The sequence below is a fragment of the Christensenella tenuis genome, from assembly GCF_014287795.1.
Lineage (GTDB): Bacteria > Bacillota > Clostridia > Christensenellales > Christensenellaceae > Christensenella > Christensenella tenuis.
In genome coordinates, this window is sequence record NZ_JACOON010000005.1 from 114,338 (window position 1) to 172,008 (window position 57,671).

Genomic DNA, 57,671 nt, shown 5'->3' on the forward strand with positions numbered 1-57,671 from the left:
GTTGCACGCCAATATTAGGATGGATTGTGGGGAAGGGGCGCTTTATGATATAATAAGCAAAAATCGGGCGGAATGCGTTCTGGAGGGGTAACACGATCATGAAACAAAAATGGATCGCAGTTCTTATGGCGGCGGTATTTATGCTTTTAACCGCTATGGGATGCGCAAAAGAGGAACAAGCGGGCGCGGAGAATCCGGACGCTTACAGGAATCGGTTTGAAGCGGCGGCGGTAAGCAGGCAGCTCGATTCCGTGGAGGGAGTGACGAGCGAGCGCATCCTTGAGACGGAAGGTGATGTTTTGATATCTGTGGATTATCCCGTAGTTACAGGCGCGCCTGATATTTCCGCAGAGATGAAAACATTCGCGGAGGGGAAACTTGCGGACTTCCGCACGGCCGCAGAGGCGGCATCCGCGGAACATAAAAATGAGACGAGCAGCCTTATGGTGACATATAAGCCATACCGGACGGAAGGCGGCCTGCTCAGCATAAAGTTTACGACGGAATCAAAGCTGGCGGGTCAGGAAACAGCGGAAGAAATAGATGCTTTTGTGTATGATACCGCGGCGAATAAAAAGCTCGGACTTACGGATGTGTTTGATGCTGCGCAGGATTATTTAACCCCTATTGCGCAGGAGGCGCAGGCTTATCTGCAAAACAACGAGGTCCTGCGCAAAACTGTGAATGAGGACCAGATCGCCAAGGGGGCGGCTCCTTCGGAAGAAAAATATGCGGATTTTGCGCTCGCGCCGGATAAGGTGTTGTTTTTCTTTAACAGGGGAACCATTGCGCCTGCCGAAGCAGGAAGTTTTGAAGTGGGAATTCCCCTTGCAAAGCTTGCAGGCGTGCTGAACGAGGAAAATAAGGAAGCGGTCCTTGGGGCGGAACAGGCAAGCGCGGTGCAGGCCGCGCAGGGCGCCGTCCCTGCCGGCCCCGCCGAAACGGATATCCAGCAGATCAGGACGCGCGACGGATTTATGACCGCCAAAAGCATTGAAGGAATCGATCCGATGAATGATAAGGTGATTGCCATTACTTTTGACGATGGCCCGCACGAGACCCTGACGCCGAAACTCCTGGATATTCTCAAGGAAAACGGCGTCGTCGCAACCTTTTTTATGCTAGGCCAAAATGCGGAAAAATATCCGGATATTGTAAAACGCGCCTACGACGAAGGGCATGAAATCGGGACGCACAGTTGGGACCACAGGGATTCATGGCCCAATCTCTCGATGGGTGAGCGTTTAGACCAGTATACGAAAGCCAATGATGCAATTCAGGCTGCGACCGGGCTGCGTACACTGATCGACAGGCCGCCCTACGGCGCGATGACGGAAGAAATGGCCGCCCAGATTGGCCGGGAACAGATTATATGGTCGGTAGACCCGGAGGACTGGAAATACCGGGATGCAGACGAGGTTTATGACCGCGTCGTCGACGGGACGGACAGCGGCGGATATGTGCAGGACGGCGGAATTATATTATCGCATGATATCCATGCAACAACCGTGGAAGCGTTCGCGCGGATTATCCCGAGGCTCAAAGACGAGGGGTATACGTTCGTGACCGTTACACAGCTGATGCAGATTGCAGAGGCGCGCGGACAGGATATGGAGAAATATAAATTTTTCAGCGCGCCGGCAGCGGCGTCTGCAAGCAAAAACGAAGATTAAAATAAAGACGGCGTAAAAAGCAGCCGCAGGTTTTGCGGCTGCTTTTTTGCGCATGCAAATAACCGCTGTGTTTGCAACTTTGATACAAGTACATTATAATCTAGAGAACGGTATTTCGGGACCGCTGAAAGGATAGGGCATCATGAAGAAAATGCTTTGTATCATTTTGACAATATTGTTTTGCGCCGCGCTTCTGGCGGGATGCGGCGTTGGCAGTGCGGGGACTGCTGCACAGCCGACGGTAATTACGGGCGGATCAACTGCCGCTGCAACCGGTGAAACTGAAAAAGCCGAACCAACGGCAACGCAGGAACCGGCGCCCAGCCCTACGCCGGAAAGCGGTACGGATATTCCGCAGCTCCAGGCAAAGGAGGGTTATATGCAGCCGGGAAGCCTCGAAGGCATCGACCCTCTGAACGATAAAGTGGTCGCGCTTACCTTTGATGATGGGCCAAACCCGGTCAAAACGCCGGAACTTCTGGATATTTTAAAGGAAAATGACGTAGCCGCAACTTTTTTTGTGATAGGAAATCTTGTGGAAGACTATCCGGACGTTGTAAAACGGGAATATGAAGAAGGGCATGAAATTGGTACGCACAGCTATACCCATCCAGAAGCGTCGGAGTGGAAGAGCCTGTCCGCCGCAGAGCAGCTTGAGCAATATACGAAGGCCAACGATGCAATCGAGGCGGCAACCGGCCTGCGTACGCTCTTTGACCGTCCGCCGGGCGGGAATCTGACGGAAGAACAGGCGGAGGAGATTGGACGTGAACAGATCCTTTGGTCAACAGACCCGGAGGACTGGAAGTATAAAGATACGGATACGATTTATGAGCACGTCATGAACGGCTGGAACGGCGGCGTGGTACAAGACGGCGCTGTGGTCCTGTCCCATGAAATTTACCAGTCCACAGTGGATGCGTATGCGCGTATTATTCCGGAGCTCAAGGAAAAGGGCTATAAATTCGTTACAGTCTCGCAAATGATGCAAATTGCGGAAATTAGGAATGGGTCGCTCGACTATTTGTTCAAGAGCGCGCAGACTGCAAAGGAAGCTGACGGGGAAGAATGACGGAAGAGCCGCGCGCCGGGCGCTTTATTGATATACGCCGATAAGGGATGTTTACAATATCATGGTATATGTATTATAATTGAAACGGCGGTTCCCCCAAGACCGCTGAAAGGAATAACGAATGAACAAAAGAGTAAAACTGGTCTCTATTGTACTTGCGGCACTGATGGCCGCCGTCTTTACGGCAGGGTGCAGCGGCGCGGGAAGCGCAGCGGAAGCCTCTGCTGTGCCTACGGTAATCACAACGACTCCAACAGAGGAGCCGTCCGCTGAAGCGACGGCAGAACCGACGGCAACGCCGGAGCCCACGCCCGAACCGACGCCAGAGGTGACGACCAGCCTGGCGCAGTTGCAGGCGAAGGATGGATACATGCCTCCTAAAAGCCTTGACGGGATTGATCCGTTAAACGACAAGGTGGTGGCGCTTACCTTCGATGATGGCCCGCATCCGGAAAACACGCCAAAGTTGCTCGATATTTTAAAAGAGAACGATGCGGTCGCAACCTTTTTTATGGTCGGGACAAATGCAGAAGAGTATCCGGATATTGTGAAGCGCGTGTATGATGAAGGGCACGAAATCGGCACGCATAGCTGGAACCATAAAGACCTGATGACGCTTTCGCTGGATGAGATCATGACGAACCAGTATGGGAAAGCCAACGATGCCATCGAAGCGGCGACAGGCCTGCGGGCGTTGATTGACCGTCCGCCGTATGGTTCTATGTCAGAGGACATGGCGGAGCAGATCGGCCGCGAGCAAATCCTGTGGTCGGTAGACCCGGAAGACTGGAAATACCGGGATGCGGATACCGTATACGACCACGTTGTAAATGGAACGGATAACGGCGGCTATGTGCGTGACGGCGGGATCATTCTTTCGCATGATATCCATGCCACGACGATCGACGCATACGAACGCATCATCCCGGCACTGAAAGAAGAAGGGTATAAATTTGTAACGGTAACACAGATGATGCAGATCGCCGAGATTCGCGGTAAGGACATAGAGTACCGCTTTGGGCATGCGCCTACGGCGGCAGAAGCTGCGAAAAACGGTTCGGAGCCCTCGGCGGGAACCGAGGAGTGATTTAACAAACAAAAAACGGATGTGCATTTCAATTGCACATCCGTTTTTTTTTGTTGCCACATGAAGCGCGCGAATGGGATGGAAACCAAGCGCGGAACAAAAAATTTCTTGCCTATACGGTGAGGGACAGTACAAAAAAATACAGAAAACCCCTGCCGTAGAATACTGCACTACGACAGGGGTTCTGTCTTGTTTCCGGGAAGAAACAGGAACGGTCTGATTAACTTTAACTATTGCGCCTCCTCATGGTGGAGACCGCACGGAAGATTACCGCGGCTGCCGCCGCCGCGACAAGGATCAACACCACCAGTGGAGTCGAAGTGTCGCCGGTTTTTGCGGTGCTTCCCGCCGAAGAACCGCCGCTTGTGGCATCCGTTCCGGTTTCTGCGCCGCCGTTAGGCGCTGCTTCCCATTTTGCATACAGCGTCAGGTCGCCGTTTACCGTATGTTCCGTAAATATCCAGGGGTTAGAGCATTCACTTTCCTGATACCAACCGCGGAACACATATCCGTCCCGCGTAGGTGCGGCTGGCTCTGCAACCAGCGCGCCGGATGCGATCTCTGTGACCGGAGCGACCTTTGTACCGCCCTGTGCGTCAAATGTCACCGTATACAGCGTTTGTGCCGCGGGAATCCACCGGGCGTACAATGTTTTGTTGCCTGTAACAGTATCGCGGTCAAAATCCCAGCAGGGATCGTCGCTTGTGCACGCGCAGCCTACGGTACGGTGCCAACCATCAAAAGTATGGTGTTCCCGCACCGGCGCTGCCGGGGCCTGTACCTTACTGCCCGAAACGATATTCGTGATTGGATCCACATTTGTTCCGCCCTGCGAATCGAAATCCAGCGTATACAGCTCAATGGGCTGTTCGTTTTCTTCCCATTGCGCATACAGGTCAAGGTCTGCATTGAGCGCGAAGATTTGCCCAACTGTGTAGGCTGTCCCAGAGCCGTTTGCCTTTGTGTTCCAGCCGGTGAATGTGTAGCCGTTACGCCTGAGGGCATCCTGTCCGGAGACGGTAACGTCTGTCCCATCCGCGACTGTTTCGGGCGTGGGAGCCGCACCGCTGTCACTGCCATTCCCATAATAGGTCAGGGTATACTGCACGGCCGGGATGGGCGTCCATTCAGCGGTAAGGATCACATTGTTTGAAGGCATTGTGAACGTTGCATCGGGCTGGTAGACCGTACCTAGAGAGTCGTCCGCTTTCCAGCCGCCAAACGTAAAGCCTGTGCGCGTGGGCGGGGCCGCGTTCACTTGGTAAAGCACTCCTTCCTCTACGGTGTCCGTACCGGGAACCGTGCCGGCGTCCGCTCCATTGCCGGCGTATGTCACAGTGTATTCTGCGGCAGCAGCTTTCCAATGTGCGTACAGCGTTTGATCGGTTGCGGTTACATTGCCTGTCACCTTTGCCCCGCCATCCGCCTGTGTGTACCATCCGTCAAAGACAAGCGTGCCGTTAGCAGGGAGGTCGCTGGTGAGCACGCCGATACTGCCGCCGGGATCCGTCACGAGGAAATAACCCGTGGAAGCTGTATCGTCCGCGTAATATTTGGAACCGTCGTAAGTAAGGCTGGGAAGCCCGCTCCATGCGCCTCCATTGGCGTCGAACTTCACGAACTTGATCTCCAGCGCGCCTGCGTCCGAATTGGAGCTGTCACGCGTAAATCCCCTTGCATCCGTGCCGTAGGCGGGCGCACCCGCTGTGTTATCCGCTTGGCCCGTGACTCCATCGTTCGGCTGGATGACGACGGTTGCAAGGGCAGAGGTATAGCTGCTGCCCGCTTTTCCCACCGCGGCGTGATGCGTGTTGTTTGCGCGCGGCTGCGGGGAAGTGCCGAATACGCTCTCTGCTGTAACATCTGCTGCAACAGCCGTACCGTTGTCGTAACCAACGTTGCCGCCAAGGTCGGTGCCATCCGTGATATCGATGTTGCGGGATGCGTAGTTATTGCCGCCGTTTCCGCCATTGCCTACAAAAATATTGTTTTTGAAGGCCGCCGTGGGCCGCACCGCCGCATTCGCGGAATCAATGTGTTCGCCCACCGCCGCTCCGGCCCCGTGTTTGCTTGCGTAATTGGGGGCAGTGTTGCCGATGAACGTGTTATTGGTAAAGTTGCCGGTCACATCGAGGGAAAGCTGCACCACGCCGCCGCTGTCTGCGGCAGCTAACAAATATTTGGTGGCCTTATTGCCATAGAACGTATTGTGGTTTATGTTCGCCACCACCATGTCGTTCCGCCCTTCGAAAAAGAGCGCGCTGCCGTCGTCGCCAGCAGTGTTGCCGATAAATGTGTTATTGTCCACGTTCACCGTGCAAAGCACACTGCTGCTGTTGTTGTAGACGCCGATCGCGCCGCCGTCGCTGTTGGCGCCCTTGCCGGACACGCCGTTTCCTTCAAAATAACTGTAGCTGACATTCACGGTGCCGCCGTACTGGTAAAGGCCGATTGCACCGCCATAGCGTGAGGCCTTGTTTTCTTTGAAATAGGAACGCGTCACATTGATCGTTTTCGCGCTGCCGCCATATCCGACGATTGCTCCCTGGATATAGCCGCCGTCCAGTGTGGAAGCGCTGTTTACAAAACTCGAATCTTCTACCGTGAGGTTCGTGCCGGCATAGACCGCGCTGCCATGGCCGCCGCGCTGGTTGCGCACATTTTCAAACAACGTGTTTTTGACGAGAACATCTTTTCCCTCGCTGATGCCGTGACCGTTGATTTCCGAAAATGTACAGTCGTCCACGGTAATATTGCCGCTGTTTCCGGAGATGCCTGTCCCCGTAACATTCGTGACCGTAGAACCTGTGAGCCTGAGCGTATTCGCGCCGGCCGTGATGCCTGAGCCGTTCGTCACACCGTCAATGGTGGTATCTGTGACTTCTGCGCCGCCGCTGCCAAGCGTAATGGCGGTGGCGGCAATCGTCCTAAGTTCCGAACCGCTGATGGAAAGGAGGCCGCTTCCGCCGGATACGCCGTTTTTCGCGCCTTCTACTGTCATGGTATGGAGCGTGGCTGTCCCGGATGCTGTAATGGCTGTGTCCGAGATTGTATGGAAAGAGGAACCGGAGACGGTGAGCGTACCTGCGCTTGCCGCAACTCCTGCAGCCGCATCCGCGACATTGACGTTTGCGAGCGTCAGGGTGTCTGTACCGGTTGCGGCAACCGCTGTGCCGGAAACAGTACGAATCGTCACGGTATCGAGCCATGTGCCGCCGCCCGAAAGGACGATGCTGCCCGCGCCGCCTGTGCCGTCCAGCGTTATGTTTTTCAGAGTAACGGTTCCCGTGCCTGTATTTGTGATACGGAAGTGCGCTCCGCCGGACGGGGCATTCAAGGTAAGGCCGCCGCCGTCAATCACAACGCCGTTATTATGACTGATCGTCCATTCAGCCGTAGCGGGCATGGCTCCCGCAAGGGCAGGGTCAAGGCTGATCACCTTTCCGTCAACCTCAGCCTGCTCCACGGAATCTTTCAAGTTCTCCCAGGTCGTTGCCGTAATGTCTGCGCCCGGAATAAGCGACATGGGCGAAATCTCTGCTGCAGCTTCCTCTGCTGCAACCTCCTCTGCCGCAGTGTCTTCCGGAACGAAAGGAGATGGCGAAGGGCTATCGTCCGGTTCGGGTTCCCCTTCCGTTCCGGCCGTTTCTGCCGTTTCGGCTTCTTCTGCCGTTTCGGCTTCTTCTGCCGCTTCGGGAGTCTCTGTCCCGGCAGGCTCTAAGCCTTCTTCCGTTTCATTCGTATCTGTTTCCGTATGGCCTGTGTTCGATAACTCCGCAATCGGTAAATCAACATGGCCGGACGTTCCGTCCGCCATAGCCGTTGCGGTGATAGCGAATAAGAAAATAATCACGAGCAGAGCCGTGGTTAGTCGCCGTATATTTTTCATATGTACAATACTCCTTCTGTTCTTTTCATGTCTGCCGCTAAACTTCGAGGGCAGCGTACTCCCACGCGGCAGACTTTCGCTTTTCTGTTTTTGGGCATAGGTCGCGGATGTGGACGCTGTCAAGCCGCGCTATAAAACCGTCCTGAAGTTCCTGGAAAAAAGTGTGCACGGTGCACCATTCCGCCGCATCCCTGCTGCAAAAACGGTCTTCCTCAAGGCAGCGGTTGATTTTGATATCGCCTTCGATTACCTTCACTACGTCGTAAAGCGTCGCGTTCTCCGCGTTTTTGGCGAGCTGGTAGCCGCCGTTGCAGCCCTGGACAGACTGGATCAGTCCTGCTTGCTTCAACACGCAGGTCAGCTTCATGAAATACAAATATGTAATTCCCAGCTTTTCCGACAAATGAGTCGCTGTGGACAGCCTGTTATTGTTTTCGTGCAGATAACACAGGATGCGTATTGCGTAATCGGTTGCAAGTTGAAATTTCATGTTTTCCTCCTTTGCTGGCGTTTTTGTATCGCAGACCAACCTTGGCCTATCAGGTATTCCTTAAGTCTGCAAAATAAATTCAGCTTATTACTTATGATAGATTACCGGAGGAGACAAATATATACTTGGGGAAGGGATGCACGAAGGAAGGATGACAAAAGTGTGATTTCTAAAATGTGATAAATGGTTTTCATTTTACGGGCGTTGATATATAATGAAATCATAAAGAAAACAGTTCTGTGTGCGGAGGCATGGTTTGCAAAAGCTGAAATTATATGGGTTCAACAATCTCACGAAAACGCTGAGCTTTAATTTGTACGATATTTGCTATGCCAATACAAAAGAGGACAGGCAAAGCTATATCGAATATATAGATGAATGTTATAACGCGCGCCGCCTGACGGAGATTCTGACGGATGTGGCGCGCCGGATCGGCGCACAAGTCCTGAACATCGCGGAGCAGGATTACGAACCGCAGGGCGCGTCCGTTACGATGCTGATTGCGGAAGAAGAAGTTCCCGCGAGTCTTGTGGGGCATCTCGATAAAAGCCACCTGACGGTACACACCTATCCGGAAAGCCATCCCCAGAACGGGGTTTGTACTTTTCGGGCAGACATCGACGTTTCCACCTGCGGGGAAATATCGCCGCTGAAAACGCTCGAAAAGCTCATTACAAGCTTTGATTCGGATATCATTACCATGGATTACCGCGTACGCGGTTTTACCCGCACGGAAACGGGAGGAAAGGTATTCATGGATCATGACATCATGTCCATCCAAGATTATATCCCGGGGCATATTCTGGAAAAATATGAAACCTACGATGTCAATTTGTATGAAGAGCGTGTGTTTCATACGAGCATGGTTTTAAAAGAATATGATCTTGATAATTATTTGTTCAATCTGGATGCGGCAGACCTCAAGGAGAAGACGCGCGCACGGATTGAACGCAACCTTGAACGGGAGATGAAGGAGATTTTTTATGGCAGGAATTTCGAAAGATGACTGGTTCTATGAACACTTTACGGAAAACGCAAAATTCGGAATCAAAATAAAGGATCACTTTATCGATACGAAAAGCGAATTCCAAAAGATCGATTTTTATGATTCCTATGAATATGGACGTTTTTTTACGCTTGACGGTTTTATTATGCTGACCGAACGGGATGAATTTATTTACCATGAAATGTTGGTGCATCTGCCGATGGCGGTAAATCCGGAAGCGAAAAACATACTCATCATCGGCGGGGGAGACGGCGGCGCGGTGCGTGAGCTTGTGCGCTACCCGGGAATTCGCCATATTGATATGGTGGAAATCGACCGGATGGTGGTGGACCTGTGCCGGGAATATCTTCCGCAGACCGCGTCAAAGCTTGGGGATCCGCGCGTGTCCCTTCATTTTTGCGACGGGATCGCTTTTGTGCGGGATGCGCAGGAAAAATATGACCTGATCCTCGTGGACTCTACGGATCCGGTCGGCGTGGGGGAAGGACTTTTTTCGCAGGCATTTTACGAGGACTGCGCAAGGCTGCTCGCGCCCGGCGGCGTGATGGTCAACCAGCACGAAAGCCCTTACTATGAAGGCGACGCGGTTGAGATGGAGCGTGCGCATAAAAAGCTTTCCGCCGTATTCCCGGTGTGCCGGGTCTATCAGTTTCATATGCCCACGTATGCGTCCGGCCACTGGCTGTTCGGATTTGCGTCGGAGACCCGCGATCCGCTTGCGTTTGATGCGGATGCTTGGAATGCTCTCGGCCTCCATACGGATTACTATAATACGGAACTTCACCGCGGCTGTTTTGCATTGCCGAATTATGTGCGGAAAAGACTTGAGCAAGCCAAAGTAAAATGAAATAACAGGATTCACAAATTGTTAACAAAATACTGCTTGCAATCCGGCAGGATGTAGTATAAAATAAAACCATATCTTAGGAGACTAGGATATGTCAATCCCCACCCTTTTATTATTTTTTGAAGAGCCGGTTCGAAAGAACCGGCTCTTCACGTTATTTTGTAATTTTTGCGCCCGCCGCGCATTGCTTTCCGTTTTATCCGCAGGGTAATTTACCGGCGGACGCAGACAGCGCGGCTGTGCTCTAAGCCAATGAAAAAGCGGCGGATGTACCGCTTTTCAGGCTGCCGGTTCGTCCGAATCAAAGCCGCGCCGTGGCAGGCATATACAAGGACTTGAACATCTTTTGCTTGTTTTTTAGGAGAATGCACATCAGGACGATGTACACCGCGCACATAATGTATGTAGAGGGCAGGCGCGTAGTAAGCACCACGAGATAGGTCGGCCCATACAGCAGGTAATTCCAGAAAGAATTGATCAGCAGCGAGCAGACCGTTTGCGTAAGTGCCGTACCAAGAGAAATTTTTGCGATTGACGGCACCTCGGACGGATGTTTTTTTCGGTAGAAAATGAGCCCGGACACCAGGCCGTACAAGACCATTGTCACCGTAAAGCCCGGAAAATAAGGGCCAGGCTTTGCCGCCGTCCCGATGAGGAAAGAAAGCAGGTCGGTAATACCGCCCGCAGCCGCGCCCCAAATGGGGCCGAGCACCGCGCCCGTGAGCATAATGACAACGGGTGCAAGGTTGAATTTAATGCTTTCCGTCAGGTAAAAAGACAGGAAGCTGCCGACAACCACGGCAATGGCGATAAAGGTTGCGCAGTACACAAGGCGCAAGGTTTTCGGATTGATTTTAGACATAAAAATAACCTCCCTTTCGTAAAAATGGCGACGCTTCTACAAAAGAAAGGCTGTCGGACGGAATACAAAAACAAAAGCCGCCTCAAAGAATCTTCTTTTGTGAGCAGCGGACGCGACTTTGCACCGCAAGACCAAAGGCCTTTTCGTTATCAGGCGACATCCCATCCTGATACACTTAACGCGCAAAATCTACTCTGCACATTTTCAATTGTGACTTCAGTATAACATGGGAAAGAAAGGAATACAAGACATGCCTGCGGAAAACAATCCGTTGTTTTCCAACAATAAAAATGTCCGTACATACGGATGAATTTCCTGCCTTTGCACGGCGCGGGTTAAATTTCAAAAAAAGGGGATATAGCGGCGTTTCACCTTGACTTTTCGGTGCCTACAATACTATAATTATAATGTTGTGAATATTTTTAAATGAATTATAAAATTAGGAGGTCACTAAGAATGGCAAAACAAACAATCGACGGTAATACCGCTGCCGCTCACGTCGCATATGCATTTTCCGACGTCGGTGCGATTTACCCGATCACTCCTTCCTCGCCGATGGCGGAGTCCTGCGACGAATGGGCTGCGGCAGGAAGAAAAAATATCTTTGGACAGACGATGAAAATTTCCGAGCTGCAGTCCGAAGGCGGCGCTGCGGGCGCTGTCCATGGTTCGCTCGCTGCGGGCGCTCTTACGTCCACGTTTACGGCGTCCCAGGGCCTGCTGCTGATGATCCCGAATATGTATAAGATTTCCGGCGAGCTCCTTCCGGCGGTGTTCCATGTTTCCGCAAGGGCGCTTGCTGCACACGCGCTTTCCATTTTTGGCGATCATGCCGATGTAATGGCCGCGCGCCAGACCGGTTTTGCCATGCTGGCTGCCGCTTCCGTACAGGAAACGATGGATATGGCCGCGGTTGCCCACCTTTCCACGCTGAAAGCAAAGGTTCCGTTCGTGCACTTCTTCGATGGATTCAGAACGTCCCACGAAGTTTCCAAGATTGAGCTTCTCGACTATGACAAATTGGCCGAGATGGTTGACTGGAAAGCGATCGAAGAGTTCCGCGCGCGCGGCATGAACCCGGATCATCCGCACCAGCAGGGTACGGCGCAGAATCCGGATATTTACTTCCAGAATAGGGAAGCTGCGAACAAGTATTATCTCGCGACGCCGGCAATCGTTCAGGAAACAATGAATGAATTTGCCAAGATGTTCGGCCGTCAGTACCATCTGTTTGATTATGTCGGCGCTCCGGACGCGAAGCATGTTGTCGTCATTATGGGCAGCGGCTGCGACGTAACGGAAGAAGCCGTTAATTACCTCAACGCGCAGGGCGAGAAGCTTGGCCTTATCAAAGTCCGCCTGTATCGTCCGTTCGATGCGAGCGCATTTGTAGATGTGATTCCGGCTTCGGCGGAAAAAGTGACCGTCCTTGACCGGACAAAAGAACCTGGTTCCCTCGGCGAGCCGCTGTATGAAGACGTTGTAACGGCGCTCTTTGAAGCGGGCCGTACGGGCATCAAGGTTTATGCGGGCCGCTATGGCCTTGGCTCCAAAGAATATACGCCTTCCATGGTGAAAGCGGTTTATGACAATATGAAGCAGGATGCACCGAAGAACCACTTCACGGTCGGCATCACGGACGATGTGACGGGAACGTCTCTCGAAGTAAAGGATATGATCGATTCTTCGCCGCACGGCCTCTTTAGCGCGAAATTCTACGGCCTCGGTTCCGACGGTACGGTAGGCGCGAACAAGAACTCCATCAAAATCATCGGCGACCATACCGATATGTATGCGCAGGGCTACTTCTCTTACGACTCCAAGAAGTCGGGCGGTATCACGATTTCGCACCTGCGTTTCGGAAAATCCCCGATCCAGTCGGCGTACCTCATTACACATCCGGATATGGTTGCATGCCACAATCCGTCCTACGTCATCCGCTATGACGTACTCGAAGGAATCAAGGAAGGCGGAACGTTCCTCCTGAACTCCCCCTGGTCCCTCGAAGAGATGGAAACAGAGCTTCCGGCGGTCATGAAAAATGTAATCGCCAAGAAAAAACTGAAATTCTACAACATCGATGCAATCAAGATTGCAGGTGAAATCGGCCTCGGCGGCAGGACCAACATGGTTATGCAGTCTGCATTCTTCAAGATCGCAAACATCATCCCGGAGGCTGACGCCATCGAGTATATGAAGCAGGCGATTAAGAAGACATACGGCAAAAAGGGTGACGAGATCGTAAACATGAACTACAAAGCGGTCGACGCCGGAATGGCTGTACAGGAAGTAAGCTATCCGGAAAGCTGGGCAACCACGACGCAGGGCGCTCCGTGCCTGACGCTGCCCGACGATGAATATTACTGCGATGTGATCCATCCGATCCTTGTGCAGAAGGGCGACGAGCTTCCGGTTTCCGCGTTCGATCCGCGTGGCTTTGTCCCGACGGGTACGACGAAATTCGAGAAACGCGGTATTGCAGTCAACGTGCCGGAATGGCAGATCGGTAACTGCATTATGTGCAACCAGTGCTCGTATGTATGCCCGCATGCTGCAATCCGTCCGTTCCTTGCGACAGACGAAGACCTTAAGAACGCTCCGGCAAACTACGAAACGAAGCCTGCACGCGGCAAAGAAGGATATAACTACCGCATTCAGGTTTCCACGCTTGACTGCACAGGCTGCGGAAACTGCGCGGACGTTTGCCCGGCAAAGGAAAAGGCTCTCATCATGAAGCCGCTTGCAGAACAGGAAAAACTCCAGAAAGACAACTGGGATTTCGCGGCGGCACTGCCCGAACCGAAGATCGAGTTCAAGAAAAATACGGTTCCGGAAAGCCAGTTCTTAAAACCGCTGTTCGAGTTCTCGGGCGCTTGCGCAGGCTGCGGTGAAACGCCGTATGTAAAACTCGTCACACAGCTCTTTGGCGACCGGATGACGGTAGCCAATGCGACGGGCTGCTCCTCCATCTATGGCGGCAGCGCGCCGACTTGCCCCTACACGGTAAACGATGCAGGAAAAGGCCCGGCTTGGGCAAATTCGCTGTTTGAAGACAATGCCGAGTTCGGCTATGGCATGAACCTCGCGTTCACGGCCCGCAGGAATGCCCTCAAGGAGCAGGTGCAGGCCGCGATCGACGCGCCCGGCGAAAAGGACGCGGCAGTAGTGGAAGCAATGAAGGCATGGCTCGAAGCAGCGGATAAGGGCGACGAATCCAAGATTGCGGCGGCAAACCTTGAAGCGGCTCTTGAAAAAGTTGCGGATAAATGCGACACCTGCAAGAAGATCCTCGATCAGAAAGATCTCTTCGTAAAGAAATCCGTCTGGATCTTCGGCGGCGATGGCTGGGCGTACGATATCGGATACGGCGGTCTCGACCATGTGCTCGCTTCCGGCGAAGACGTGAATGTACTTGTGCTTGACACGGAAGTTTATTCGAATACGGGCGGTCAGGCAAGTAAAGCAACGCCGACAGGTTCCATTGCGAAATTCGCGGCTTCCGGTAAGAAAGTTAAGAAGAAAGACCTTGGCGCAATCGCTATGACCTACGGTTATGTGTATGTTGCCAGCGTTGCAATGGGCGCAAATCAGGCCCAGCTTCTGAAGGCGATGCAGGAAGCGGAAGCCTATCCGGGCCCGTCCCTCATCATTGCGTATGCTCCGTGCATCAATCATGGTATCAACATGGGTAAATCCCAGCATGAAGAAAAGCGCGCGGTGGAAGCCGGTTACTGGCAGCTCTACCGTTACAACCCGCTGCTCAAGGAAGAGGGCAAGAATCCGTTCACGCTCGATTCCAAACCGGCAACGGCAAGCTTCCAGGATTTCATCATGAGCGAAACGCGGTATAAATCCTTGAAGAAACTCTTCCCGGAGATGGCAGACGAATTGTTTGCAAAATCCGAAGAAGAAGCGAAAGAACGGTACGAATACTACAAGAATCTCGCGGAAGAAAAATAAATTTTTCAAAACGAGCAAGGAGCCTCCCGCAGCAGCGGGAGGCTTTTTTGATAAGAAAAAGATTTCCGCTATAAAAAAATCCATCCTTTTGCTTAGGCAAACGGACTGGGCTGACAGTGACAGGAAAAGCAACCTAAAAAATCGAACGATACATAATGAAATACAGATAGCACAGGATGTTTTACAAAAAAAAGAAAATATGATATACTTTAAGCGTACACAAAGTGGATTGATGAAAAGACTTTGCTTTGAAGGGCAGGGTCTTATTTTTTTGCTGGAACAGAGAAAGAGGTAGTTATTTGAGTTTTTCAATACAGTTATCAAAAGAAATGAACAAGACGCTCCACCGAATCGGCTATACAAAGCCTACGCCGATTCAGGAGCAAACGCTTCCGGCCCTTTTGGAAAAGAAGGATCTGATCGGCCTTGCACAAACGGGAACGGGGAAGACGGCCGCGTTTATGATTCCAATTCTGGAGAATATTTTTCCGCCCAACAGGAAAGTTCAGGCACTGATCCTGTGCCCGACGCGCGAACTTGCGATGCAGACGGCAAAAGTTGCAACCAAGCTTTCCGCGCACCTTCGTGGGGTGAGGACGGTGAGCGTTTACGGCGGGCAGCCTGCGGGAATTCAGATCAAGGCTCTGCGGGCGGGCGCACAGGTCGTTGTCGGCACCCCCGGACGTTTAAAAGACCTCATTAACCGCAGGGTATTGAAGCTGAAAAATGTGCGTACGGTCGTGATGGATGAAGCCGATGAAATGTTGGATTATGGATTTTTAGGCGATATGAAAGAGATTTTGTCGGCTGTTCCGGAACAAAGGCAAACAATGTTGTTTTCCGCAACAATGAACAGGGAAGTGACGGCAATTGCAAAACAGTTTCAAAAGGATCCTGTCCGTATTAAAATCGGGGAACAGAATCGTCCAGTCGAAACGGTTGCACAGGCTTATATGCAGACTAAACGAAAATCAAACGCGGTGTGCGGCCTGATCGGACGGTTCAATCCCAGATTGACCCTTGTGTTCTGCAACACTAAGCGCAAGGTAAAGGAACTGCAAAAAGAGCTTACTTACCGTGGCCTTGCTTCCGCCTGCCTGCATGGAGATATGCGGCAGAAAGAACGGGATACGATTATGAATACCTTCCGCAAAGGGAAAACAAAGGTGCTGGTTGCAACGGATGTTGCGGCACGGGGGATTGATATTGAAAGAATTGATATGGTCATTAATTATGATGTGCCGGATAAACCGGATTATTATGTACACCGTATCGGACGAACCGGGCGCGCGGGCAAAGATGGAAAAGCATATACACTGGTCACGCCGCGTGAGCATGGAAAAATAAAAGACCTGGAGCGCAAACTACATATCAGGATTATGCGCGAGAAAAACGAGGAAGAGGCAAAGACGCAGGCAGTATAGAGCATAAAAAAGGGATTCCCAATTGGAAATCCCATTCGATTCTTTACATTCAATTTTATTTTGTGTACACTTATGCTCTGCCTATACCTTCGGGTCATGCATCCCCCATCGGTTCCTGCCGACCGCCACATTGATACGCAGCATCTTTTTATTTACGTACCAACCGGCCTGACCGGTATCGCATTTCTTGCAAACAAGCCCACACTCCGGCACCACACGCACTCAGTCTGGAACATCCCCAGATCTCCCTTGCGGCTACAACGCCCGCGATACGTTTGCCTTTTGGCGCCTTCACTGAGTTTTCTTTACAACTCTGTTGCGTAACTCCAGCCTCCCTCCGCTGCCTTTACAGCATCTTTGGGAATCCTGCGTTCGCCGTCACGGATATTTCCAAACTGCCAATTGCCAATTCAAAAATTTTGTTCCGTGATCCCTTCCGTGCGACCATAAAGCCTACTTTTGGGATTGTGCATGCGTGCCCAATATCGCGCATTCAGACTCGTACATTGGTATCACGCCCTTTCTTTTCCAATTCAGACAACCTTCCGAACCGCCGTCCGCCGAAGTCATCTGTCTTTACTATTATCATACCCTGAAACCAGTTTCTAAAACCATTTTTTTACTGATTTCTTGTATGATCTTCTTGTTATATGTATTCTACACCCGAATTCAAATTCCTGCAAGTATTTTTTAAAATTTTCAAAAAAAATGTTTGATTGAAGATATATTGTTCAAAAAATGCCTGCTCAAAAGGATTTCTCCATGGAGCCAAACAAATTTTTTAATTCCTCTGGATGATTTTCGAACCACTGGGCCGCATAGGGGCATGTGGCAAGGGGCTGTTTTCCCGTTTCCGCGATCTGTTGGAGGGCCGCCCGTACAAGTTCGCCGGCCACACCCTGCCCGCGCAGGGAAGGAGCGACAAAAGTATGGTTAATATCAACCTTGCCGTCTGCTGCTTCCGGAAACGTGATTTCTGCGAGCAGCGTCCCATTTTCATCTTCGGCATAAATACGCTCTTCCTCATATTGGAATATCATGATTTACCTCTCAAAAAGATTTTTTCTTTTATTTATACAGGGGAAAAGACTGAATTAAACAAAAAAATAATAGTTGTATTGTCAAAATAAAAATCGCGGCGCCGCAGTATTGCAGCGCCGCGATTTTTTGCGATTGCCAGTAATTATCAGCCTTCCGCTTCCGGTGTAATGGTGCCTGCGCCTACGGCATAATTGATAACCGCAGATCCGCCGTCTTCAAAATAAAAACTGATCAGGATGATATTTCCCTCCTTGGATGCTTCCTTTCCAATCTGGTAGGTCTGGCCGTCTTCGGTTGCCGACGCCTCCTGTGTAATCATGTAACCATCCGAGACCAAAGACTCGATATAGGAATTGAGTTCGTCGACCGCCACACCCTGATAAGTAAGCTCTACCTCTGCAAGGCCTGTGCTAATGCTTTTCGATGTACCGGTGATTTTCTTTTCTCCCACCACGGAGTACAAAGAGGGAAGAACCTCACCTCCTACTTCAACCGTTGGAGCGGTGCTGGACGCGCATCCGGCTGCCAGCGATAGCAAGACCAGCAAAAGTAAAGCAAATATTCCACACTTGTTTTTCATGACATTTTACACTCCGGTTTATGTTCATTAATACAAATAGGACATAAAGGAAGCAAGCAAAACTGCGTTCGCGATCCAGAAGATAACCGCGACTACAATGCCGATAATGCCGCAGATAAAACCTGCGGTTGCCGTGCCTCTTTGGTCCGCCGGAAGCATGTGCTTGGCCTTGTTGCCCATTGTAATTGCAACAATACCAAGAATGATGCCGACAATCGGGACAAGGAAACCCATCACAATTGCAATAATACCACATACAAGGCTGCCTGTCGCCGTGCCTTTTGCCGGGGAAGCGGTTTGATAATTCTGCGGAGGCGCTTGCTGGTATTGCGGCTGCTGGTACTGCTGTTGCGGATAGGGCTGTTGATACTGCGGAGGCTGCTGCGCTTGCTGTTGCTGCGGCGGTTGTTGAGCCTGCGGCGGCATTGTATCGGGAGCCGCTGCTTTGGCTGAACCGCAATAAGGACATGCGTTCAAATTGTCGTCATAGTTTTGTTTGCAGTTGTTACAAATCATCGTAAAATCCTTCTTTCCCTTTATTTTTTATGAAATAGGGCAGTTTAATTCTGTATAATTTCATTATAACGTAAGAGAAAAGGAATGTGAAAGTATTTGTGCTTTTTTAATATTTTTATGTACATATTTTTACCGCCGGGAAAAGCGGAAAATTTCTTCCGTCAAAAGGGATTGAAAAATCAGCAGGAGTATCATATAATATTTAAGTCACAGCTTTATTCTGCTGATGTGGCTCAGGGGTAGAGCACATCCTTGGTAAGGATTTGCGTTTCACCTAAAAATTTCATAATGCTGATGTGGCTCAGGCGGTAGCGCAATACCTTGGTAAGGTATAGGTCGCGGGTTCGAGTCCCGCCATCAGCTCCAAAGAAATCCTTTGGTAGAGCGGTTTTTTACGAGTTTGTAGGAAACCGCTTTTCCATTACCATCTTTATCGAGGTCTTCAGTTTTTCTACTATTTTTGTTCTGCCAATATCTATTATTTATGAGCAAAAATCATTTGCTCATAAATTTTGCTCATAAATTTTGAGTGCAATTCAGGTCGCTTTCTGCAACACGGGTAAACAAGCGTAAAGTTTTTTTGCTAAATCCGGCTGTTCGACTAACTCCTTAAATAACCTTCGCAAGTCAAAGTCCTCTGTTACCCGTTTTTGTTTCAGCCGCCCATAAAAATCATTTTCCACTTGTATAGATAACTTTCTTCTATCTTCTTCGAGAACTTCGTCATAGTGGTCAAGAATCGTTGAAGCCGATGTCTGTCCGCCTTCGCCTCCGACAACCTGCACATCATAGTTTGTTAACCTCAATTTATACATTGTTGCAGATTTTCGTAATCCTTGCATATCAATTACATCTTCCGCACTCACCCCATCACTTTTTTGCCACTTCTTAAATCGCTTATCCATTGTCCGGGGTTCAATCGGATCACCGTTTGGGAAACAAAGGAGCAAGCCATAGTCATGATAATCCTTGCCGTAATATCGCTTATCTTGCTCGATCTGTTGCAAACGTTTCTCGATTTCCTCACACAGTTTCATGTTTAGGAATCCTTTGCGCTCACTTTTTTCTGTCTTTGGCTTTTTTAGGATCATCACAGTCTTTGCGTCCGGTTTCTTTTTCGGGAAAATACGGATAATATCATCTTGAGCAAGCTCTTCAAGGGCTTCTGTTTCAACACGCTGAAGCGCTTGACTGATTTGGAAGTATTTATTTGCCAAATCAATACCTTCAGCATCCGTTCCCACAACTTCGCCCGGTCGCATATTGCACATAAATGCAAGATGTACAGCTAAATGCAAAACGGGATCATTAATTTTTTCCAAAGCATGCTGCACCTGTTCTTTTTTCCAGAATTTTCGTTTTGCATACTTATATGCCGGGGCTTGATCACTGCTTATTGGATTTCGCTTCGTATATCCCCATGTTTCCGCATCCCGAAAAGCAGGCCGGATAATATTAAATACTTTCATTAGCGAACTTCCTTTAAGAGTAGGTATTTGATCTTCACTCTTTTTATAACTCTTTGCGCCCCTGCATTTCTTTTGGCTTAATTGAAAGAAAAAATCTTCTATTGTTTCCGGTGTAATCTTGCTCACAATCATTTTTCCGAAATATGGCTCGATGTGATTCCTAATATTCCGCTTCAAACCTGCGTACGAACTTGGCTTCATTCGTACTTTATGCGCATGCCGCTGTGCCCATGCCCAAATAAACTCTGAGAATGTTTTGCACATATTATCATTTTTAGAATAATGCTTTGTTTTTGTTCCTGCTTTATTCGCATTATACTCATTTACTAACTGTAGCAGCGTTTTATCATCATTCTTCCATTTCAGAAATTCAATCATCTTTGCTCGTTCATCGGCTTTATCCAGGTTGCTATATGCTTCATATTGTTGCCTGTTTATTCCATTTTCGTCTTTATAATAGAATGTGAACGTATATTTTTTACCTCTTTGTTTTATTGAAATTGCCATTTTCTATACCTCTTTCGTATTAGCCGATTGGGTTCCGCTGGGCATCCATGCGTCAAATGATGCTTTGTTGATACGAAGCCCTCTTTGCCCTACACGTTCTACTTGAAATTTATCTGTGGATTCACAAAAGGCATAAGCGGTCCTCGGCTTCATATTTAACATTTTTGCTACTTCTTTGACCGTATAGACGCGAGAGGAAAGATTTTCCATAAATGCACTCTCCTTTCTCTCACATGGCAACTTTGTTTCGTACAAATAGGCACCTCCTTTCAAAGATTTGGCAGATGCTCTTATTATAGTCCGAAACAATCTCCATGCAAAAAAAACTCATATTTCCAAATTACAACAAAGAGGTTTGATAAATTCAGAAGTTGGGGCAGACTATTCGTGCTGATATTCAGATCAGAAAATCTGCCCCCACTTTCCATATTCTATTCCGTTATCATTCGACACTACTTCCCATAACGGACGGGCAACCGTCTGAACCGGCGCGGGCAGCGCCACATTGGAATCTCACCACCCTGCCAACGGCAGGGGCACGCTCTGGAACTTGATCTCGACTACGCGCAAGTATCATGATAGGCTGTATAGGTCATGGCATACTCCCAGCCACGGAAGTTTCCGGACGTTGACATTCCCGCTCGTGCCTTTGATGTTATCTTATTGACGGGAATATTCCCGCAGGCAGTCCTCGCGTGTGCGTTCTTTTGCTCGCTATGCAGCTAACGTATTCAGACGATTGGATATTTCGTTTTTATCGGAAGAAAAATACTCCCTTATTATTCAATAGAAAAACACACCGTTTTTTGTCTCAATCTTCTAAAAAATTTTTTATTTTTTTGCGGATCGTTTTTTCTGACTTTTGAACAGACCGTAATACAGCAGCGGCATCGGTTCCTTCAATCCGCGCAATATCTTTCAGTTTCATTCTCAGTACATAGTAGGCGTAGAACCTTTTCAGCTGCTTTTCCGGTAATTCCATAATGATAGAATAAAGAAATTCGCGCAGTTCCTTTTGCTGCATGATCTCTTCCGGCAGCATAGGGGAGTGCAGGGCAAATCGCTCGATCCCATCCTCCCGGTCAAGAGAATAGTATGCGCGGTGATACCGTATTTTTGCATATCCCGCCCTTTCTCTTTTTGTTTCTTCCCATAAAGCAGTAACTACATCATCCGGTAGAAAGACATAAGTATCTTTCGTATAGAGAGATGGATAAAACTCCCTTAGATTCACTTTTTTCATAGTAACCTCCATTTTGTCGCTTGTTTGAAAACGCCCGATCAAAATGGAGAAATGGAGGTGCTCGTGCCCTATAAAAGGACATACAAAAAGCACCTTTGCGGTTTAAGATTGCAAAAGTGCTATATTTTATATGTATTTTTTTAAGAATATATTGTTTATAATATATTTAATACTCTGAAGGTCGAATTTATTGTAGTATACCGTAATTTACGATAACCGCCGTAAAAACGACCGCCACCATGGACATCAGCTTAATCAGAATATTAAGGGACGAGCCGGGCGTATCCTTGAAAGGATCGCCTACCGTATCGCCGACAACGGCGGCCTTATGCGCTTCACTGCCTTTTCCGCCGTGCGCACCGCCCTCGATATATTTCTTCGCGTTATCCCACGCGCTGCCTGAGTTGGACATCATAACCGCAAGCACAAAGCCCGTGGCCGTTGTGTCGCCGAGCATACCGATGAAATTAATCCTTTTCTCCAGCGGCTTTGATTCCAGCAGGGTAGTCTTTATAAAAGGCCTGAGCCCGTAGAAAAGTGTAGATTTAAATAGCGGCTTGGAAAGGAAACCGTTGACTCCAGCCTTGCGCGCTTCTTCCTCGATTTCATTCCAATCGTAAGCAGTCACAATCCCATCCATTCCCGGCATTTTCCAGTCCAGTAATACAATCTGGCAACCCTGTTTCTCTTTATGGTGCGTCGCCGCTATTTCAACGGCAGTCTCGCCGTCTAAGGCATAATCCACCTTCACGCCAATCTTTTTTAACGAAGAAGCGGCACTGTGGCAAAGCTGCTCGTCATCGTCTACCACCAGCACATTCCAAGCCGAGAGAAGCATATCTTCTTCTTTTTCCGTATTCCTTTCCATATCCAAAATAATGTGGAATTCCGTGCCTTTATTTACTTCGCTTTTTAATTCTATCGCTCCTTTCATCGCGTCGACAATATGCTTGGTAATCGCCATGCCAAGACCCGTTCCTTCAACTTTCTGTACGCGCTTGGTATCCTCACGCGCGAAAGAATCGAAAATATTCTTTTGAAATTCAGGCGACATACCGATTCCAGTGTCTCTCACCCCAAAATGGTTGCGCACATAGAATTCTCCTAACGGCGAATCCTCTTGTGTCAATGCTACATGAATAGTTCCTCTCTCCGGCGTAAACTTGATTGCATTGGAAAGTATGTTTAAAAGCACCTGGGTCAGTCGCGTGCCGTCGCAGTATACATGTTCAGTCTGTATGTTTTTAATAAAAATATCGAATATCTGTTTCTTTGCCTTGATCTGGGACTGCACTATATTTGTAATATTATCCATCACTTCACGCAGAGAAAGTATATCCACATTCAGCATCATCTTGCCGCTCTCAATCTTCGACATATCTAACACATCATTGATTAACCCCAGCAGATGCTTGCTAGACAGGGCAATTTTTTCAAGCAGTCCTGCAATTGTATCCGGTTGTCAAGATGTGTCGAAGCTATAGCTGTCATTCCCATAATGGCGTTCATCGGCGTTCGCATATCATGGCTCATACTTGAAAAAAATGTACTTTTGGCTCTATTTGCACGCTCCGCTTCCTGCCGTGTCTCTTGTAAAAGCTTTATCTGTCGCTGGGACATTCGGAAAAACTTATAATATATTAAAAGCATTACCGATAAAATAATGACACAACCACTGATGGCAGTAAAAATACGTTGATCAAGCAGATGAGATATAGGTTTATACAGCAATTCATAAGGAAGAACTGATACCAAATACCAGCCGGAATATCCCAGCGGGGTAAAATGTGTATTGCGGATTTCATCTTTGATCTCTGCAACCATGGAATATTCCTCCCCCGCTTCTATCGCTTTTGAGATCCTCTGTATTTCTCCCTCGGGGGTTCTATTGTCGAAATGACCGTAATAGAGCACACGGACGAAATACGAATCGGAATCTTCTTCTGTTGCATCGGCATTTTTTATTACATATGTCCCGTCATTGCGGGTGATGTGAGAATAAATACGGGTTTCACCGATATCGAGCGAGAGTATATCTATAAGAGTCTGTATGGGTATACCTGCAACAAGCGCAGTGCTATTTTCACCATTTTCCATGGGAAAAGAAACAGCCGTTCCCAGTAAAAGAAGATCATCGCCTGACTGGTTCGTGCCTTCTGTTACCTTTTGCACGTCTGCGCTTAGCGCATCCATAAAGGCACTTTCTTCGTCTATCTGTATGGGTTTCCCATAAATAGCTTCGTAGCTGCCGTCATCAGCATAAAGGCCAAGATAACTGAATCCAAGGCTTTGGGCACTGGCAGCCAAATTCTCTCGCAGTTTCGCCGCGCCTATATCATTGCGCATATTGCTCCATACAACGCCTTTCAGCTTGGACTGGTACAGATCAATTACAGTGGAAAAATGCAACGAGATTTGCTTGCCCATTTCGGACATATAAATTTTCCCTATATCACTAATCGTCCTGTCATTTTCATTGACCATATAGAAAGTTATCCAAGTAAATATAGCAATACATAAGATTAATATGCCTACCAAGCTACTCCACAAAAAGCGCCGAATTTTCTTTCCCATGAGGCCTCCTTTACCTCACAAATAAAAAACCGTCTACCTGTGCAAAGTTGGTTTCTTTTTTACCAACTAATTAGCCCCCATATGAAAGAAACCACTTAGCTTTGCAATGCTTTTTTCTAATAATCTATACTTGTTATCTATTTTTACAGCAAATTTTGTAGCGTGAATGAATTATAATGGTACCTGCTGATGCCTCTTGCCGCACAGAATTCTTTTTACAAAAAAGCGGAATATAATCCGCTTCTAAAAACAATTTTTACTTCTTTATAATACAATGTCTAAACGTAAATTTCAAGAGCTTCAATATGACAAATATTTTACTTGCGTTCAATCTTCTATTTGTAATATTGGTAAACGTCTTGTTGTTTTCTGGACTATTTACCCCTTAATGAGGCTGATTTTTTCTCTTTTTTGTATTTTTTCTTTTGACCATGCTTTAGCTTTCTCCCGATTCACAGCTTGAATTTGTATACTTATCAAACATCATTAGCGCAAATACATTCTTTTAGACCTCCCCTAAAGCTTGATACACTTTTTTGCGCGATAACGGCAGATATACCGTTCGCCGGATTCCTCCTGACGCTTGTGCCCATACATCGCCTCCACGATCCTGTCCGGTACTTCCACACATTCTTCTGTGTACCGCAGGTAGAAATCCCACATCTTTATCATAGCCATTGGCCTTTTTCTCTATTTCTTTTTTCTCAGGCGAAGTGATGATACTTAGAAAATCAAAGCAAAAAATAATGACATAGGAGTTATCCCAGATACCTTATCATGCGTTTGATGTTCAAGGCAGTAGCGGATAGGAGGCAATGGTCTTCTGCCGCTTCCTTACCTCGCCTTGTCAGGCGCTTTAACCTGTGTATCAACTCCTGCACCACAAAATTTCCCTCGCACCATATCTGTCTTAAATCTAAAACTCGTTTATGGGCAGGCGTGTCGTCTGTCTTCCGTTACTGACTCACCGCTTCTTCAAAGATATTTACCCGGATGCTCCGGCTATGTTGGCTACTGCTTACGCATTGCTCCAGTATCACGCAATCTCAACAATCTTTGCGGATCGCCCGATAGACCTTGCAGATATTGTAGCACTCTCGCTCCAGACTCTTCAATTTCAATATCCGGCTTATGGGCAAACAAAGTAATCATTCTCTTCATCATCGTATCGAAAATGTTCACGTTTTAGCTCTGCCTTGTATGTCTCACCGTCTGTTGATTTGGGTGTGTGCAGCCTGATTCCCATGCGCTTCATTTCGTGATAGATCAGGCTAGTTCCATAACTCGTGTCAGCTCCCGTGTCCTGAATATTTAATCCGATGTGGTTACACATATATTCCACACGCTCAAGGTACGGTTCCAAATCGTTTACATTTCCTGCCGTCACCGCCACGTCCACCACGATCCCATGTGCCGCGTCCACACTTTGGTGACGCAGGTAATGTATCCCCAAAGGTTTCCCCGGATGTCTCAGCATTCCCGCGTCCGGGTCGGTCATATTGTATTGATTGTTTTCTTCACCAATGCTGGTTTCCATTTCCCGTGCGGTACGCGCTGGGGCTTGATAACTTCCGACATTTCTGATATTCTCCGCTTCTTCGTATCGATCCAACCGTTTTATGTAATCGATGGTTTTACGTTCCACCAATACTTTGACATTCACTTTAAATGACGCATCCGCTTTTGCATGGGCGGAGTGGGGCAGAGTGATCTTTCCATCAACCAATCCTTTTTCTATGCATTGCCGCAAGATATGCTCAAGCAGGCGACAAAACAGATTTGTTCCATTAAGCGGGCTGCATCTGTTTTATGAAATCGTTGAATGATCCGGCACCCGCTCATCTGAATCCAGCCCCAGAAGTCAACGATAGGCCATATTTACCTGTATCTCCTGCTCGATGCGCCGCTTCGACTCTATGCCATGCAAGTATCCCACCAGCAAATACTTCCCCAACACCACCGGCTCAATACCAATACTCAGCCTGCCGTTGTCCGAGCTGTATAAAGCCCAGACTTCATCACAGATAAAACGGAAACCTACGTAAAGTAATCTTTGAATCATTTGATTCTGCATTGATTCGGTATGTTCATTTATTCTGCATTTAGCCTTCCCGGTTGCTTTATGACATACCGGAAAAATTCTAAGTTGGAGAACCCCATCTTTTGAAGTATATATGCGCTATTTTTTTGATCGTGTTCCGTATTATATTTAGGAATCAGGGGGACACGGATACGGACGCTTCCCATATCCATCGTATTCCGAAGTATGGCAAGATTCCTCTTCATTACTTCGGCATTCTGCCCGGTATAGCGTTCGTAGATTCTATTGTCCATGTCCTTTATGTCTATAATCATACTATCCGCTACCTGCGCCGCGGTAATAACAGCTTCTGCCGGGGCATAAAGGGAAGTCTCTATATTTAGTTTCCATCCGGCAGGCATGAGTGTGCGGAACATCTTGATAAACTCCGGGTAAAGCAACGGTTCTCCACCCCCAAACGTAATACCGCCGCCTGTTGCCAAAAAATACAGATTATCCTGCTTCACCTCATTCAACAGTTTTTCCGGCGTATATTCGCATTGATTCGTTTCTTGCTGCCGCGAATGCGGATTCAGACAATACTGACATCGGAGTAGACAGCCGTAGGCCGCAACAAGCGTCGTAACACCAATACCATCTGTTGTCATCCGATGACGCTCCAAAGCAATCGTTGGAAAAACCGTTTTTTTATTCGTTTTGTTCATTTATCAAGCTGTCCGCAGGAACTTCTCCCTCAAGCGACGTCCATTCTTCATCATCATAACTTTCTACGGGCGCGCAGCCTCTTTGAAACCGAGAGTCACTTTCGGTACAGCCGATACTGCCCAATACCAGTCCTGTCGCCAGTGCGGCTATGGCGACACGTTTTCCCAACTTTTTACGCCGTTCAAGTTGTTCTTCCAAATATCGTACTTCCGCTTCACAACGCGGACATGTGCCTCTACATTCACCCTGAAATTTACAATCCCTCGTTACATATTCGATTTCGTTCTCATCTGCTATTTTTTGCCGTATTTCCTTTAAAATCCTGCACTTATCTTTTCCGTTCATTTTCGTTTCCTCCATGTTTGTTTATCCGAAACAGCGGACAACCACATCTGCCTTATGATTTTTATTCTCTGGCTGTGGTGTTGAGTTCATTCTCAATATGCTGAATAATACTATCCCGCAAGAAGACGAGGGTGCGTCGCTGTCCTTCCTCCGTCAATTCCGGCGCAGGGTAGAGTATGGAAATATGTATGATAGAGGCATCCCCCTGTTCCGTCACCGCAAAAGCAAACTCACTCAAGTTATCAAATACGTTTATTTGCGCTTTGATATCTCCCACAAGTTCCTGATCATAAATACCATTTAGTTTATCTAATGTATCAAAAATCGCATAAACCGCCATACGCCGCGGGCAATTTACCGTTTGTTTGATGACCACTGCCATATCATAGCTCCTTTCCGTCCCTTGCGTCCGGTCAAACCGGACGCAGGGAAGACATTGCATCACGTCTGACACTATTTGCTGTCTCTACATTTGATTCCTGAACCCTGCTGGCAACGACATATATCTGCCCATTGATCTCTGCTGCACCGAATGCAACGGAAGAAGATTGTAATGTTCCTTCCCACATTGTCCATTCAACGCCGCCCCATGTATCTATATATGGCTCGTTCAACGCCGCTCCCAAGTTTATGTGGGTGTTATAAAAGAAATTACTCGCTTCTTGTGCAGTCGCCGCAATTGTAGAAACATTTTCCACCTCTACAAATTGTGTTTCATCTCCTGCAAAAGGATATAGAGCGACGCACGATATAACCGGCCCATCGAATTTCACATTAACAATAGCCGGTTCTTCCTGTATATAATCTGCGCTATACAGAAATTTGAAGCCCAGCTCTTGGTTTGAATACAACCTGAACGTCGTATCGACAGGGCCTGTAATCATGAAAGTATCCATATATCCGCGAAGCGCTGCGTACGCTTCTTCATCATCTGCCGTACAAGCTCCCATGATATCATATAATCCAAAACCATTTTGCGTTTCAGCAAAAAGGAGTACCACGTCAATCTCTCCGCCTGTTTGCTTTGTTGCGCGGAGGTCGATCTGGTAGGCAGGCACGTCTCCTATTTGTTGCGGCCCCGCCGTTTTGATTTCATATCCTGTTGTCCCCATTTCCTCTGATGCCCACGCTGCGATCGTTTCTACATTGTTCTCGACGTCGTTTATGGAATAACAAGCCATATAGGGCTGATAGAAGTATAGCTCAACGCCAAGAGCCATACGCGAATCCGGGCTCGTGAAAGCCCAGCTTTCCGGATCTTCCGTCCAGTCAGCCGGGACGGAGATTTCAGCGCCATAACCAGTAATATCATGGGTTGTCATCTCCATAGCCGGAGCGTCCGTTTCCGGTGTTGTCACCGGGGCGCTGCCCTCTGTGCTTGGCACGACCAATTCCTGTGTAGCGGCAGGGGCATTCGTTCCACCGTTAGAGGTTATAGGCGTGTTCTTCCCATTGTATACTCCCGCCGCAGGGAAAATCACCGCAAATACTAAAATAGCCGCGGCAGCTCCTACAATCATCCAACGTATCAACGGATTTGTTTTCATAAAATCCCAAAAGTCGCTTCTACCGTCCGCAGGAGCTATCGTCGAGGCACGTTGCGTTACGCCTGCCGTTACGCGTTCCGTTACCGATACCGCTTTTTTACCGGACAGCGCATCAATAAACGCACGCATATTAGCATACCTATCCTCTGCTTTGACGGAGAGTGCCTTCAATATTGCATTTTCCATTGATGTAGGCAAGCTGATGCCCAACTCGGAGGGCTTTTTGATCGTATCGTTGTGAATGCGCTCGATTGAGTCCGGCGGCACTATTCCAGTTACACATCGGTAAAGCGTAGCTCCCATCGCGTAGATATCCGTCCACGGCCCCTGATTTCCGTGGCTGGAATATTGCTCCTCCGGCGCATATCCATGTTTTAAGATAACAGATACGCTTTTGTTGTCACCCATGGAAAACCGTGCCGCGCCGAAATCAAGCAATCTGCTTTCTCCTGATGCTGTAATGTAGATATTATCCGGGCTAATATCCCGGTGCATCAGATTCAGGGAGTGAACTTCGCACAGGGCCTCCATGACAGGGAGCAGGATTGCAAGCGCCTCAGTATAGGAAATACTGCCTCCATGCTCTGCAACATATTCTTTAAGGCTCATTCCCTCGATATATTCCATTACGAAATACGCAGTATTATTTTCCTTGAAATAATTTTGTACCGATACGATGTTAGGCAAATTTTGAAGTTTGGCCAGAATACGTGCTTCATCCAAAAAGCGTTCCATTCCTGCCGCATATTCCTTTTCCACGCGCCCGGTGAGTGTAACCGTATATCCGTCTTTATACCTCGTCGCCATCCCTGACGGCATATATTCTTTGATTGCTACCTTAATTTCCAGCGTCAGGTCGTACCCAAGATAAGTAATCCCGAAACCGCCTACTCCCAGCACCTTTCCCGCCATATACCGTCCGTTTAAAATTGTCCCCGGCGGCAGCGCTAAAAACGGTTGTTCCTCTGTATCGTCATATCCGCAGTATGGGCAGACTCCCGGCTCTTTTTCCCGGAAACAGCCGTAACATACTTTTTCCAGATTCATATTTTTTCCTCCATCATTTCTGCCAACACCCAAAGCCTGTCATCAATATATCTCGCTCGTTCGATATGGCGCAGGGCCATATATTTAAGCCAATGCTCCGCATCCGCAGCTTTCAGGAAGTCTACTTGTACTTCCAGCGACTCCACATAAAAACCTTCAGTACACATCAGCAGACCTTCGCCAGGTTTCAGATCCGGTACAATCTCTTTTGTTGTAATTTCTCCGTTGGCACTAAGATGATATATTTCCGCGTCTTCGCGGGAGGCATATCCAGCGCATGCCTTCTGTATTTTCCCATTTTCCAAGTAATATGCTGCCATTTTCTACTCCTTTGCAACAATAAATTTATTGGCATTGTTACACAGATAGAACGTATCTCCCGTTGCCAGCTTTTCAGCGACGGATGCAGGCAGTTTCTTTCCATTTCCAAGAAACGTTCCGTAGGAAGATCCGTTATCCATCAACAGAAAATAATCCCCGGCTGCATCATAGGAAACTTGGCAGTGATTCCCGCTGATCCCCGGCGTACTCTTATCGAACACAATATTACAAAGGTTTGGATCGCGTCCAAGCGTAACCTTTCCTTTGGAGAGATCGAAGCTCTGTCCGGCATATTTCCCAGTGACGCCGCGTAGCAGCGGTTTTTTGCCTGACGGGCTGTTTTTTGCCGGTTTTCCGGCAACAAAACTTCCCTCGGTATCCGCCGCTGACAGAACCGACGTTTTTTTTCTGTCCATAACCAGAAATACAATTCCGAGGATAAGCGTTACACCGCCAATTACGACAAAGGTATACAACATCCAGTTTTTTTCACCCATCAGCGTGTATTCGATACGTTCCTCGTCCAGAATACGGATAAGCTGATCCGCAACGCTGGCGTAGTTTACGCTAGTGTTGATATTTACCGATTGCTCCTCCGTACCGATCTGAGTAACGAGCCCCGACGTGTTTACACCAATCACATTGCCGTCAGCGTCCACCAGAGGTCCACCGGAATTGCCCGGATTGATGTCTACGTTCATCTGGAACGCTTCGTAGCCCGTTCCCGAAACCGACGCGCGCTTACTGATAACACCGTCTGTTATGGTAACGTCGTCGATATCATAGCGGATATTCTCTGCCAGTGTATCCGATACACCCGGAAATCCCAGAGCATAAGCTGTTTCTCCCGGCTGCACAGTATCAGACGGTCTGATGGGAAGCGGGATGCGTTTGTCTGTCGGGCTTGGAACTTTCAAAATAGCGATATCCTTTTCCTCCGGGCCGGAATAATATAAAACCTGCGCATCTACAAAATCATTCTCGGCACCGGAATAAACTACCGTTACCTTCCCGCTATACGAGGGATCTTGCTTGGGAACGATATACGCATACTGCACCACATGCCCGTTTGTTACAAAATATTCCACGGGCTCTCCCGGTTTACCGACAGCCCAGCATGTTCCGCTTCCAGCCGCAACAGGGCTACCGGAAACGTCATATAATACCTGCTGCACATAGGCCACGCCATTACGCGCTTGAGCAGGTGTCATGCCCATGCTGCTGGCAGCAGATATTCCGCACAATACACAGCTTATCGCGAAAACGCAGAACAAGGCGATTGCCATAATTTTTTTAGTCGATATTTTCTTTTTCGTTTCCATCTTTATACTCCTCCGTTATTTTTCCGTGATACCTGATGGCAATCACCGTATAATTATCTTGATTTGGGATATCTGCCGAAAGAATATCCCTTTCCAGCTTTTTGCAACATTCTTCGGACGAAAGAGCCATCGCTTCCCGAACCTGCGTCAATGTCAGCGTATCGCTTACGCCGTCCGAACAAAGCAGCAGCGTGTCTTCCGGCCTAAGCGGCAACGGCATGCGGTTATGTTCACACACTATGGTTTCCTTCCCAATATATTCGGAAAGCGCCGCAGCCTGTGGATCTATAAATGCCTCTTCTGGCGGGAAAGCTCCTTCTAATGCACGGATTAAAAGATCGTTCTTATATTCCTGTCTCATATTCAGTGCGTAGAGCTTTTCTTCGCGCAGCAAAAAAAGGTCGCTGTCACCCACGCACCAGAAAGACAAGGTCCCACCTTTCACCAACGCCGCGACGAGCGTCGTACCTCCATGTCCGCGGAACTGACGATAAACATGGGAACTTATCCTGTTGATTTTCTCTTCCGGTTCGCTACAATCTTGCCATGGGAATATACGCAATAGCTCAGACACAACATACCCGGCAATCATGCCGCCTTCGGCCATCCCCCCCATACCATCGCATAGCACCGCAAGCAGCCCGTTTTCCTCATAATTTTTCAACAGACTTGCACCGAAAGCGTCCTGTTGCTCCTCCCGTTTTCCAAGCCCCTGAAGATTAGCAATCTCAAGATTGGGCTTTACCTTTGGCTTCTCCGTAACAGAAGCCGTTTTCCGTTCTATTCTTTTTGTTTTTTTCTGTCTGTGCTTCCTGTTTAGGAAAGCTAAAAGGATGATAACGGCGAGAGCGCATGCCGCGACAAGCATCCATAGCCGAAAAGAGCCGTCCTCCGTCAGAGGCGTATTCAGCCATGCAATTATATTTTCCATTGATCAATCCTCATTCTGCTCTTCGTCGTCCCAACGGAAATTTTCACCGCATAGCGGCAGGAACAGCAGGCGGCTTTTTCCAACTTCTATAATATCGTATGCATGGAGAGGTTTGGCTACTTCAACCTGCTCGTCGTTGCAGTAGGTGATCCCACGCCCCTGACCGGGAGAAAGCGTAAAACGGTTATGCTTCGCGTCGTATGACACAAGCGCATGGCTTTCACGGGAAACCGTGTCGTCATCTGTCAGCGACACGTCCATAGCAGAAGCCCTGCCAATAAAGTTTCTCCCAGCGCATAGCTTGAAATCTTCGCCGCGATGCGGGCCTTTGATGCAGATCAGAAAGCCGACCGCCGGATCGATGCCGATTTTTTTCTGGATGATCCCTACCGTTTTTCCGCGATCAGCCTCTCCTGTGCCGTATCCGGGTACTGCGGCTACCGTTTTCCCTACTCCTGCGCCTTCCTGACAATATGGACAGGAATCAAATCTTGCTTCGTCATAGAAATGACCATTATCGCACTGTTTCATTTTTCCCTCCTAAAATATTGGTTTTGTCGTTTGAATATCTTAAAAAATGCTTTCCCTTATTATTGCTTTTCGTATGATGAGATGGTAGGCCACATGAGCGCCAAACTATCAAAAGTATGTGGCACAACAGCGCCAAACTGTTTTCAGACGGTAGGAATCAACTGAATTTCAATGTATAATAAATGATGTAGATATGATATTAACAAGGAATCGAAGTATGTGGAATGAAACAAAAACGGAACTGGGAAAACCAGCGTCGCTGACCGCCGTACTGATGATGGCTATTTTTACTTTTGTATTTTTGGGCGCGGAATATTTGTATGTCGATATGGTTTCTCTTTTGGCAAAGCCGTCAGAGGCTATTAACGCACAAAATTACATATTGGGAGTAAGCGCAGCCGGTTTTTTCGTTTATCCATTTCTGGACCGCTTGATCAAAAAAACATACCGAATCATTTTCCTGTTTATCGTAGTAATGACATCAGTCGTATGTATCTTTGTGATCCAGCAGTGCGTCTCTTACTTTACAACGTTGATATTCGGAATCATTTTATTCTTGCTGCTTGGTATATTCAGCGGCAAGGTCTACGATATGGCCGCCTGTGCAATAGGGGAAAACAATTGTCTTGCCCGTTTGGTAGGGATATCGTATGCGCTTGGAATACTGATTCAGTTTATCAATAACAATCTAATTAACGCGGAATTGGCAGAGGCGATTGTGCTTTCTGCTTTTTTGAGTATTCTTGCCTTGCTGTTTATGAGGGCAGAGCGGGCGCGCAGGAAACCTGTTGCTTCGCAAGAGAATGAACGGGAAAAAATGGTTGTTTCTCCGGCACGGGTAACAGGCAGGCTTACGACCGGTATTTTTCTCGCTCTGTTAGTTGCGCTTATGGCATGTATTTTTAGTACGCTCGATAACGCGGTTACGCTTGAACACGCGGCAGGTACGGATATCGGACAATGGCCGCGCCTTCTTCTGGCAGCAAGCGGGCTTACGGCAGGTTTTCTGTTTGATTTGAAAAACAGGAAATATATGCCTATCATAATGTACTGCATTATGTTGATGTCAGTCATGTGTGTCGTATTTCCTAAATTCGGTATTCCATTCTTGGGCGGATTATTTATATTCTACTTGTCTTCTGGTTTTTTCGTCGTCTTCTTTACCGCCAGTTTCATGGAGCTTTCACGCTATATGAGGATTCCGGCACTGTGGGCCGGTATGGGGCGTACCGCAAATAATATCAGCGCTGTTTTGATTACTAATTTTTCGATTGCGCTGCTGGTTTCAGATGATCGCTTTGCAACGGTTATCTCTGCGCTGGTTTTGTTTATGGCTGTCAGCGTTGTAATGTTTGTCTATATAAACCGCAGGAATAACGTGATAAAGAATACATTGGCGGATAAATCCATAAATAAAAGCCGGGGAGAATACTCTCAAAAATTTGCAGAATCCTTTTCGCTGACGCAGAGAGAGCATGAAGTATTTGAGCGGTTGATTTCTACCGAAGAGAGTGTGCAGGAAATGGCGGATGCCCTTTATATGTCGCGTCGCACCTTGCAGCGATATATTGCGTCGATTTATGAAAAAACAGGGACGAAGTCCCGGCTAGGCCTATACCGGCTTTATGTCGATTATGTGGCAGAACCACAAATCTACGAATGAAATCTCTCTATGCTCAAAGCATAGTTTCAACATTTCGTTTATAAAGAAAACAAAAAATATCTCCACTGTCGTAGCAATACTTAAAGCCCCGATAATTTGTCAGAGTGCCATTTGTATGAAGTGATAAATCGGGCAGTCTTCGCCGCTGCAATCATGTCCCGCGTGAAGGAGTGGTACACCAAAAAAAGAATAACGAAAAACATCGCAACGGCTATTTTACATTTTCTGTTCTTCATAATCCGTGCCATAAGATAACCTTAACTCTTAATTCAGTACCTGCTTATTCTACACTTGTTATTTGCCATTACTGCAACGCAGGAATGCTCCTATTTCAAGCACAAATAGGCTGCCCCGACTTTCATTCTGAGGCAGCCTGTTCAAATTCAAAATATTAGAAAATTTTTAGATATACCACTATCTCGCACCTAAAAGAATAATATAAAAGCTATGCAAAGATTATTTACAAAACTTATGTTTAAGGGTATTAGTAATTCCGATAGTTAATCTGCTGTTCTTTCATAAGCGGATAGCTTATTATAGTGTTTCCGTCCAGATTTTCTTTATACATATCAACTGCTGTGATCTGGTTGTTTTCATAAGTTGTATAGTAATAAATCCCCTTGTCCATGTTACAGCAGGAAGAATAAATTGTTATTTCATATTTATCTTCACCAAGATGTACGCAGCCTCGTTGCTGCTCTACCGAGCCAAGAATGTGAAAAAATTGGCTGATACTTTCCGATTCCGAATCACCGGAAACCGAGTTCATCTTTGTAAACGCTGCTTTCACGAATCTCGAAGCGGATGATAAATCTCCGGGAAGGCCTATCGCCCCCATACCCCGGCTATACTGTTCAAGTTCCAATTCGGCAGCAAATGTATTTGCAGGGGGTTCTTTCGATAAATGCATATAATTATTGAGATTAAACATCTGATAGTCAAAGGTAGGATTATTTGTCAGAACTCCTACAGGGTTTTCGAAAACTTTCAAACCATCTTTTGTTGATTCTACTACAATGGAATCTCGCTGGTCAGAAATCATCCAATGTAATGGAGAAAGCGGCAGCTCTTCACTAAAGTTCAAATTTACCAAGTTAATCTGTTCTAAGAGAATTCTTGCTTCACTCACACTTGCACATTGACCGAGTATCCATGGAATAAATTCAAAGGGAGCAATATTATCGTATCCTTCCTTCACTTCTTTATAGTCCGCATTATCCGGGAAGTTCAGTCCTGCCATACTGAGACCCTTTTCATTTGTTGCATCGTAGTAAAGCGGAAAGTCATCAACTATATAAGCCATCCCTATCATTGCATAATGATGATTGAGCACTTTTCCATTACGAAAATGGAACGGATAATATTTTGGTGTAACCGTTACTGTTTCATTATAAGAAAATTCCAGATCCAGATTTCTTCCAAAATAGTGATCCTTTGTATAATACGTTATTGCTGTACACATTTGTATCGCCTCCTCAATAACCTTTTACTACAACATGTTCGATCCTTTTAGATCTATTGTAAATTCTGGAACAACCTATGCTCTATCTAAATATATTTTATAAACGCTTTATAATTATTTAAACTGTCACGCAAATGAAAATAATCGACATATTTTGCAATAGCTTTTCCAATACAATATTAAATTTTTCTATATTATTTATTATTTGTCCTCCAAAATAATCTATACGAATTGTTTGATGAGGACAAGCTGTTAATTCAAATTATAGAGTCGATTTAAAAAGGGCTATTTTCTTTTGCATGTGTAATTTTTAGATAAGGGCGTGGGGAAATTTTTAGGCACTATTATGAGACATTTCATACTCAAAATCTTGACAATAAAGATCAAGATAACAACATTACGGGGAGGAAGTTATATTGATTGCAGAATATGATAAAACACATGGCGATACCCTTAAAAGTGCCAAAAGGAATTCTTAGAATATAGTTTTACCGGAGTATCCTTGCGCCAGATCATGGCCGGTGCTAACCTTACAACAGGTGCCCTTTATCGGTATTTCAAAGATAAGGATGATTTGTTTTCGGTACTTGCTCTTCCAGTGTGTAAAGCCTTTTTAGAGCAGTACGTTTTAGTTGGCGACAGATTATCTGGGAAAGCTCGATCAATCTGAAATAGAAACAAAGAGGCCCTTGGGTAGGGGCCGCCAAAGGATAAAATGTGGTCACCGCGCTATTCGATGTCTCCTTAAGGAAACTGCCATAGCTGATTAGCTCTTATAAGGCTAGATCAAACCACTTGTTTAATGGGGAGTTTTGATTTATTACGCTGGGACTTCCACAGCAATGGTGGTTCCTTCCTCTGTGCTCTTCTCGACCCATACGGAACCACCATGGAGATTGGCAATCTCCCATGCTAGCGACAGCCCCAGCCCTGCGCCGCCGTATTCCCTGCTACGGGACTTATCTACCCGGAAGAAGGGCTGGAAGATACTCTGCCGGTATTCTTTCGGGATGCCGCAACCGGTATCCGTGATGCGGATGAGAAGGCGCTTTTCCTCCTGGGATATGGAAATGCGCACTGCGCCTCCGGGACGGTCGTACTTGATGGCGTTTTCCGTCAGGTTGAAAAGCATTCGGTAGATCAGCGTGTCGTTGCCGGTCATGGCGCCGTCGCCCTTTCGCTCCAGCGTGATATCGTTTTTTTCCGCCAGCGGCGCAAGATCCGCGAAGATCTCCTCGATCATCGGTCCCAGCTGGATTTGGTCGGTACGCGCTACTGTTTGAAGGTCGCTCATTTCCAGTAGCGTTTTTGTCATCTGCGCCAGCCGCTCCGTCTGCTCCTGCAGCAGGGAGAGAAATTCCGCCGTCTCCGGCAGCACATCGGGATGCTCCGCGGAAAACAGATCCAGCTGCGCCTGCATCAGCGCCAGCGGCGTGCGTAGCTCGTGGGCGGCGTTGCCGGTGAACTGCCGTTGAGCGGCAAAGGCGTTGTTCAGCCGCTCCAGCATCTGGTTGAAGGAGTGACTCAGCTGCCGAAACTCCGGCAGAACATCCTCATTGATTCTCATATCCGCCAGATTATTCAGCTGCACCTTCTCCACCTGAGAAGCGAAGCTGCGCAGGGGTTTGAGGGCGCGCCCGCTGACAAAATAGGCCAGAATGCCGCTGAGCAGTGTCACCACAGCCGTGATGTACCAGTTGGTCGTACGAAAACGCCCCTGTGCTCCATTGACAACGATGGTCAGATCCTCGTCAGGCGTTATGAGCTGCGGATCAAAGCTCTCTACCCCTTCACCGTTCATAATAATAGTGCCGCCGCCCTGCAGGGTGTCTGCGATCGTGTCCATATAGTACACACCGGAGGAGCAGAGCAGCAGATTCATGGCGACGCAGGTGATGCCGATAAGCAGGACGGTCATCAGGGTGATGCGCCATTGCAAAGATATCTTCCTCATGTCTCCTCGCCTCCCATCAGATAGCCCTCGCCGATACGGTTGCGGATGGGGTCGTAACCCAGGGCGACCCGGAGCTTTTTGCGCAGGGCGGAGATATGTACCCGAATGGAGTTGCTGAAGCTGTCCACGCTGTTGTCCCAGACATGATCCATCAGCTCCTCCTGACTCACAGGCCGCCCCTGGTGCACCATCAGATATTCCAGAATGCCCGTTTCCTTGCGGGTCAGCGTCAATGTCTGCCCGTTGACGGAAGCGGTGCGGGAGCGCGTGTCAAAGGTCAAGGCTCCGCAGGTCAACAGCACATCCTGCTGGGTGAACTGCCGCAGAGTCAGGCTGCGAATGCGGGCCTCCAGCTCGGCTAAGTGAAAGGGCTTTGCCAGATAGTCGTTGGCGCCCGCATCCAGCCCCTCCACCTTGTCCTCCACCTCGCTGCGGGCGGAGAGGATCAGCACCCTCGTCTCCCGGTCTGTCTGCCGCAGGGTGCGCAGCACCGTCATGCCGTCCTTCCCCGGCAGGTTCAGATCCAGCAGGATGAGATCGTATTTTTCAACGGCGATCAGCTCCAGCGCCTTCTCCCCGTCGTAGCAGTAATCTACGCTGTAGGCCAGCCGCCGCAGGCTGCGGACGATGGTCTCGCACAGGGCGCGTTCATCTTCAATTACTAAAAGGTGCATGAGAGCCCTCCTTTTTATTCTTCATTTTCATGTTGTTCTTAAATTATAGCAAAAACAGATAAGGTTTGCGTTAAATTTTCGTTCTTAACAGGGATTTTAACTTTCTCGCGTTATGATGGTGGCAGAAAAAACGAAAGGGTGATGGAATTGAGTCATGTAAAAAAGACTGCGGCGCAGGCCTTGCTGCTGGTTGCGGGAATCGCCATGCTGTGCTTCGGCGTATGGCGCGGCGAGGCGGCGGCGGTGCTGAGCAAAGCAATCAAATTATGTCTGGAGTGTGTGGGCATTGGGTAAGAAGTTTTCGGGCGTGTCACAGACTATGTCCCGCTTCCGGGGCTGGATACAGGCGGGGGCAACTTTATTGACCAACCTGCACCTGCCGAATTTCCTCAGGGGTGGACTGTATCAGGGCGCAGGGAAAACCGTCTGTGTGCCGGGGTTGAACTGCTACTCCTGCCCGGCGGCCTCCGGCGCTTGCCCCATCGGGGCGTTTCAGGCGGTGGTAGGGTCTTCCAAGTTCAGCTTCTCCTATTATATCACAGGCTTCCTCATTTTGCTGGGAGTCCTGCTGGGACGCTTTATCTGCGGTTTTCTGTGTCCCTTCGGCTGGTTTCAGGAGCTGCTGCACAAGATTCCCACGAAGAAGCTGTCCACGAAAAGGCTGAAGCCGCTGCGATACCTCAAGTACGCCGTTTTGCTGGTGATGGTTTTGCTGCTGCCGGCATTCCTTGTGAACGATGTGGGCATGGGCGACCCTTTCTTCTGCAAATACCTCTGCCCGCAGGGCGTGCTGGAGGGGGCCATTCCGCTGTCCCTTGCCAATTCCGGCATTCGGGCGGCGCTGGGCAGCCTGTTTACATGGAAGTTCAGCATCCTGCTGGCGGTGATTGCGCTGAGTATCGTATTCTACCGTCCCTTCTGCAAGTGGCTCTGCCCGCTGGGCGCGTTCTACGCGCTGTTCAACAGGGTGTCCCTGTTCCAGATGAAGGTGGACAAAAACAAGTGCGTCTCCTGCGGAAAATGCGCCAGAGCCTGCAAAATGGATGTGGATGTGACAAAGACGCCCAACCATACAGAGTGCATTCGCTGCGGGATGTGCGTCCGAGCCTGTCCGACCAACGCCGTGTGCTTCCGCTACGGCTTCGGAGACGGTAAAGATAAAACAAAGGCGGCAGAACAGCCGCAGAAAAACAACAATAACAAGGAGGAACAAAACGGATGAATAGAATGAATACTGCCGGCCGATTGCTGGCGCTGTTGCTTCTCGCACTGATGGTGCTGTCTCTGGCAGCCTGCGGCGCAAAGGGCGGCGACAAAATGGATGGGATGAGCAATGAGCCGAAGAACGCCGAGGAAGCGGCTGCCATGCACAAAGATCTGCTGGCACAGGAAAATGCCATTCTCTCGGAGAACACAGCGCTTTGGGAAAAGGTATTCATGGCGGCCGACAAGGGCATGACCATGCAGGAAGACGGCAAAAACTACGGTGATTTCCTGCTCAGTACAATCGAATCCGCCAAGGATCAGTTTACGGCGGATGAGCTGAAACTGCTTCAGGAAGAAGCGGAGAAAATCCGCGACATCGAAAACAAGCTGACCATGATTGAGAAAAAATACCCCGAGGCGGCACAGCAATCCATGGATGGAACCATGAGTATGCCTGCGGGCAGCGACATGACCACGCCGCCCGATGACGGCAGTATGCAGAAGTTCCCTGCATTTGAGGGTAAAGACTTGGATGGGAACGCGGTGAAGAGCGATGAGCTATTCTCCGGCAACGCCGTCACCGTAGTGAATTTTTGGTTTACCACCTGCAATCCCTGCGTGGGCGAGCTTGCCGAGTTGGATGCGCTGAACAAGGAGCTTACTGAGAAGGGCGGCGCGCTCATCGGTGTCAACACCTTCACACTGGACGGCGACAAAGCGGCAATTTCTGAGGCGAAAGATGTACTCGCCAAGAAAGGCGCGACTTATCAGAATGTGTATTTCGCTTCCGACGGCGAGGCGGGAAAGTTTGCCACGAACATCTTTGCTTATCCCACCACCTATGTGGTTGACCGCAACGGCAACATCGTGGGAGAGCCCATCACAGGTGCCGTCACGGAAAAAAAGCAGGCGGAGACGCTGCAAAAGCTCATCGACCAGGCTCTTGCCGCCGATATGGGCTGACAAACGAATTTATCTCCTCAGAAAGGAGTAAACCGCCATGTATCGGAGAGTATTACCGCTTCTGCTTGCTGCGGCACTGCTACTGAGCGGCTGCGCCGCAGCACATAAGAATATGCCGCAGAAAACGGAATCGAAGGAAATGGCCGGGCATCCCTCTGATATGTCCGGCGAGGAGAGCATGTTTATGGATACCACGGAAAATGTCATCTATCTGGCAGGCGGCTGCTTTTGGGGACTGGAACAGCTGATGCAGTCCATCCCCGGCGTTCTGGATACCGAGAGCGGCTACGCCAACGGTACCTGCGAGGCGGACGCCGACTATCAGACCGTCTGCAAGGGGAACACCGGCTTCCGGGAGACCGTGCGGGTGGAATACGACCCCGAGCAGATAAGTCTCGACGCCCTGCTGCTGGCCTACTTCTACGTCACCGACCCTACGGTAGAAAACCGGCAGGGCAACGACATCGGGAGCCAGTACCAGACCGGCGTCTACTACACTAACGAAAGCGCGAAGGAGACGGTGGAACGCATCGCCGAGATTGAGCGGGGACGCAGCGAGAAGTTCTTCGTGGAGATCGGCCCGCTGAAAAACTACTATCCCGCCGAGGAGTACCACCAGGACTATCTGGAGAAGAATCCGAACGGCTACTGCCATATCCCAAAAGCGGAGATGGAGCTGTTCTCCAAGCTGCGCATCGATCCGGGCGACTACCAAAAGCCCGCGGCGGAGTCCGTCCGGGACAAGCTGACGGCGGAGCAGTACCGGGTCACCCAGGAGAGCGGCACGGAGCGTCCCTTCAGCAATGAGTTCTGGAACCAGTTCGAGAAAGGCATCTATGTGGACATCGTTACCGGCGAACCGCTCTTTTCCTCCACGGACAAGTTCGAGAGCGGCTGCGGCTGGCCCGCCTTTACCAAGCCCATTGAGGAGCCTGCCGTGGTGGAGCTGGAGGACCTGAGCCATGGTATGCGCCGCACGGAGGTCAGAAGCCGCGCTGGAGACTCTCATCTCGGTCATGTATTTACCGGTGATCCGGAATCGCCCAACGGCGTGCGCTACTGCATCAACAGTGCGTCCCTCCGCTTTGTGCCTTATGCAAAGATGGAGTCCGATGGGTACGGCTATCTCCTGTACCTGTTTGAGGAATGATATCCAGGTGCATACACATCAACAGTAAAAGCAGGACGGCTGTCCTTCAAAAGGACAGCCGTCTTTTTCCTGGGAAGATAGCGAATGTGGCACGGGGGAACAAACCCGTGCCACAAAAGTGTGCTGATTGCTTTTTTGCAGTTTCCCGTGATACGCCCTTGCGCCGTCTGAGCTGCCATGTGGTCCGCGCGAGACATTCGGCAAGAGACGCACATAGCGTAATACTCCACAAACCTAGTTGGCTGCTGTCACCGGTCTGCGGGATTGCAGTCACGCGCCAGCCTGCATATACGGTCATATCGTTCGTCAGATAAACGCCGGAAACCTTGTTTGTCAGATCGCGGTCGCTGTACCAGCCGATAAAGGTATAGCCGCGCCGGATCGGAACGTACTTTGTCAGGTCAATGTAGGTGTTGTACGTTCCCCGCACGTCGGCAATATGGCTGCCGCCTCCTATTTCAAAGCGCAGCGCATAATCGGTGACGGGCGGGTTGTCGCTGCCGCCGCTCTTTTCGGTGTACCAGCCGTCGAAGCTGTGCTTGCTGCGGGAAGCATCGGGCAGAGAGACCAGCTTCTGATTCGTGGTGGTCATACTGCCGACAGAGGGCATACCACCGTTGCCGTCAAAGGTGGCGGTGTGCTCGGCCTTGACTATCGCAAGGGACAGCTCCTTTGTGTCCGAACCCAAAACGTTGACCACCTTGACCGTAAAGACCGCAGTGCCCGCCGCAGTGGGCGTGCCACTGATTTCGCCTGTATCCGCGTTAAGCGTCAAGCCGTCGGCAGGGTTCCGGTGGTGACGGTAGGCGCGGAATCCGGGACGATGAGCTTTACCCTGATCGTGGCCGTTACCACAGGGCCTGGCTGCTGGTAGGTGCTTTCGTCATATTCATCAAACACCAACGTACCGGTGATGGTCTGCCAATCCGGGGACTCCGCGTCATAGGACGCCGCATCCCATGCTACGTCAATCCAGCGCCAAGCGCCGTCAACGGCATTGACGACCACATCTTTCGGCAGCCCAAGCTCCGTAAAGGGCGTGCCGAGCGGCTTATCGGTAATGGGTTCCGGCTCATCGGCATCCTTGAGGGTGTTTTTGATGACGTTTATTTTGATGCTGGTCTCCGTCGGCTTGTGGAGGCGCGGATCTGTCGGCGTGAACACCACCGTCATGTCGTATTCGCCCGGAGACGAGGAGTAGAGCGGCGTACCCTTCTTAAATGAGAATGTGCCGGGGACGACGGTATCCGTCCCCTTGACCTTTACCACGCCGCCAAAGAGACTGCCGACTTCCGCGTTGTAGGTTCCCACCTGAAACCTTCGCTGGGAGAAGATGGTGTTGTCGGACAGCGTAAAATCACCGTTTTTCCAGCGGAATACGGGTGCCTGCGTGATCTCCGTTTCGGCTGGGTCGGGCTGCAGCTGAACCTTGATCACAGCCCTGAGGTTGGCATCCTCTGGTATGGTGAAATACTTCTCCAATTCGGCGCGGTCGACTTCACCGTAGATCGTCTGCATATCATACGAATTGGGGTCATAAGTTGAAGCGTCCCACGAGGTGACAGCATTCATAGAATACGACTCGAGCTCTCCGGGGGGAGTTTCGTCGCTAACCACGAAGAAACTGAACGACTCCGACAGGTTCAGCTCCTCAAAGGCCATGCCGATCTTTGTGTTGTTAAGCACCCTGTTGTAACTGGGTTTGACAAATCTGCGGGGAATGACATTCACACCGACGGTACATTCCGCCGTGGTGTACCGCTTCTGGTCGTTGGGAGTGAAGATGCCCTTCAGCTGCAGCGGCTCGGCCTGCAGGAGCTGGCTCGCCGTCAATGAGTGTCCGTATATTTTCTGATTTTTGTCCAGCTTGAACGTGCCGGGAACCGTTTCGCCGTTCACCGTGGCCTTTCCGCCGGAGAGGTAGTTGTCAGAAAAGACAAGGAAGCACAAATCGCCTCCGTAGAGCTGCTTGGAGTAGGTGGGCGGCTCAAGCGTGGGCGTAAAGACACGGTTATCAATGAGCTTTATCCTGGCAGTAGCCTTGACTGTGCTTGTCGGCTCCAGAAGATCCGCGTATGAACTCTTTTCAACATGCAGATCGCCGGTAATGATCTGCTCCTCATAAGAGTCCGGGCCGTAGGAGGAACTGTCCCATGTCACGGGAACGGAACTAAAGTTCGCGCCGGTGCTGACCTCTATGTTGATGCCGGAAGGAAGCCCTAAATTCTCAAACGCCGTCCCCGGCAGCTTGTCGTTGATGTAGATGTCGTAGGGGACGCTTGTGATTGTGTATTTTATTCCGGTCACGGTAACAGTGCATTCCGCAGTGGCGTATGCCTCCGTATCATCAGGGGTAAAGAGGATTTCCATGCGGTTTTCGTCCGGGTATACTCTGCCGTCTTCATATTTCTTGAAGCTGAACGAGCCGGGAACGACGGCGCCGGTATCCGCGACCCGTTCCGCATGACTCCGCATTTGTGATCCCCTCCCGTTCCAGCAGTTTGCGCAAGCTCTCTTTTCCGCGATATACCATGTTGGTAATCTGCTTCACCGTCTTTCCCGTGACCTCCGCCGCCTGCGCATATCTCATATCCTCAAAATAGGTGAGATAGAGCGCCTCCCGATAGTCCGGATTCATTTCACTCATATACCCCCACAGAACAAGGCACGGTGTACCTGTCGGTCATACGAGGCCTTTACGACCTAAGTATCGTAGCGCATCGCACAGGCACAGAGCAATCGATCAACTTGGTATTGAAGACGCTCAAAGATGTCAAACGCAAAGAAAAGATCACTGTGGAGCTGCAACTCTGCGGTGACTGTTTCTTTTTCCATCGCCAACCGTATCATATCAAGTACCAGCTTAATGCTCTGATGGATACTTGTTTTGTAGGCGGCAATGCTTAAATCAAACAAATCCCGAATGATGGAAAGGTAGGGGGCCCTGACTGGTTGGGATGCAACTGATGTCTGTTACCCATTTCTGGTTAGGCTTGTCGGCGTGGAAGTTCCGATTCAATAGATTGGGGTAGGTACGGATCTGCTCACCGCAATGAAAGAATCTCTTTCGGCGAATCTTAGATAGCAGCCCGTATTTGTGCATAACACGCCACACCGTCTTGTAATTGTAGTATTCACCGTACTGGCGTTTGATCCAAATCTGTACCCGATGACAGCCGTAGGTATTCATATATCTTCCACTGCCGCGGCATTCTTGAATTCGCCCCAGTAATGCGGATTCCCGGTTTGGCTGTATCCTCCGCTTTAGAAAGCTGTAGTATCCGCTGCGGGATACCCCAAAGAATACACACATGCGAATGATTGGATACTTCGATGCGTATTTTTGTATCACCTGATATTTGGCAGACGTTCTCACTTCCTTTCGGTTGTTTTCAGAAAATCCCGCAGCAATTCATTTTCCATCCGAAGCTGCCTGACCTCTTTTTACAATGCACTGAGAATGCAAGGCATTTGCTTAGCCGGTCGACCACGCCGATTTGGGATACTGGCGTTCTGTTTTTGGGCTTTGCGTCTTGGTCTTCTTAGGCATTCTTTCACCTGTTCTTTTGTAAAGCCTAACTTTTCTCCAATTTCCCGACAGCTGCAGCCTTCTTGGTGCTGGCGTTCCATTTCTTCATAATATCCTTTGATTTGTGTGTATTTTCTTGACATACACATTTTCACCCCCGTTGTAGTTCTATCCTACAGCGGGGGTGGCTTTTCGGAAACTGTCCTTTTTATCCGGTACGGTCTATATACGGGTGGGAAACAAAGCTTACAGGGCAAAAAACTCCTTTCTCGTTTTCATGTAGCCTGAACATCTACATTCTACTCGAAAGGAGTTTTTCAAATGGATAAAAGTTTAGCCCATAGCAAGTGGATATGTAAGTATCATATCATATTTACATTTACACCAAAGTATCGAAAAAAATCATCTATAACAAGGTAATAATCATACTTCGCAAGGCTAACGTCCGTTTTAACATCCAGCAGGCCGGACCTAATTTCCTCATAAAGCTCGAGAAGCCTCGTTTCGTTTTCTTCAGTGTATTGGGCTTCTATAATGTCCTTGAATTCAAAGAATACGATGACAAAAGCATCCTTGTCAAAAACTCCCTGGAGCGTTCCCCAAGCGGGACATCAAAACGCTCGACATCGCTAGAATAATATCGTCTAGTATACGGCTCTCTGCTCGGCTGAGTTAAATCTTCCGTAGATTCCAGCTCTTTCGTGGGTTTCGGTTCTTCCTCAAGAACGTTCAATAGCTCCCCCATCATACCACATCCGGCAGATGCAAGAATAGCGAGAATACATAAAAGACATAAAAACGGTTTCAATATTTTTTTCTGTATCATACTGGCCTCCTTTTTAACATACTTTCATATCGAATTCAATGGCGGCGCGGTCTTATCATATGTCGAATATGGCTCTGTAAATACTATATGCCGAATGTCTGCCCCTCAACGGTTCAAGAGAATCTGCAATAATAATACTATTATAGCGACTCTACCAAAAAGCACAGGATAATTCAAAAATAACCATATAAGCCGCACGTTCTTCGTAAGAAAAGCGTTTTTTATGCCGGAACAGAACACTTTGCAGATATTTTCGGACTTTCCGACGCTATACCACATCCACCTTATAGCTCCATATTGTGAATTTTGCGATGCTGTACATCCCGGCTTTTGGACTGCTATGGTTACTCCAGCTCGGCGTGAAGCAAACTCCTTCACCTGGGGGGCGCTCGTGCGTTTGTTTGAGTACCATCATGAAATCCTTTGTCTGCTCCTGTAACTCTTCATAGTGTAACATACTATTAGTACTTACACTACATAGTATATTTCAAGTGTTCACAGACTGTCCGCACGCTGATTCACACTACAAATGCTATTGAAGGTTATAATCGCTAGTTACGAAAGGTGCCCCCAAATAAGGACTCTTTTCCGAGCGATACCGCTCTTTTTAAGATGCTTTATCTGGCTATGGTAGATGTTATCTAAAATGGACCGAAAAGCACAAAGACTGGTGAAAATCCACAGTCAGCTTCCAGTGTTTTTGCAGAGCACCTGTCCATAAAAAAGATTTTGGCTTGACAGTCTGATTCTAGACCGATAAAGTACATAAAGCAGGAGCTGGTTTTAGTCCCAGCCTTCCAATCAAAAATCTTGTTCGATATTCTGCTTTTCTTTTCTGAGAATACACAAAATTTGAAGCGCTGCCGACCGCAGCAACCCACACCGCAATATATTTATTATGTCCCATCCTGTACCTCCGCTATATGTCGGGCCGGGCAAAAGAATAGACCTGCCATTTTCCGCCGTCAAGCCCCCAAAGTTTTTGAATCACAACGCAGCCTTTTGAGCTGCTCGCTTCGATCACTTGGTTATTCCCCGCATAGATCCCGACATGATGAATTTCATTCCAGCGCCCGCATCCGCAGGTCGTTTTTGACCAAAACACAAGATCGCCGGGCTGAAGCTCTGATCGTCCTACGTTCCGTCCGTTCTCCTGACAATATCGCGCCTGTTCCACGGAAGTCGTGGGAATGTCGATCCCCGCCTGCTTATATGCCCACCATGTGAGGTATGAGCAATCCACATAATCGCCCTGACCGCGCAAAGGCTGGCTGTACGGATGACCGAGGCGTGTGAGCGCTTCCTGTACGATCACGGTTCCTTTTGTTCCCTGCGGCAGACCGGAAATGATGTCTGTCATCTCTCCGTTCGTCATACCGCCGTAAATATCCGTGCCGAGCAGTTCTGCAAACAGGGGATAATAGTCCGGCCTTGCAAGTTCCTCTGCAATCTGCATCTGGTTTTTATCAAAAGCAAACAGTTCAGCGCCTTCCTGCCATGTTTTGTTGTCTATGGTTACATAGATATTGAGAATGTTTCCCTGTTCTGTGTCCTGCACCACTTCTGTTCTGTATGATACGGTGTTCATGGCATAGAAGATGTGGCGCAACTCCTCGAAGGATTCTTCCGTAAGCTCAATAGACGGCTCGCCATTCGCCATACGGCTGCCGGAAAACACGATCAGGATATCCCGCCAGTTATTGACGGCATCGCTGTCTCCGTCCATATTTCCGTCGTAAATGATATTGACTTTATCATAATCTCCGCCAGCCGAAAGGCCGCTGATCTGCGTATCAATGGCGAGCCGGAAATCTTCATTGACCTGTGCGGCGGTCTCGCTGACGGACAGCCCTCCGGATTCGTCCGCAAAAAATATCCCCATCAGGAACACAACAAGAATAATAACGACCACTACAATCAAAATAACGAGCAAGACTACCCATCCACCCGCCGCGATTGCTGCAACGAGCGCTTTGACTGCCGCGATCACAGCTTTTACGATAGCCATCGTTATTTTAGCGGCGGTCTTTGCGGCGGTAACAGCCGCTTTCGCCGCCGCGCGCGCGGCACGGACAGCCATCTGCGCCGCTTTTGCCGCCATTTTTGCCGTCTTTACTGCGGCCTTTGCGGTTCTGACTGCACGGCGGGAAGCCTTAACGGTATTCCGCGCGGTTTTCACAGTATGCCGTACCGACTTGACTGTCCGTTTTGCCGTTGTTTTCACCGTTCGTTTTGCCGCATGTCTTGCACTGCGGACGGAGCGGCGCGCGCTGTTCGCTCTTGTTTTCGTTGTTTGCGATGGGGTATTCTTTTTCACCGCATCGCGTATTTTCCGTATCGCCTGCTTCCCATGTTCTTTTGCCTTTCTGCCGGAACGCTGCGCGGTTTCCTGTATCCGGTTCTCGGCGTACTGCTGTGGGGATTCCTCTTGTTCGTTCCGTCCGCCGCTTGTATCTTCTGCTTTACCATGAATTTTATGCAGCAGTTCTTTGGGAATCCGCACCGCTTCGGACAAGACGCGCGGAGCTTTTATTGTTGGTTTGGTTCGTATGTTTTTCAATATATTCTCACTCATCCTTTTTTATAGTTAATAAAGATATATCACCTTTATTTTTGCCTTGGAGTATTGCGTATGCTAAGATTTTTCGATTAACATTGCCCGAAGAAAACAAAACATATGTCTTTCATATTGTTGTGATATAATAAGGATACTGAAATCCGGGAGATAAATATGGCAAAGAAAAAATTGACGAAAGTACAGAAACGGGAACGCCGTAAACAAAAAGCTGTCATGTGGCTTGCAGATTATACAGGTTCCCATGTTGTGCGTGCATACTGCAAAAAATTTAATGTAGATCAAACGTGTGCCATTCGGGAACTATCCGAGCTTGGCCGCCCGATTCCAGACAGACAACCGGAAGATACTCCCGGCGAGCCTGCGTTTACTGCTGAGTCATCCGAATGGCAATATGAGGAGTCACATGATTCTGGAAATTTTTTCCTGGACTTTTCGTCCGTTCCCACCTGCAAAAAAAAGCAAGGCGTTCTTAGGAACTGGAAAGGCCATTACTGTAAAGTTTGCGAGAGATATCTTGCAAACGAGCGATTTTCCGGAAAAGGGCGTCAAGCTCATATCTGTAAACAATGCGCTTCCATGCTTTGCGCGGAACGCCGCGCGAAGCATAAAGCACAGCGAAACAACTAAAAAGCAAGCGTATCTTTTTCTACACAAAACTTATGCCAAAATCTCCTCGATCTCACCCGGCTTGGTGCTCATCAGTCGGTACATTTTGGTATCTTTTGGGAATTGGTCTATGAACGGTACGATACTGCTCCCGCATTTCAAAAGCCCCTTGCCGTATCCCGCATTGGTAATATACGAAAGCTGGTTATCCGAAATGTGCAGGAGCTTTGCAAGTTCCGCCCTGTCTGTCGGAGCCTGATTGAGCATGACAAGGTACTCGCTGTTCGCCAGCATAGTGCGGGCAGTAACGGACTTCAGGCAGTCCTCTACATTCTGCGTAATTCCTGTCGCAAGCGCGCCGTCTTTGCGAAACTGCTTCCAGCTTTCCGAGAAAAAAGTTGCGGAAAGGTCATTGGCAAAGAAGATGTGCATTTCATCAATAAACACATGGGTACGGATCCCGCGTTCCCGGTTCCGCGCTACCCGGTTGCGGATCGCGTCGGTCATCACGAGCATGCCCGGTGTACGAAGCTGTTTGCCGAGGTCGCGTATGCCAAAGCTGATCAGGCGGTTGTTCACATCAATGTTCGTCTGGTGCGCGAACATATCAAGGTTCCCGGTCGATACCATCTCCATTGCGAGAGCCAGTTCGTCCGCGCGTTTGAGGCGCTGTTGTTTCAATGCCTTGTGTAAATCAACGAGCGTGGGCGGCTGAATGGTGTAGTTGCTTCCGAGATACTCCGCATAAATTTTAGAAAGACATCTGTCCACGAGGGATTTATCCATCGCTGTGAGCCTGCCCGTTCCGCCCATGATTTGTTCCAGAAAAGACAGGGTAAATTCGCTTTTGGCAATCAGCGGATTGGCGTTATCCCCATAGCCGAGCGCCAAGTCCATTGCGTTCAAGTGGAACGGCGAAGTAGGGGACATATCAAAGGCAGCGCCGCCCATTGCCATGACGAGCGGGGTATATTCGTTCTGCGGATCAGCAATGATGATTTCATCATTCGTAAAGAGAAGCAGGAAAATGATCTCCCGTTTGGCAAAGAAAGACTTCCCGCTGCCCGATACGCCGAGGATAAAACCGTTGCCGTTTATCAGCTGTTTCCGGTCTATTATAATAAGATTGCCGGACAGGGCGTTCACCCCGCAGTAAACGCCGCCCGGTTCCATAATTTCCTGTGCGCGGAACGGCATGAGCACCGCAGCCGATTCGGTGGTAAGGGTGCGCAGGGCATTTATTTTCCGCAGACCATACGGCATGGCGGTATTCAGTCCGTCCATCTGCTGATACCGCAGCACCGCGATTTGGCACAGGTTTTGCCTGCCGATGGCAAGCAGCGTTTCCGTGTCCCTGTCAAGCTGCTCTTTGGTATCGGCGGTATGCACGAGTGTAACAAGCCCAAACATCATGCGTTGGTCGCGCGTCGTAAGGTCGTCCAGAAATTCTTTGGTTTCCTTTCTCTGCAATTCCATATCGTATGGAATGACGGCGGAAAAGTTATTGTTTTGGTTCTGCCTGCGCTGCCAGTTCGTAATATTCGTTTCTACACCAAGCATACGGTTCTCCACTTCACGCACCGCCTCATCTGTGGGAACAGGAATAAAGTCGATAGAAAAGAACATGCTGCGGTTCAACTCGCACAGTTTGGAAACAAAGCTGCCTTTGAGATAAGAGGCATATTCCTTCAGAAAGAGGACGCGCCCAAACCGTTCGCCCATTTGGAAATAGTCGCTTTCAAAGCGGAAGGAATCCGGACAGACCGTATCCTTAAAACTACGCCCGTTTTTCATCATCTCCCGCAGGTCCATAGAAAACATGGTTTCCTCGCCCTCACGGAAAAATCCATGCAGGAGCCGCAGTCGGTCTACGGTATCGAGCGGTTCACAGGAAGAAGAAAGCTGTGCGAGATGTGTCGTGAGTTCCGCATCCACACGGTTGAAAAAGCTGCGTGCTTCCGCTATGTCTTTCGCTGCGACGGACACAGTGATGTACCTGTCCTGCATAATAGAATTGGACACGTCCGTCACCTTATCCATCAGCATCTGATTGTATTCCCGGCGGTAACCGTCCAGTTCGTTATCCTGCATTGGAATCAGAATAGATTTTTCAAATTCTTTTTTATTGATCCTGCGGTTGCATATCGTGATCTTTGTTGTGGCAAAAGAATCCAAGGAATTTAAGAGTTCGCTGTAATCCAGAAACATAGCAGTCTTATCCTCTTTGGATGCGATTTCATAGTTGATGTCCGTAAATCTCCAGCATTTACTATACTTGTTGCCGACCATCCACACGCCGTCCGGCCACACCCGTTTTACGGGTATGACCTGCTGGACGGAGCGGGGGATATGCAGTTTTTCTTTGTCCTGCTTCAATATGCGCATCAGCGCCTTAATCATACTTTTTTCCTCCCTCAGATATGATGTTGTAATAGATGTCCCCGCTGCGGAACGTGAGGCAGCGGGGCGTTAAAATTTCAGACTTGATAAACGCCCACACAAATTGTTCGGTGGTCATGCCGTTGTACTTGATAAAGCCGACGGCGGCAAACGGAGCCGCGCCTAAAATACACAGCCATGATACCGTTTCAGCGCCGAGCATATCTTTCAGTCCAAAATATATGGCAACGGCAACGCCCATTGCGAGGATCGAAAAAACGAGCTGACGCAGATTCAGCCCGAAAAAGATACTTTCCTGATATTCCCGTATTTCACGGTTGATTTTAACTTCCATCTTTCTCCTCCTTTACCGTTCCGGTTCATTTCGCCTTTTGGCGGGAGTATGCTCCATCCATTGACCAAGCGGTATCTTTTTTCGCCCGATCCGTAAATCTCCCTTGCGAAGAGGAAGATACGGATCGTCCCCGGTAAACTCCAATGGTGTTCTGGACAGGATCGTCCCGTACCAATTCACCAATACAAACGGCTCTATGGTCGCAGGCCGGGAAAAAGAATGATCGCTGTGCCGGATATCATAGCAGTAAAGCCCCTCCGGTACGCTGTGTTTATCCACTCTCTGATCGGTAAAAAGCACTTCCTTTCCAAATAATTTTGCTTGTTTGAATATCCTGTTCTGGATTTCTGTATCATCTGGATTCATCATATTGTATTCTCCCTTCAAGATATGTTTTGATTTCTAAATTCTCTGTTTTACCCTCCAAACATCATTTCACGAATCACCCGATCCGCCATCTTGACCGAACCGACCAGCACCAATAAGTTGAAGATCAGCTCTCCCATATATGTCCATACCATTGTGGTGGGGCTTGCTCCCTCTATGACCACAGGCGGGGACGCGGCGAACACGGAAAAAATAATGCAGGCGAGTACAATGACCGCTCCCTCAAGGCATACCGCCGCGTAGGACTTGATGAAGCTCCTGCCAATGCTTGCCGTGGGTTCGCCTGCAAATCCGGCGAGTGGGATCGGAGCAATCGCCGTATACATGTAGAGCTTAAAAAAACGCCCGTATACAGACATGATCATAATAAACGACAATACCGTAATAATAAGACCGCCGATCAATGACACGAGCCATACGGGAATACTGTCTAAAAACGGCAGGTCGCGTACAGCCGCGTCCATCTCGGGCGGCAGGGTAACAGCCTGCATTGCGCCGCCGACGCCCGCCGTATCCATTACAGTAGAGATTACGCCCTGAACGATACGGAACAGCGCCATCATCAGTTCCAGCCCGTAGGTGATCGCTGCCTTTGCGAGGACAAAGCGGACGAACATTTTAAGCGCCACTTCCGGGCGCTTGATCTCCACAAAGCTCCCGCATGTCTTGACCACGCCGATCAGGAAGAACAGAACGAGCAGGGCATAGCCTACGGCTTGCAGCGCCCCGTTTATGTTTACAATGATCTCCCATATCCCGCCGCCTTTGAACGTTTCCGGGGATTGCGTGAGCAGGTTCCATATTTCCGCCAGTTTTGCGTTCCATGTGGAAAGGGCGTTGGAAAGGTTGTCTATGATCCAGTTACCGCTATTCAATCAGACGCCTCCTTCCCGTCATCTGCACGGCTCGTTCCTCTTATGTTGTTTTTCTTTGATGACGCTGTATTTATCGTCCACATAAAAACACCCCCGGAAAGGGTTATATATGGCATGGCATTTTTTCCCGTTGTATTCGGCTATGTAATCGTTATCTCCGACCTTTGCCAGCAAAGTCGCTTCCCGCATTTCACCGTTTAGCGAGTGGATCCGCATCTCTTCCGTATGGGGATAGTCCAGTTCAAACATCGTTTTCAGCCTCCTGTAATCAGATCGAGTATTTCTTTGGAAAATGTGATGATGATACCGCCCGCAAGCGTCAGAAATCCATTGGCGCGCTGCGACGGATCGTGGCTCTTCAGGGAAAGCCCAACCTGCACGATCCCCCAGCCGAGCAGGATCATTCCAACTGCCCGGATCAATCCAAAGATAAAAGTGGAAAGATTGTTTACTACAGCAAGTGGATCGTCCGCCGCGTATGCAGCGGTTGTAAATGATACGATCATTGCCTGCACAATAAAGGCACAGTATAATACTTGTACTATTTTAGGCGGTCTGATTGCCTTTAACTGTGTTTTTTGTTTCTTTTGTATTTTCCTCACGTTCAGATTCCTCCTTGTTTTGTTCCTCCAGCCATTCCTGTATTTCTTCTTCAGACACTACCTCGTAATCTTCCTGTTCTCCGTCAAGCAGGATCTGCTCCGCCTCCATTGCGTTTGGCGCTGTTCCATGCAGGTAAGGCGGCGCGCCGCCATCCGCCGTAAGGGCAAGAAATGGGTGGCGCAGGATATCATATTTCTCGTCGCGTACCGCACGTTCCCCACGGACAAACAACAGGGCGTAGCGGTTGTCGAGCATACGCACCTCATCCGGGGTATATAGCTCGCGCCCGGTCAGTTGGTAGTTCGTGGAATAGTTCCCGCTGTGGCCTGTACTCTTGCCGTAGGTATTGGTATCTATCGTTGCTTTGCCGAGCAGTTCCGAAACATATTTGTGCGTGCTTTATAACGATAGGTAATCCTTTGAAGTCATCTCCAGATTTTCCCCCGCTTCACACCGTGCATGCGGCTTTCACCGCACACGGCGTTCCATCGAAAATGATTGATTGAATCATTTCCGACTGGTGGCTATCCCTCCATCATATTTCCATAACTTCATCGGTACTGTGCCACCACTTTCACAACCATTAAAGGCGCTTATTATTCTTCGCCGCCACCGTGTCAACAGACTGCAATAGTCCTCCGCGTTAGGTTGCTTACCACGTTCCAATAACTCAATCTTTGCATATACCTTTAGGTGCTTGCTATGAGCCTGTATGCAGGACGCCGCCTATAACGGCGTATGGTGTTTCATAACGAACATTCTTACTCCACCACACATACCAGTAATGAAACTGTAAAGCCTTTCGACTTATTCGGCATTTAGACCCGTACATTCGCAAGTTCGTCAGTTGCCGCCAAGCAACATTCTCACCGTGGGCATTTTATAGAACCCCGGCATATAGGTGATACCATCCACCTCTGGACAGCTTTCGTCTTGGCAAGCCAATTTACGATCACTCTCTGCCGACTTCACCGAGCCTCTGACCGCATCGTAATTGCAGTTGATACCGCCAGTCGGAGTATTAGGCGAGCGTTTCAGGGCGTTACTCCTTCATTCCACCCATTGAGTTATTAGTTCTCCAAGTCTGTTTTTCAAAGCTCCTTTCAATCTCTGAAATTATTAACATTGACCTTGTGCCTAACCTTTTCAGTTAGGAACGTGTCGCACGTTCGTTTCCGCCCAAAAACAAAAATTCGTCGCAATTTCCGATGATAGATTCCCATTGCTTTTCAAACAGGGCTTTGAGCTGCGCGATGTTTTGCAGGATGATCGACACGGATACCTCGCGCGAGCGCATGGTCGCAAGCAGCTTGTCAAACTCATCGGGTAGGGCAACATTCGCAAATTCGTCCATCATGCAATGCACATGGACGGGAAGCTGCCCGCCGTGCTCTCTGTCCGCGAGATAAAACAGTTCCTGAAAAAGCTGCGTATACATCATGCCAATGATAAAATTTAAACTGCTGTCATTGTCCGGTATAAGCGCGAACAGCGCGGTCTTTCTCTTGCCGACAGAGGGTAGGTCAAGCTCGTCATGCGTCACGAGGGACGCGATCTGCGGGATATTGAATTTTTCCAGACGGACGCCCAGCGATACCAATATAGATTTGGCAGTCTTGCCCGCCGCCATTTTGAAAATATGGTACTGCTTGACGGCAAGGTGGTCGGGATCGCGCATTGCAAGGCGTTCAAAGAGTTCATCCAGAACGCTTGCATATTCCTCATCTTCCTCCCGCACTTCCGCTGCCGCGAGCATTTCCATCACCATCGGGAAATTTTGCTCTTCGGGCGGGGCTTCGTTTCTGAGATAGAGGATCAGCGCTTCCAGCAAAGCGGTCTCCGCGCGTTCCCAAAAGGGATCGTTGGAATTGGAGCCTTTAGGCGTAGTATTGCGGATCAGATTGTTTACCAGCTTCAGCACGTCTTTCTCGTCGCGGAGGTAGGCAAACGGGTTATACCCGTGGCTTTTCTCCATATTGATGAAATCCAGAACACGGATAATATATCCCTGCTGTTCAAGCAGCTTTCCGGTATCCCGCAAAATTTCTCCCTTGCAGTCCAGCACTACGAAAGACGTGTTTCCCTGCATGATGTTCGGCTTGGCATAGAACCGTGTTTTACCGGCTCCGCTGCCGCCGACCACGAGCACATTGAGATTGCGCCTGTGCCTGCGTCCGTCAAGTCCGATCCGCGCATTTTGTGTGAGAATAATATTGTCCGCAAAAGTTTTATCCGCATATTTTTTGGACAATAAGCGGGCGTCCCCCAGCTTTGCGGAACCGTGTTCCTCACCCCTGCGGTAATTGCGCCGTGTAGACAGGAAAATGCCGATACACAACCCGTAAATGAGCAGGAAAATGAGGATTGCGCGGGGCGTATCATCGCACCATGCCACGCGGAACGGATGCGCCATTCCTGCCGCAAGTCCTCTTATGATCCCGATCAATCCGTTGGATAAAAAAGGGGCGGCTATAACAGCCGCCCATACGACAAAAGCGCATCCGATCCCAATCAGAATCAGGCGCGTATTCCGGGATTCATTCGGGTTCATCGTCGTTATCTCCGGATTGCTCTTTTTCCGCCCTTCCGAGCGATTCAATACACTGTATCATTATCTATGCGCCTCCGTTTTTTTCTTCTGTTTTTTTGCAGGAGCGTCGATGACGGTCAAAAGGGTATCGTCCACAAATCCCGTATCGCGTCCTTGTGCCATGAGTTCGTTCCGTGTGTCGTTCAGGGAAGCTATGATAAGCCTGCGTTCATATTCGTCTACCTCGATCAGCCGTTTTTCCATACGCTCACCTCGCGGGCTGTTCTTTTTGCCTGCGTAGTTCTGCATACAGGGTGCGGTCTATGCGGTCAATCGTATCGTTTGCCGCTTTATGGATCTGGCTCATCGCAAGCCGTTTGTCCTGTGTTTCAAGCTGCGCATATTCCTGCGGTATCTGATCCGGCAGGGGCGCGGAGACTCCAAACCGTTTACAAGTAACTGCTGCGGCACAGCCGCATGAAAATGGGGCGAGATTATGTTCCGCACGGGCAAGCTCCCGCGCGATACAGAAAAAGAGTTTGTTCCCATCAAGGCCGCGTGCCACTTCCACCGCCTTGTTTTCTTCCGAATAGACGGCTCCTGCATTTTGATCTAAAGAATCAGACAGCCGTACCGGAACGGGCGTACCTGTCATAAGGGCTTTGAGTTTGGATTTGATTGGCATGGACTTGGTCGCGCGTTCCGGTACTTTCCGTCCATACGTTTGGGATACGTCAAAACACCGCTCCACCTTGTATCCCATCGCCATTGTTCCGTCCTCACGCTCATATTCCTTATCCTGCTTGAATTGCTTGATGGCGCTGCGCCCTTGTCCTTTTCGTATTCCTCGTTCCCGTTCCGCCCATTCCTCCGCGGTCAGGATATATGTAGCTTTGGGATT

The 57,671-nt window shown here is 48.9% G+C and carries 52 protein-coding genes, 1 tRNA gene, 5 pseudogenes and 1 riboswitch (1 of these 59 cut by a window edge); of the genes and pseudogenes, 16 read left to right on the forward strand and 42 right to left on the reverse strand.

The features are described 5' to 3' along the window. Positions 1-98 precede the first annotated feature (98 nt). From H8S18_RS10090 to H8S18_RS10100, 3 genes are all read left to right on the forward strand, one after another. Entirely contained in the window at positions 99-1,673 is a 1,575-nt protein-coding gene (locus tag H8S18_RS10090; RefSeq protein ID WP_186858183.1) for a polysaccharide deacetylase family protein, read from the forward strand. Positions 1,674-1,815: 142 nt separating this feature from the next. Further along, the gene (locus H8S18_RS10095) at positions 1,816-2,745 is read left to right on the forward strand and encodes a polysaccharide deacetylase family protein (protein WP_186858184.1); all 930 of its coding nucleotides are present in this window, start codon (positions 1,816-1,818) and stop codon (positions 2,743-2,745) included. A 121-nt stretch (positions 2,746-2,866) separates the two neighbouring features. After that, positions 2,867-3,832, forward strand: coding sequence for a polysaccharide deacetylase family protein (locus H8S18_RS10100; RefSeq protein ID WP_186858185.1), 966 nt, complete (start codon positions 2,867-2,869; stop codon positions 3,830-3,832). A 226-nt stretch (positions 3,833-4,058) separates the two neighbouring features. On the opposite strand, the gene H8S18_RS10105 is transcribed toward H8S18_RS10100, so the two are convergent. Together H8S18_RS10105 and H8S18_RS10110 are read right to left on the reverse strand one after the other, a co-directional pair. After that, on the reverse strand, positions 4,059-7,721 hold the full coding sequence (locus H8S18_RS10105; protein ID WP_186858186.1) for an InlB B-repeat-containing protein: 3,663 nt from the start codon (positions 7,719-7,721) through the stop codon (positions 4,059-4,061). Between the two features lie 37 nt (positions 7,722-7,758). Continuing rightward, positions 7,759-8,211 (reverse strand): RrF2 family transcriptional regulator, encoded by a 453-nt coding sequence (locus tag H8S18_RS10110; protein ID WP_186858187.1) that lies wholly within the window; start codon positions 8,209-8,211, stop codon positions 7,759-7,761. 241 nt (positions 8,212-8,452) lie between these two features. On the opposite strand from H8S18_RS10110, the gene speD reads away from it, so the two are divergent. Both speD and speE read left to right on the forward strand, forming a co-directional pair. Next, positions 8,453-9,217 (forward strand): adenosylmethionine decarboxylase, encoded by a 765-nt coding sequence (speD, locus tag H8S18_RS10115; RefSeq protein ID WP_186858188.1) that lies wholly within the window; start codon positions 8,453-8,455, stop codon positions 9,215-9,217. After that, complete coding sequence (speE, locus tag H8S18_RS10120) at positions 9,195-10,064, forward strand: polyamine aminopropyltransferase (RefSeq protein WP_186858189.1); 870 nt, start codon at positions 9,195-9,197, stop codon at positions 10,062-10,064. Before speD ends, speE begins: the two co-directional genes overlap by 23 nt. A 301-nt stretch (positions 10,065-10,365) precedes the next feature. Here speE and H8S18_RS10125 read toward each other — a convergent pair whose 3' ends face one another. Continuing rightward, a complete protein-coding gene (locus H8S18_RS10125; protein ID WP_186858190.1) occupies positions 10,366-10,926 on the reverse strand; it encodes a folate family ECF transporter S component in 561 nt (186 codons plus the stop codon). A 102-nt stretch (positions 10,927-11,028) separates the two neighbouring features. Then, a riboswitch (THF riboswitch) is annotated at positions 11,029-11,125 on the reverse strand. Between the two features lie 257 nt (positions 11,126-11,382). Between H8S18_RS10125 and nifJ the strand changes: the two genes are divergently transcribed. Together nifJ and H8S18_RS10135 are read left to right on the forward strand one after the other, a co-directional pair. Beyond that, complete coding sequence (gene nifJ / locus H8S18_RS10130) at positions 11,383-14,886, forward strand: pyruvate:ferredoxin (flavodoxin) oxidoreductase (RefSeq protein WP_186858191.1); 3,504 nt, start codon at positions 11,383-11,385, stop codon at positions 14,884-14,886. A gap of 299 nt (positions 14,887-15,185) precedes the next feature. Beyond that, the gene (locus H8S18_RS10135) at positions 15,186-16,310 is read left to right on the forward strand and encodes a DEAD/DEAH box helicase (RefSeq protein ID WP_186858192.1); all 1,125 of its coding nucleotides are present in this window, start codon (positions 15,186-15,188) and stop codon (positions 16,308-16,310) included. 746 nt (positions 16,311-17,056) lie between these two features. Here the strand turns inward: H8S18_RS10135 and H8S18_RS10140 are convergent. The 3 genes from H8S18_RS10140 to H8S18_RS10150 form a co-directional block, all read right to left on the reverse strand. After that, on the reverse strand, positions 17,057-17,350 hold the full coding sequence (locus H8S18_RS10140; protein WP_186858193.1) for a GNAT family N-acetyltransferase: 294 nt from the start codon (positions 17,348-17,350) through the stop codon (positions 17,057-17,059). A 146-nt stretch (positions 17,351-17,496) separates the two neighbouring features. Next, on the reverse strand, positions 17,497-17,931 hold the full coding sequence (locus tag H8S18_RS10145) for a hypothetical protein (RefSeq protein ID WP_186858194.1): 435 nt from the start codon (positions 17,929-17,931) through the stop codon (positions 17,497-17,499). Between the two features lie 27 nt (positions 17,932-17,958). Further along, a complete protein-coding gene (locus H8S18_RS10150; protein ID WP_186858195.1) occupies positions 17,959-18,447 on the reverse strand; it encodes a DUF4190 domain-containing protein in 489 nt (162 codons plus the stop codon). 290 nt (positions 18,448-18,737) lie between these two features. On the opposite strand from H8S18_RS10150, the gene H8S18_RS10155 reads away from it, so the two are divergent. Continuing rightward, positions 18,738-18,813, forward strand: a tRNA-Thr gene (locus tag H8S18_RS10155). A gap of 170 nt (positions 18,814-18,983) precedes the next feature. Here H8S18_RS10155 and H8S18_RS10160 read toward each other — a convergent pair. The 17 genes from H8S18_RS10160 to H8S18_RS10235 all read right to left on the reverse strand — a co-directional run bounded on the left by H8S18_RS10160 (position 18,984) and on the right by H8S18_RS10235 (position 33,030). Next, positions 18,984-20,423, reverse strand: coding sequence for a site-specific integrase (locus tag H8S18_RS10160; protein WP_186858196.1), 1,440 nt, complete (start codon positions 20,421-20,423; stop codon positions 18,984-18,986). Positions 20,424-20,426: 3 nt separating this feature from the next. Next, positions 20,427-20,633 (reverse strand): helix-turn-helix domain-containing protein, encoded by a 207-nt coding sequence (locus tag H8S18_RS10165; protein ID WP_066523257.1) that lies wholly within the window; start codon positions 20,631-20,633, stop codon positions 20,427-20,429. 601 nt (positions 20,634-21,234) lie between these two features. Beyond that, positions 21,235-21,666 carry a sigma-70 RNA polymerase sigma factor region 4 domain-containing protein gene (locus H8S18_RS10170; RefSeq protein ID WP_066523541.1) on the reverse strand — a complete coding sequence of 144 codons (432 nt, stop codon included), beginning with the start codon at positions 21,664-21,666 and terminating at the stop codon, positions 21,235-21,237. 187 nt (positions 21,667-21,853) lie between these two features. After that, positions 21,854-23,044, reverse strand: coding sequence for a hybrid sensor histidine kinase/response regulator (locus H8S18_RS10175; protein ID WP_147554747.1), 1,191 nt, complete (start codon positions 23,042-23,044; stop codon positions 21,854-21,856). 17 nt (positions 23,045-23,061) lie between these two features. Continuing rightward, positions 23,062-24,240: a histidine kinase dimerization/phospho-acceptor domain-containing protein gene (locus tag H8S18_RS10180; protein ID WP_186858197.1), complete on the reverse strand. Its 1,179-nt coding sequence runs from the start codon at positions 24,238-24,240 to the stop codon at positions 23,062-23,064. A 516-nt stretch (positions 24,241-24,756) separates the two neighbouring features. Next, entirely contained in the window at positions 24,757-24,918 is a 162-nt protein-coding gene (locus H8S18_RS10185) for a hypothetical protein (protein WP_156468699.1), read from the reverse strand. 80 nt (positions 24,919-24,998) lie between these two features. Beyond that, positions 24,999-25,124, reverse strand: coding sequence for a hypothetical protein (locus tag H8S18_RS15095; protein ID WP_407926965.1), 126 nt, complete (start codon positions 25,122-25,124; stop codon positions 24,999-25,001). A 245-nt stretch (positions 25,125-25,369) separates the two neighbouring features. After that, a complete protein-coding gene (locus tag H8S18_RS10190) occupies positions 25,370-25,966 on the reverse strand; it encodes a hypothetical protein (RefSeq protein ID WP_121418994.1) in 597 nt (198 codons plus the stop codon). A gap of 135 nt (positions 25,967-26,101) precedes the next feature. Next, positions 26,102-26,302: a transposase gene (locus H8S18_RS10195; protein WP_160295573.1), complete on the reverse strand. Its 201-nt coding sequence runs from the start codon at positions 26,300-26,302 to the stop codon at positions 26,102-26,104. Between the two features lie 29 nt (positions 26,303-26,331). Continuing rightward, positions 26,332-26,928 carry a radical SAM protein gene (locus H8S18_RS10200; RefSeq protein WP_197502994.1) on the reverse strand — a complete coding sequence of 199 codons (597 nt, stop codon included), beginning with the start codon at positions 26,926-26,928 and terminating at the stop codon, positions 26,332-26,334. Positions 26,929-26,968: 40 nt separating this feature from the next. Next, positions 26,969-27,331, reverse strand: a complete 363-nt coding sequence (locus tag H8S18_RS10205) for a hypothetical protein (protein WP_066523551.1) — start codon at positions 27,329-27,331, stop codon at positions 26,969-26,971. Between the two features lie 61 nt (positions 27,332-27,392). Next, a complete protein-coding gene (locus tag H8S18_RS10210) occupies positions 27,393-27,713 on the reverse strand; it encodes a hypothetical protein (protein ID WP_046442380.1) in 321 nt (106 codons plus the stop codon). 31 nt (positions 27,714-27,744) lie between these two features. Next, a complete protein-coding gene (locus tag H8S18_RS10215; protein ID WP_066523558.1) occupies positions 27,745-29,925 on the reverse strand; it encodes a serine/threonine protein kinase in 2,181 nt (726 codons plus the stop codon). Next, positions 29,922-30,245: a hypothetical protein gene (locus H8S18_RS10220; protein ID WP_186858198.1), complete on the reverse strand. Its 324-nt coding sequence runs from the start codon at positions 30,243-30,245 to the stop codon at positions 29,922-29,924. Before H8S18_RS10220 ends, H8S18_RS10215 begins: the two co-directional genes overlap by 4 nt. 3 nt (positions 30,246-30,248) lie before the next feature. Further along, entirely contained in the window at positions 30,249-31,568 is a 1,320-nt protein-coding gene (locus tag H8S18_RS10225; RefSeq protein ID WP_066523560.1) for a trypsin-like peptidase domain-containing protein, read from the reverse strand. Beyond that, complete coding sequence (locus H8S18_RS10230) at positions 31,540-32,499, reverse strand: PP2C family protein-serine/threonine phosphatase (RefSeq protein ID WP_066523562.1); 960 nt, start codon at positions 32,497-32,499, stop codon at positions 31,540-31,542. The genes H8S18_RS10225 and H8S18_RS10230 overlap by 29 nt, the downstream gene beginning before the upstream one ends. 3 nt (positions 32,500-32,502) lie before the next feature. Further along, the gene (locus H8S18_RS10235) at positions 32,503-33,030 is read right to left on the reverse strand and encodes an FHA domain-containing protein (protein WP_186858199.1); all 528 of its coding nucleotides are present in this window, start codon (positions 33,028-33,030) and stop codon (positions 32,503-32,505) included. A gap of 217 nt (positions 33,031-33,247) precedes the next feature. Between H8S18_RS10235 and H8S18_RS10240 the strand changes: the two genes are divergently transcribed. Continuing rightward, complete coding sequence (locus tag H8S18_RS10240; RefSeq protein ID WP_066739756.1) at positions 33,248-34,693, forward strand: response regulator transcription factor; 1,446 nt, start codon at positions 33,248-33,250, stop codon at positions 34,691-34,693. Positions 34,694-35,177: 484 nt separating this feature from the next. Here the strand turns inward: H8S18_RS10240 and bsh are convergent, their stop codons facing one another. Then, positions 35,178-36,155: a choloylglycine hydrolase gene (bsh, locus tag H8S18_RS10245; protein ID WP_066523564.1), complete on the reverse strand. Its 978-nt coding sequence runs from the start codon at positions 36,153-36,155 to the stop codon at positions 35,178-35,180. Between the two features lie 481 nt (positions 36,156-36,636). On the opposite strand from bsh, the pseudogene H8S18_RS15100 reads away from it, so the two are divergent. Continuing rightward, positions 36,637-36,825: pseudogene (locus H8S18_RS15100) on the forward strand (TetR/AcrR family transcriptional regulator); the annotation flags it as partial. Positions 36,826-36,975: 150 nt separating this feature from the next. Here the strand turns inward: H8S18_RS15100 and H8S18_RS10255 are convergent. Both H8S18_RS10255 and H8S18_RS10260 read right to left on the reverse strand, forming a co-directional pair. Beyond that, the gene (locus tag H8S18_RS10255; protein ID WP_186858200.1) at positions 36,976-38,109 is read right to left on the reverse strand and encodes a sensor histidine kinase; all 1,134 of its coding nucleotides are present in this window, start codon (positions 38,107-38,109) and stop codon (positions 36,976-36,978) included. After that, on the reverse strand, positions 38,106-38,783 hold the full coding sequence (locus H8S18_RS10260) for a response regulator transcription factor (protein WP_046442388.1): 678 nt from the start codon (positions 38,781-38,783) through the stop codon (positions 38,106-38,108). The genes H8S18_RS10255 and H8S18_RS10260 overlap by 4 nt, the downstream gene beginning before the upstream one ends. A gap of 141 nt (positions 38,784-38,924) precedes the next feature. Between H8S18_RS10260 and H8S18_RS10265 the strand changes: the two genes are divergently transcribed. From H8S18_RS10265 to msrB, 4 genes are read left to right on the forward strand one after another with little or no spacing between them, the layout of a single operon-like run. After that, positions 38,925-39,077, forward strand: coding sequence for a CD1871A family CXXC motif-containing protein (locus tag H8S18_RS10265; RefSeq protein ID WP_162938984.1), 153 nt, complete (start codon positions 38,925-38,927; stop codon positions 39,075-39,077). A gap of 25 nt (positions 39,078-39,102) precedes the next feature. Then, positions 39,103-40,005, forward strand: coding sequence for a 4Fe-4S binding protein (locus H8S18_RS10270; RefSeq protein ID WP_186858317.1), 903 nt, complete (start codon positions 39,103-39,105; stop codon positions 40,003-40,005). Continuing rightward, entirely contained in the window at positions 40,002-40,952 is a 951-nt protein-coding gene (locus H8S18_RS10275; RefSeq protein ID WP_330598762.1) for a TlpA disulfide reductase family protein, read from the forward strand. Before H8S18_RS10270 ends, H8S18_RS10275 begins: the two co-directional genes overlap by 4 nt. A gap of 37 nt (positions 40,953-40,989) precedes the next feature. Continuing rightward, positions 40,990-42,102, forward strand: coding sequence for a peptide-methionine (R)-S-oxide reductase MsrB (gene msrB, locus H8S18_RS10280; protein ID WP_186858201.1), 1,113 nt, complete (start codon positions 40,990-40,992; stop codon positions 42,100-42,102). A gap of 46 nt (positions 42,103-42,148) precedes the next feature. Here the strand turns inward: msrB and H8S18_RS10285 are convergent, their stop codons facing one another. From H8S18_RS10285 to H8S18_RS10305, 5 genes are all read right to left on the reverse strand, one after another. Continuing rightward, positions 42,149-42,877: an InlB B-repeat-containing protein gene (locus H8S18_RS10285; protein WP_186858202.1), complete on the reverse strand. Its 729-nt coding sequence runs from the start codon at positions 42,875-42,877 to the stop codon at positions 42,149-42,151. After that, complete coding sequence (locus H8S18_RS10290; protein ID WP_186858203.1) at positions 42,874-44,577, reverse strand: hypothetical protein; 1,704 nt, start codon at positions 44,575-44,577, stop codon at positions 42,874-42,876. Before H8S18_RS10290 ends, H8S18_RS10285 begins: the two co-directional genes overlap by 4 nt. Further along, entirely contained in the window at positions 44,504-44,749 is a 246-nt protein-coding gene (locus H8S18_RS10295) for an RNA polymerase sigma factor (protein ID WP_242861994.1), read from the reverse strand. Before H8S18_RS10295 ends, H8S18_RS10290 begins: the two co-directional genes overlap by 74 nt. A 261-nt stretch (positions 44,750-45,010) precedes the next feature. Beyond that, entirely contained in the window at positions 45,011-45,415 is a 405-nt protein-coding gene (locus tag H8S18_RS15105; protein ID WP_407920137.1) for an IS3 family transposase, read from the reverse strand. 745 nt (positions 45,416-46,160) lie between these two features. Then, a complete protein-coding gene (locus tag H8S18_RS10305) occupies positions 46,161-46,457 on the reverse strand; it encodes a hypothetical protein (protein WP_162938938.1) in 297 nt (98 codons plus the stop codon). Between the two features lie 483 nt (positions 46,458-46,940). On the opposite strand from H8S18_RS10305, the pseudogene H8S18_RS15155 reads away from it, so the two are divergent. Then, positions 46,941-47,178, forward strand: a pseudogene (locus H8S18_RS15155) (transposase); the annotation flags it as partial. 198 nt (positions 47,179-47,376) lie between these two features. Here H8S18_RS15155 and H8S18_RS10310 read toward each other — a convergent pair. Then, a complete protein-coding gene (locus H8S18_RS10310; RefSeq protein WP_186858204.1) occupies positions 47,377-49,017 on the reverse strand; it encodes a C40 family peptidase in 1,641 nt (546 codons plus the stop codon). 441 nt (positions 49,018-49,458) lie between these two features. On the opposite strand from H8S18_RS10310, the pseudogene H8S18_RS15110 reads away from it, so the two are divergent. After that, positions 49,459-49,638: pseudogene (locus tag H8S18_RS15110) on the forward strand (hypothetical protein); the annotation flags it as partial. Positions 49,639-49,692: 54 nt separating this feature from the next. Here H8S18_RS15110 and H8S18_RS10320 read toward each other — a convergent pair. The 10 genes and pseudogenes from H8S18_RS10320 to H8S18_RS10365 all read right to left on the reverse strand — a co-directional run. Beyond that, the gene (locus H8S18_RS10320; RefSeq protein WP_186858205.1) at positions 49,693-52,041 is read right to left on the reverse strand and encodes a VirB4-like conjugal transfer ATPase, CD1110 family; all 2,349 of its coding nucleotides are present in this window, start codon (positions 52,039-52,041) and stop codon (positions 49,693-49,695) included. Beyond that, positions 52,034-52,375, reverse strand: coding sequence for a PrgI family protein (locus H8S18_RS10325; protein WP_066522549.1), 342 nt, complete (start codon positions 52,373-52,375; stop codon positions 52,034-52,036). Before H8S18_RS10325 ends, H8S18_RS10320 begins: the two co-directional genes overlap by 8 nt. A gap of 12 nt (positions 52,376-52,387) precedes the next feature. Continuing rightward, positions 52,388-52,744 carry an LPD28 domain-containing protein gene (locus tag H8S18_RS10330; protein WP_066522548.1) on the reverse strand — a complete coding sequence of 119 codons (357 nt, stop codon included), beginning with the start codon at positions 52,742-52,744 and terminating at the stop codon, positions 52,388-52,390. Between the two features lie 47 nt (positions 52,745-52,791). Further along, a complete protein-coding gene (locus H8S18_RS10335) occupies positions 52,792-53,637 on the reverse strand; it encodes a hypothetical protein (protein WP_046442545.1) in 846 nt (281 codons plus the stop codon). Positions 53,638-53,655: 18 nt separating this feature from the next. Beyond that, complete coding sequence (locus tag H8S18_RS10340) at positions 53,656-53,886, reverse strand: hypothetical protein (protein ID WP_066522547.1); 231 nt, start codon at positions 53,884-53,886, stop codon at positions 53,656-53,658. Positions 53,887-53,891: 5 nt separating this feature from the next. Beyond that, entirely contained in the window at positions 53,892-54,143 is a 252-nt protein-coding gene (locus H8S18_RS10345) for a glutamyl-tRNA amidotransferase (protein ID WP_121418993.1), read from the reverse strand. 40 nt (positions 54,144-54,183) lie between these two features. After that, positions 54,184-54,639 (reverse strand): annotated as a pseudogene (locus H8S18_RS10350) (type IV secretory system conjugative DNA transfer family protein); the annotation flags it as partial. Positions 54,640-55,399: 760 nt separating this feature from the next. After that, positions 55,400-56,791: pseudogene (locus tag H8S18_RS10355) on the reverse strand (VirD4-like conjugal transfer protein, CD1115 family); the annotation flags it as partial. A 60-nt stretch (positions 56,792-56,851) separates the two neighbouring features. Then, a complete protein-coding gene (locus H8S18_RS10360; protein WP_066739682.1) occupies positions 56,852-57,034 on the reverse strand; it encodes a hypothetical protein in 183 nt (60 codons plus the stop codon). Between the two features lie 4 nt (positions 57,035-57,038). Next, positions 57,039-57,671: the 3' portion of a hypothetical protein gene (locus H8S18_RS10365; protein WP_066522541.1), read on the reverse strand. It continues 219 nt past the right edge of the window; 633 of the gene's 852 nt are visible here — the last part of the coding sequence; its start codon lies off the right edge, out of view; it ends in the stop codon at positions 57,039-57,041.

Coding starts and splice junctions, on each gene's coding strand:
- H8S18_RS10255 (WP_186858200.1), bottom strand. CDS start 38,109: ATGAGGAAGATATCTTTGCAATGGCGCATCACCCTGATGACCGTCCTG.
- H8S18_RS10175 (WP_147554747.1), bottom strand. CDS start 23,044: ATGTCGAAGATTGAGAGCGGCAAGATGATGCTGAATGTGGATATACTT.
- speE (WP_186858189.1), top strand. CDS start 9,195: ATGGCAGGAATTTCGAAAGATGACTGGTTCTATGAACACTTTACGGAA.
- H8S18_RS10205 (WP_066523551.1), bottom strand. CDS start 27,331: ATGAACGGAAAAGATAAGTGCAGGATTTTAAAGGAAATACGGCAAAAA.
- H8S18_RS10215 (WP_066523558.1), bottom strand. CDS start 29,925: ATGAATCTGGAAAAAGTATGTTACGGCTGTTTCCGGGAAAAAGAGCCG.
- H8S18_RS10200 (WP_197502994.1), bottom strand. CDS start 26,928: ATGACAACAGATGGTATTGGTGTTACGACGCTTGTTGCGGCCTACGGC.
- H8S18_RS10090 (WP_186858183.1), top strand. CDS start 99: ATGAAACAAAAATGGATCGCAGTTCTTATGGCGGCGGTATTTATGCTT.
- H8S18_RS10185 (WP_156468699.1), bottom strand. CDS start 24,918: ATGGCTATGATAAAGATGTGGGATTTCTACCTGCGGTACACAGAAGAA.
- msrB (WP_186858201.1), top strand. CDS start 40,990: ATGTATCGGAGAGTATTACCGCTTCTGCTTGCTGCGGCACTGCTACTG.
- H8S18_RS10295 (WP_242861994.1), bottom strand. CDS start 44,749: ATGAGTGAAATGAATCCGGACTATCGGGAGGCGCTCTATCTCACCTAT.
- H8S18_RS10225 (WP_066523560.1), bottom strand. CDS start 31,568: ATGGAAACGAAAAAGAAAATATCGACTAAAAAAATTATGGCAATCGCC.
- H8S18_RS10095 (WP_186858184.1), top strand. CDS start 1,816: ATGAAGAAAATGCTTTGTATCATTTTGACAATATTGTTTTGCGCCGCG.
- H8S18_RS10100 (WP_186858185.1), top strand. CDS start 2,867: ATGAACAAAAGAGTAAAACTGGTCTCTATTGTACTTGCGGCACTGATG.
- H8S18_RS10125 (WP_186858190.1), bottom strand. CDS start 10,926: ATGTCTAAAATCAATCCGAAAACCTTGCGCCTTGTGTACTGCGCAACC.
- H8S18_RS10360 (WP_066739682.1), bottom strand. CDS start 57,034: ATGGAAAAACGGCTGATCGAGGTAGACGAATATGAACGCAGGCTTATC.
- H8S18_RS10235 (WP_186858199.1), bottom strand. CDS start 33,030: ATGAAACAGTGCGATAATGGTCATTTCTATGACGAAGCAAGATTTGAT.
- H8S18_RS10345 (WP_121418993.1), bottom strand. CDS start 54,143: ATGATCGTATCATTTACAACCGCTGCATACGCGGCGGACGATCCACTT.
- H8S18_RS10145 (WP_186858194.1), bottom strand. CDS start 17,931: ATGAAAAACAAGTGTGGAATATTTGCTTTACTTTTGCTGGTCTTGCTA.
- H8S18_RS10265 (WP_162938984.1), top strand. CDS start 38,925: ATGGAATTGAGTCATGTAAAAAAGACTGCGGCGCAGGCCTTGCTGCTG.
- bsh (WP_066523564.1), bottom strand. CDS start 36,155: ATGTGTACAGCAATAACGTATTATACAAAGGATCACTATTTTGGAAGA.
- H8S18_RS10180 (WP_186858197.1), bottom strand. CDS start 24,240: ATGGGAAAGAAAATTCGGCGCTTTTTGTGGAGTAGCTTGGTAGGCATA.
- H8S18_RS10195 (WP_160295573.1), bottom strand. CDS start 26,302: ATGATTCAAAGATTACTTTACGTAGGTTTCCGTTTTATCTGTGATGAA.
- H8S18_RS10275 (WP_330598762.1), top strand. CDS start 40,002: ATGAATAGAATGAATACTGCCGGCCGATTGCTGGCGCTGTTGCTTCTC.
- H8S18_RS10170 (WP_066523541.1), bottom strand. CDS start 21,666: ATGAAAAAAGTGAATCTAAGGGAGTTTTATCCATCTCTCTATACGAAA.
- nifJ (WP_186858191.1), top strand. CDS start 11,383: ATGGCAAAACAAACAATCGACGGTAATACCGCTGCCGCTCACGTCGCA.
- H8S18_RS10320 (WP_186858205.1), bottom strand. CDS start 52,041: ATGATTAAGGCGCTGATGCGCATATTGAAGCAGGACAAAGAAAAACTG.
- H8S18_RS10230 (WP_066523562.1), bottom strand. CDS start 32,499: ATGGAAAATATAATTGCATGGCTGAATACGCCTCTGACGGAGGACGGC.
- H8S18_RS10340 (WP_066522547.1), bottom strand. CDS start 53,886: ATGTTTGAACTGGACTATCCCCATACGGAAGAGATGCGGATCCACTCG.
- H8S18_RS10325 (WP_066522549.1), bottom strand. CDS start 52,375: ATGGAAGTTAAAATCAACCGTGAAATACGGGAATATCAGGAAAGTATC.
- H8S18_RS15105 (WP_407920137.1), bottom strand. CDS start 45,415: ATGTGTGTATTCTTTGGGGTATCCCGCAGCGGATACTACAGCTTTCTA.
- H8S18_RS10260 (WP_046442388.1), bottom strand. CDS start 38,783: ATGCACCTTTTAGTAATTGAAGATGAACGCGCCCTGTGCGAGACCATC.
- H8S18_RS10160 (WP_186858196.1), bottom strand. CDS start 20,423: ATGGCAATTTCAATAAAACAAAGAGGTAAAAAATATACGTTCACATTC.
- H8S18_RS10150 (WP_186858195.1), bottom strand. CDS start 18,447: ATGATTTGTAACAACTGCAAACAAAACTATGACGACAATTTGAACGCA.
- H8S18_RS10240 (WP_066739756.1), top strand. CDS start 33,248: ATGTGGAATGAAACAAAAACGGAACTGGGAAAACCAGCGTCGCTGACC.
- H8S18_RS10165 (WP_066523257.1), bottom strand. CDS start 20,633: ATGGAAAATCTTTCCTCTCGCGTCTATACGGTCAAAGAAGTAGCAAAA.
- H8S18_RS10140 (WP_186858193.1), bottom strand. CDS start 17,350: ATGATATTCCAATATGAGGAAGAGCGTATTTATGCCGAAGATGAAAAT.
- H8S18_RS10305 (WP_162938938.1), bottom strand. CDS start 46,457: ATGATACAGAAAAAAATATTGAAACCGTTTTTATGTCTTTTATGTATT.
- H8S18_RS10220 (WP_186858198.1), bottom strand. CDS start 30,245: ATGGCAGCATATTACTTGGAAAATGGGAAAATACAGAAGGCATGCGCT.
- H8S18_RS10270 (WP_186858317.1), top strand. CDS start 39,103: ATGTCCCGCTTCCGGGGCTGGATACAGGCGGGGGCAACTTTATTGACC.
- H8S18_RS10330 (WP_066522548.1), bottom strand. CDS start 52,744: ATGATGAATCCAGATGATACAGAAATCCAGAACAGGATATTCAAACAA.
- H8S18_RS10110 (WP_186858187.1), bottom strand. CDS start 8,211: ATGAAATTTCAACTTGCAACCGATTACGCAATACGCATCCTGTGTTAT.
- H8S18_RS10210 (WP_046442380.1), bottom strand. CDS start 27,713: ATGGCAGTGGTCATCAAACAAACGGTAAATTGCCCGCGGCGTATGGCG.
- H8S18_RS10290 (WP_186858203.1), bottom strand. CDS start 44,577: ATGCGGAGTCATGCGGAACGGGTCGCGGATACCGGCGCCGTCGTTCCC.
- H8S18_RS10105 (WP_186858186.1), bottom strand. CDS start 7,721: ATGAAAAATATACGGCGACTAACCACGGCTCTGCTCGTGATTATTTTC.